Origin of the sequence: Arthrobacter roseus, assembly GCF_016907875.1 — a bacterium.
Lineage (GTDB): Bacteria > Actinomycetota > Actinomycetes > Actinomycetales > Micrococcaceae > Arthrobacter_J > Arthrobacter_J roseus.
On record NZ_JAFBCU010000001.1, the window covers coordinates 1,822,890 to 1,880,560 of the forward strand.

Below are 57,671 nucleotides of genomic sequence, written 5' to 3' on the forward strand. Positions count from 1 at the left end.
CGTTCGACGACGCCTGCCCGTGCTTGCGGAACGATCCGGATGGACCTGACCAGAATGATCAGTACAAAAATGACGAGAACGATCAGGACTACGGTGAGACCTATCGATCCGGCGCTGGCGCCGTCGTTCATATTTCCCCTTGTATGTTGGGTTGTAGTGAATTGATCCCGTTATGGGAGCAGAGATCCGGAGTCTGTCTGCCTCAAGGCATGGACCACGGCGGTGGCCCCGTCGATCCTGGAAACGGAAACGCGTTCCCCTGCCTGGACCGATGAACCATCAGCAGTTTTTGCCGACCATGTGTCGCCACCAAGTTTCACGAGTCCTGAGGTGCCTGTTACCGGTTCCAGCGTCATGGCTGTTTCCCCAATCAGACGTTCCATGTTGGTTCGTTGCTCACGCGGGCCCTTTTTCAGGTGTTTCAGAGCGATAGGCCGAACAAGGACGATCATCAGCAGGGCGACGACGCAGAACACGACAACCTGCAGCACGAACGGTGCACTCAGGAATGTGGCAATCAGGGCCGCGAGCGCGCCAGCCGACAGCATGAGAAAGAAGAGGTCAAGCGTCAGGGATTCGATCGCGGCGAGAGCCAGGAACAGGACCAGCCAGAGGATCCAGATGTTTTCGACGATCCATTCGAACATTGCTCCCCCTGGAGTCTGTTGCGATTCCCGTAAAGGTCTGCGACGCGGGTTGCCTTTGCCAGAGACGCCGGTACCTCTATCATGCCTGAAGTGAGGCTGGTTACATAGTCGATGGGATCGGAACCGTGGCAACAGGCCCAAATACCTGGAGGCTGAAGCGTGCGGTGACGTCCAGACTGGTTAGGCAGGACGCAGAAGATTCGACCGCTTCGACCGTCGTGTGGAACGCAGAAGGGCCCATGAGGACGGCGTTGACGACGTCGAACTGGTTCAGGTGCATCGAGTAGGAAATCTCCCTTGACTCAAGCTCCTCAAAAAGTGGCTGCACCGACTTGCGTAGGTCACTGGCCTTGTCTTCGTCCACGTCGAGCATCCCGACGGTTTCCCGCAGTTCCTGAAGGTGGCCTGGCAGCGGGGTGACAACAACGAGTCGGCCGTCCGGTCGCAGGACACGATGGAACTCAGAGAAGTTGCGTGGCGCAAAAATGTTGATGATGACATCAATAGCCGCGTTTTGTAGGGGTAGCCGCTGCCAGACGTCCCACACTAGGCTCAAGGGCCGGCCCTCGGTGCGGGCGCAGCGCCGGAGTCCGTATCTGGAGATATCGAGCGCCACCGCGTCGGTCCCGACGATTCTTTGTTGCAATCGTTCGAGGTAATAGCCTGTCCCGGCTCCGACGTCGAGCAGCAGTGACGCCTCCACGTTTACGCTGCGCTGTACTGCATCAGCGACAGCGTCCGCCAGGGGCACGTAGTGACCAACGTTCTGAAAGTTCTCCCGCGCACGCACCATGTCGGCGGTGTCGGCCTGAAATTTCGTTCCACGGCCGGTGAGAAGATTGTAATAGCCCTGTTTCGCAGCGTCGTAGTGATGTCCCTGCCGGCACGCCAGCTGGTCCACGTCAGAAATGAACATGCTGCCGCGGCAAACCGGGCAGCTGAGTGCATCGATGGGAGAGGAGGTCACCGACCCATCGTAAAGCTACTCGCCACTGCTCAACTGAATTCGCACCGATAGTGCCTTCGGACTACGCTCAGGGGGTGAAACCAAGTGACTTGTGTCTCCTTAATTCTCTGTCCGCGCCAACACTTCATTCGTCGGGGGACCGGGTAGCCGTCTCCGTGACAAGGCCGGATTTCGACGCCGACAGTTATGTCGGCCAGATATGGGAAGTACCCACCGGCGCTGGCAACCCACGGCGTCTCACCCGAGGGTTTCGGGATACGTCTCCACAATATTCGCCTGACGGAACGCTGCTGGCCTTTCTGCGTGCCGGACCAGACTCTCGTCCTCAGCTGACCATGATGAGGACCGACAGCGGCGAACCGATGGTTATCTCCGATCAGCACAGCGGAGTGTCGTGGTTTTCTTGGGCGCCCGACTCCCGGAGCGTGGTATTCACGTCCAGAGTTGCCGAACACGGACGGTACGGGACGGTCGACGGCATCAGCGCCAGCGCCGAGGACCCCCGTCTGATCACCGCCAAAAAGTACCGGATGAACGGATTGGGCTATAGCACGGACCAGCGAAGCCATGTATTCGTGATGGAAGTACCGGATCCGGATGCGGAACCCTATATAAAACCGGTAGGCCGTGCAGCCGAATCCCGGAAGGAAAGTGACAGCGCTGAGTACAGCGGCTTCCCTCCCGTGCATCAGCTGACCTCCGGCGACACCGACTACGGCGACCCAGTATTTAGCACGAACGGCCAAAAGGTTCTCTTTAGTGGTTCACCTGTTGCAGGTGCGGACGACATGCTGATGTCGGTACTGTACGAGGCGCCGAAGGATGGCGGCGAACCCTCGGTCATCCGGACACCTGAGGGCATTGGTTGTTCACGGCCGGTCCAAAGCGACGATGGAGCATTGCTGTACTTTCTAGGCAGCGATCTTGGCCCCGCCGGTGTGGATTTTGTTGCGCGCAACTCTGCCCTCTACGCCATGCCTGCAGGCGGGGGAGCGGACGCCGACCGGCTGACGGACCCGGAGAGTATCGATCCAGATGAGGTTGGCGACATCATCCCGCTGGCATCTGGCGGAGTGCTCGTCTTCAACCGGACCCGCGGTACCGGGCAGCTCTTGCATATTTCGGCGGACGGAACGCTCGACGTCGTATCGTCCGGTGAGCGAATCATCACGGGGGCCGCCGCAGCCGGTACAACCGTCGTCGCCACCTATACGGACCCGGCCACCGCAGGGGATGTTGCCAGGGTCGACGGCGGCTGGCGCCCCCTGAGTGACTTCTCCAAGGACCTCAGAGAACAGACGCGGATCGAAGCGCCACGGGAAGTGACGTTCACCGCACCGGACGGTTACCCTGTCCACGGCTGGTTGGTCCTGCCACCCGGTGAGGGCCCGCACCCCGTTCTGCTGAACATTCATGGCGGCCCGTACGCACAGTATGGCGTTGGACTTTTCGATGAAGCTCAGGTCTATGCCCAGGCCGGCTACGCCGTCCTGATGTGCAACCCGAGAGGGGCCGCCGGTTACGGGCAGGAACACGGACGCGTCATCAAGGAGGCCATGGGAACCGTTGACTTCGACGACGTCATCGCGTTCCTTGAGGGTGCCCTCGATGCGAACCCCGAGCTGGACGGTGAGCGGCTGGGTATCATGGGCGGATCCTATGGCGGCTACCTGACCGCCTGGACCATCTCGCAGGATCACCGGTTCACCGCAGCGATCGTGGAACGCGGCTTTCTGGATCCGCCGTCCTTCATCGGTTCCTCCGATATCGGCTGGTTCTTCGGTGGCGCGTATACAGGAACGGATCCGGAGAAGGTCCGTGACCAGAACCCGTTTGCGCACATCGATGCCGTGCAGACGCCCACGTTCGTGATTCATTCCGAAGAAGATCTGCGTTGCCCGCTAGAACAAGCACAGCGCTATTACACGGCCTTGAAGCTCAATGGAGTCCAAACGCAGCTGCTGATCTTCCCCGGCGAGAACCACGAACTCTCACGTGCCGGAACGCCCTGGCACCGCCGGCAGCGTTTCGAGCACATCCTACGGTGGTGGGCCCATTATCTGCCCACTGCTCAGAACGCACCCGACGAGCCCGGCCAGTAGACGCGATTCCAGAGTCATCATCCACAATTCGGAGGCATCATGAATACGAAACCCCAAGAAGGCGGTCCTGACGCCAGTAAGAGGCAGGCACTCGATGCCGACATTGCTGCATTGAAGGCTGGGGAGCAGCGCTGGGCTCAGACGGATGGGCCGGGCCGGTCCGCGCTGTTGGCCGCGCTCCATGAAGCTGTTGGTCTCGCAGCGAAAGAGTGGGCGAAGACAGCTGCTGAATTCAAAGGTATGGACCCAGAATCTCCGTTCATTGGTGAGGAGTGGACGTCCGGGCCCTACGCGGTCCTTTCCGCTCTCACCGTCCTGCGCGAAAGCGTCGATGCAATCGACCGGGGTGAGAGCCCAGTTGAGAAGACCCGCTTCGGGCATGCTCCCGGTGGACGGGTGACCGTACCCGTTCTTCCCCACAACTCTTATGAAGCGCTTCTGCTGCACGGTTTCAGCGCGGACGTCTGGATGCTGCCGGGAGTGACATCGGGTGAGGTTAGGTCAACGGCTGGACTGGGTGCGCTCACGCCTGAGGCGACCGGCGGCGTCGGCCTCGTCCTTGGCGCTGGCAACGTTACGTCAATTCCAGCGTTGGATGTCCTCTACTCACTGATCGCCGCAAACCGTGTCAGCATTTTGAAACTCAACCCGGTAATGGACGCCATGGGCCCGGTGTTCGAGAACGCCTATGCTCCCTTGATCAGCAGGGGGCTGTTGCGCATAGTCAGTGGAGGTGGCGACGTCGGCGGTTACCTTGCGCATCATCCAGACATCTCCCATGTCCACATCACCGGTAGTGCCGCGACGCACGACGTCGTTGCCTTTGGCCCTGGAGAGGAGGGCCGACGGCGGAAGGCCGCCGGCGAGCCGAGCCTCGACAAGCCCATGACGAGTGAACTCGGTGGCGTCTCACCGATCATCGTGGTGCCGGGGGAGTGGACCGATGCGGACCTGCGTTACCAGGCGGAGCACGTGGTGACTCAGCGCCTCCATAATGGGGGCTACAACTGCATCGCCGGACAAACGGTCCTTGTCAGTTCCGAGTGGCCACAGAAGGACAAGTTCCTGGACGCTATTCGCGATGTTCTCAATGAGGTGCCGACACGCGACGCTTGGTACCCGGGAAGCGATGATCGCGTGTCGGCTGCGCTGGAGTCGTATCCGCAGGCGGAACGTCTGGGTCCGTCGGGGCAACGCCTGCTGGTAGATGTCAGTACGGACGCTGACACCATGCAGAATACCGAGTACTTTGCGCCGGTTCTGGGATTCCTTGAGCTGCCGGGGTTGGAGCAGGATTTCCTGGACCAGGCAGTCAAAACCGTCAACGACGACTTCCTTGGCACGCTGGGCGCTAACGTCATCGTCGCGCCAGAGACAATGAGCAGCCTTGGGCACGGCTTCGATGAAGCGATTGCGAACCTGCGATACGGCACCATCGCGATCAATGCCTGGACTGCACTTGGCTTCCTCACCGCCGCGGCGCCGTGGGGAGCATACCCGGGCCATACTCTGGAGAACGTTGAAAGTGGAATCGGTGTGGTTCACAATGCGTTGTTGCTTCAGAATCCTGAGAAGACAGTGGTTCGAGGACCGTTCCGGCCCTTCCCGCGGTCTGTTCGGCATGGTGAGTTTGCGCTCTTTCCAAAACCACCATGGTTTGTCACGGCCAGAAGCGCCGCAGCAACAGGGCGCCTGCTCACCGAATTCGCAGCCAAGCCGGGTTGGCTGAGATTACCTGGTATTTTTGCCAAAGCATTTCGTGCCTAGGGCCTCGGGCCGGTGAAGTCCCTGAAAACTGAACGCCTGGTCTTACGACCGTGGGAAAGAAGCGATGCTGAGTTCGTCTACGACATGTACTCACGATGGGATGTTCAACGCTATATCGGGCAGATCCCCAGGCTGATGCAGGACACTGATGAGGCGCGGACCCGCATTGAGCGTTGGCGGACGTCATTTGATGGCGTACATGGGATCTGGGCAGCCCAACGGGTGGAGGATTCCCGGCTGGTGGGCACCATTCTGCTCAAGTCCATACCGTCCTCCGGAATCGAACCGCTGGAACCCTCGGGCGATACGGAAGTGGGATGGCATTTTCACCCGGATTTCTGGGGGCAGGGCTATGCTTCAGAGGGAGCCGCAGCTGCGTTGAACAGCGGGTTCGAGGCAGGCTTGGAACGGATTGTCGCGGTAACCAACCCGGAGAATCTGTTGTCCCAACGAGTGTGCTCGAGGCTTGGGATGAAAGCGCAAGGACTCACCGATCAGTATTACAACTCCACGTGCGAGTTGTTTGTCGCAAACCGACCACCGGAGCTCGGATAATTAGATGGAGACGCAATGAGCAAGGGCGCAAAAACTTCCTCGGAGCATCCAGCTGAGATGCACGTCGCCGATAGCCACGATCTGATCCGCGTCCAGGGTGCCCGTGAGAACAATCTCAAGAACATCGACCTCGACATCCCCAAGCGCCGGTTGACGGTGTTTACAGGTGTATCCGGCTCAGGCAAGAGTTCTTTGGTGTTCGCAACAATTGCCGCGGAATCGCAGCGGATGATCAACGAGACCTACAGCGCCTTCGTCCAGGGCTTCATGCTGTCGCGGGCTCGTCCTGACGTTGATGTGCTGGAGGGACTGACAACGGCGATCATCGTCGATCAGGAACGGATGGGGGAGAATCCCCGGTCAACTGTCGGTACGGCAACCGATGCTAATGCGATGCTGCGAATTGTCTTCAGCCGCCTCGGACAACCACAGATTGGCTCACCCCAGGCATATTCGTTCAATGTTGCATCGATCAGCGGTGCCGGGGCAGTGACCTTGGATCGGGGCGGCGAGAAGGTCCAAGAGCGTCGCAGCTTCAGCATCACTGGGGGTATGTGCCCGCGCTGCGAGGGAATGGGCAGGGTCTCCGATATTGACCTGAGCGCCCTCTACGACGACAGCCTCTCACTCAATGAGGGAGCCATTACGATTCCGGGGTACAGCATGGATGGCTGGTACGGCCGGATTTTTCGCGGCTGCGGCTTCTTCGACCCCGACAAAGTGATCGGCAAGTACACGAAGCGGGAAATGGGCGATCTGCTCCACAAGGTGCCGACGAAAATCAAGGTAGAGGGGATCAACCTCACCTATGAAGGGCTGATCCCAAAGATCCAGAAGTCGTTCCTCTCAAAGGACATCGATTCCCTTCAGCCACATATCCGCACCTTTGTTGATCGGGCGGTGACATTCCAAACGTGTCCGGAGTGTGAAGGGACAAGGCTCAGCGAGGAGGCCCGGTCCTCGAGAATCAACGGGAGCAACATCGCCGATCTCTGCGCCCTGCAGATCAGCGATTTGGCCGAATGGGTGCACCACCTCGATGAGCCGTCGGTTGGCCCCTTGGTCACGGGCCTTCAGCATCTACTCGATTCTTTCTCTGACATTGGCCTGGGATACCTGTCACTGGACCGTCCCGCAGGCACTTTATCCGGGGGAGAGGCGCAGCGAACCAAGATGATCCGTCATCTCGGCTCGGCGCTGACGGACGTCACCTACGTCTTTGACGAGCCAACGATCGGCCTGCATCCGCACGACATTGAGCGGATGAACAAGCTGCTGCTGCAGCTGCGGGATAAGGGCAATACCGTCTTGGTCGTTGAGCACAAGCCAGAGACGATTGCGATTGCCGACCACGTTGTTGATCTCGGCCCTGGCGCAGGCACGAAGGGTGGGTCCGTGTGCTTTGAGGGCACTCTTGAGGGGCTGCGGGGGAGCGAGACAACAACCGGCCACCACCTCGATGACCGGGCTGTCCTGAAGGATTTATTACGTTCACCCACGGCTTCATTTGAGATTCGGGGTGCTTCGACGCACAACCTCCAGGACGTTGACGTCGATATTCCGTTGGGGATGCTCTGCGTACTCACTGGTGTGGCAGGCTCCGGTAAGAGCTCGCTTATCAGCGGTTCAGTGGCAGGCAGGGAAGGCGTTGTGGTCATTGACCAAGGCGCAATCCGCGGTTCACGGCGGAGTAATCCCGCCACGTACACGGGCCTGCTGGACCCGATCCGCAAGGCTTTCGCAAAGGCCAATGGGGTCAAGCCAGCGCTGTTCAGCTCAAATTCCGCGGGGGCTTGTCCCACCTGTAATGGTGCGGGCGTCATTTACACGGATTTAGGCGTCATGGCCACCGTAGAGTCCACCTGTGAGGAATGCGGTGGGAAACGGTTTTTGTCCTCCGTGCTGGATTATCAGCTGGGCGGACAGAACATTGCTCACGTTCTGGCGATGCCGGTCACTCAGGCAGAGGAATTCTTCGGGGACGGCGAGGCTCGGACGCCGGCCGCTCAAAAGATCCTGCAACGCCTTGTCGACGTCGGACTGGGCTACATCAGCCTTGGCCAGCCTCTCACAACACTCTCTGGCGGCGAACGCCAGCGCCTCAAGCTTGCCACCCGAATGGCTGAAGATGGCCGTGTTTACGTTCTCGACGAGCCCACCACTGGATTGCACCTAGCCGACGTCGAGAATCTGCTCGAAATGCTTAACCGGTTGGTCGACTCTGGAAAATCGGTCATCGTCATTGAACACCATCAGGCAGTGATGGCCCACGCCGATTGGATCATTGATCTGGGGCCAGGCGCCGGACACGACGGCGGCCGCGTCGTTTTCGAAGGCACGCCAGCGGACCTTGTCGCGGCGCAATCAACCCTGACTGGGAAGCATCTAGCAGCGTACATCGGGACTTGAGCTCTGGCCGTTGTTGAGCTCTATTAGCCTCTATCGATCTGCTCCACGAAAACGCCGATAATCTACATTATGTCAAGTAACGTGTTAATCGGTCATTTAGGAACAATGTAGCTGCTTCCCGTTATACGCATGGATGCAGCCGATGCCGTTCGCTTATCAGTCATACAATCCATCAATCCTTGCATAGCCTGTGCGCACCGTTTTCCTAATAGGTACTGAACAGCCGGGGCTGCTAGCTTTCGCTCTGGGCCGCCACCTGGACGACGCCATCAACAATCCTCGTTTTCAGGGCCGCTTGTGGTGCAGTGGCAGGACCACGAATCACTCCCCCGCTGTCCAGCGCGAATGTGCTCTGGTGCCACGGACAGACAACGCACGGGCTTCCACCGACGTCGGCCACTGAGCCCTCGTGGAGTGGTCCGGCGAGGTGGCTGCAAACATCAGACAATACATAGATTTTTTGACCGCGACGATAGACGGCCAAGGATGAACCCTCAAGCGCCCGCTGAGACAGCTGATTCTCCGGGAAGTCTGTGAGGAGGCCCAGATCCTGCCAGCCCTTGCCCTCGAAGCTGGTGAGATCGTCGGAATGGTCCATACCCACTTTTTGCCTGAACGACAGGTGTCCGCCCAGAAAACCTCCGGCCAATACAACCACCAGGCCACTGTAAGAGAGTGCCTTTCCTGCCACGCTCCGCTGAGCAGCGCGCTGCTGCCAGGAAGCGGCATAGAGCAGGACTGCCATGAGGTTCGCCGTCGAATGAACTATGCCCACGCGCTGTTGCGATGGATCAGTCTCCGACCAGTCGGCGTAACCGCTGGCGGCTGCTGGGGCAGCACTGAGGACCCCGACGCCGATCAACGTCCGGGCTGCCCGCTCCGTGCCCGGAATGACGTCTAGGATAGCGGCGGAGATCCAGGATCCAAGAGGAACTTGAACCATGAGTGGATGCAATGGATGGCCTAGTGGGACGCCATGGAGTAGGTCCCGGACATGTTGCGGTTGAAGAACCTTCTGGACCACTTCCCTGACCCTGTTGACAATCGGATCGAGGCTCTGTAACTTTTCAAGCCGGACCACGAGGTCCGAGGGCCGAATGTTCACCATGGGACTCCCCTGCCGTTCCACTCTCTGCCGATGCTGAGATACCAGCCTGACGCGCTTCCCCAAAGCATACTTACTGTGTTCGCGCTTCGCTAGGGTGCGACGAGCGAATTCCAGGGCCTGTGCGCTGAGCCGCTACGGTTGAGGCATGGTGTCGAATCAACACGCGGAGCACTCCCCCAAACGCTGGGTCCTCGTTCTGCTGACGGACCTGCTGCTCGTCCTCGCTTTTGCGACCATGGGCCGCACCCAGCATGAAAGCGGTCTGACGGCGATGGGAATTCTGTCGACGGCGGGACCGTTTCTGGTAGCATGCGTCGCCGGATGGTCGATCACCCAGAACTGGAACTCACCGATCCGCTTCTGGCCCAACGGCGTCCTGGTATGGCTCGTTACAGTTATCGGCGGACTAACCTTGCGTTCGCTTCTTGAACACCCCCCAGCGCTCAGTTTTCAGATTGTTACTCTGCTGGTTCTGGGAGCGCTGCTACTCGGTCACAGGCTCATCCGCGGTTCCCTCGGAAGACTTAAGAATGCTGCGGACTCGAAGGGCAAATAGACTTGGCGCATATCACCACGCATCTAGAAGGAAGGCCAACCATGATCACCGCATTCGTTCTCATCCAGACGGACTCGAAGCGAATCCCGGAGAGCGCACAAGAAATCTCTGAGATCGAGGGTATCAGCGAGGTCTACTCAGTGACCGGAGGTTGTGACTTGATAGCCATAGCCCGGGTGGACCGGCACGAGGATCTCGCGGATGTCATCGCTGACAGGCTGTCAAAGATCCAGGGCGTGGTCGAGACCACAACCCAGATCGCTTTCCGTTCCTACTCGTCGAACGATCTGGACGCAGCCTTCTCCCTGGGCCTCGAATAGGTTATTTTATTGGGTCGCCTCCACCCATCGATCCAACACCGCAGAGGCGGCACCGGAATCAATGGAATAACGCGCTGCATCCAGGTTTGCCCGAATGCGTTCGCTGGCCAGTCCGGTGGCCGTCGTATCAGCGGCTGCCATGCCTGCGGCGGCATTGAGCACGACGGCGTCCCGCACCGGTCCGTGATCGCCCGCGAGGACACTCCTGACAACACTTGCGTTGTAGCTCGGGTCGCGGCCCTTCAAAGCGTCGACGGGCACCACATCCAGACCAAAATCCGAGGGCGATACTGTCGACGGCGTCACGATCCCTTCCCGGACATCCCATATGTGGGATGGGCCCGACGTCGTCATCTTGTCCCGACCATCACTGCCTCGGAAGACCAGCGCCTGAGTGCCTCGTCGCGCCAGAACACCGGCCATTAGCGGTGCCATACGCGAATCAGCCACACCGAGTGCCTGGTAGCCAACACGGGCGGGATTGGTCAAAGGGCCCAGGACGTTGAATGCGGTTCGGATCCCCATGTCCCGCCGGGTCACGGCCGCGTGGCGCATTGAGGGATGAAAGACCTGGGCGAAACAGAAGGTGATGCCAACCTCATCAGCTACTTCTGCCACTCTCTCCACTGGAAGATCCAGGCGCACACCGAGTGCCTCGATGACGTCTGCGGCTCCGGATGCACTGGACGCGCCCCTGTTGCCGTGTTTGACAACTTTGAGCCCAGCCCCGACGACAACCAGCGAAGACATAGTCGAAATGTTGAGAGTCTCCAGCCCGTCTCCTCCGGTTCCAACGATGTCCAGCGCCGGGCCTCTCACGCTGATCCGGTGGGCACGGGCGAGCATGGCTTCAGTCAAGCCCGTCAGTTCCTCGACAGTCTCGCCTTTTGCTGCCAAGCCCATGAGAAAAGCTGCCAATCTGGAAGGACTTGCGCCGCCGTCCATGATGTTTTCCATGGCCCAGGCTGTCTCACCAGAGGCAAGATTCTTACCCTCGACCAGCTTCCCGAAGAGCTGTGGCCAGGTGTACACGGGTGGATTTGAACCGGAAATATCACTCACCATCCAAGGTTATCTACGTTTCGTAGAAATTCTTGATTTCTTTCTACTTACATTACTTCCGCGCCAGCACTGGGAAGAGCCGCCTTCCCAGCTCCGACGGACGCGCCGGTGTTGGTTCAGCATTGGAGAACTGGGCAGTTTTAGAGCCATAATGTTCTTGTGACAACTGCGACCCATGCCCCCACTAGCCCCGTGCACCCTACGCTGAACAGGCCCAACATGGTTTCCGTCGGAACCGTTGTGTGGCTGGCCAGTGAACTGATGTTCTTCGCGGGCCTTTTTGCCATGTACTTCACTCTCCGCTCGACGTCGTCGGAAATCTGGGCCGAAGAGACCCAGCTGCTCAACGTTCCGTTCGCTCTGGCGAACACGATCATCTTGGTGGCCAGTTCCGTGACCTGCCAGTTTGGTGTCTTCGCGGCCGAGCGATTGCAACCCCGGCGACTGGCAGGGGTATTCAATATCGCCAAGTGGGGCATGGTCGAGTGGTTCTTGCTCACCTTCCTCATGGGCGCCGTCTTTGTGGCTGTCCAGGCGTTCGAATACGCCCACCTGGTTTCGGATGGAATCACGCTTGCCTCCGGCCCCTACGGTTCGGCGTTTTACATCACCACGGGCTTCCATGGACTGCACGTTATTGGGGGCCTGGTGGCTTTCCTGCTGATTATCGGGCGTGCTTATGCCGCCCGTAGGTTCGGACACTTTGAGGCGACCTCCGCAATCGTTGTGTCCTACTACTGGCACTTCGTTGATGTGGTCTGGATCGGCCTCTTCATCATCATCTACTTCCTCCAGTAGATGCATCACACAATCGTTTCAACAGCAATGGCTCGACAAGAAGGAACCATCACGTGAAGGCACTATCGCAGAGGCGACGTCACCCACTGGCAGCGATTGCGCTGCTGTTATTGGGACTGCTCGTTACGGGTGGCTTGTATGCCGTCGCGAGTACCGCCAATGAAGCCAAAGCTGAAACTACGTATTCCGCAGGTGACGTGGCCGAAGGTGAAAAGTTGTTCGTCGCCAACTGTGCAACGTGTCACGGTATGGGTGCCAGCGGCAGCGACGAAGGTCCATCTCTGGTGGGCGTCGGCGCAGCAGCCGTTGATTTCCAGGTCGGCACCGGTCGCATGCCGCTTCAGATGAGTGGGCCCCAGGCTTTGGAGAAGCCGGTTCAATTCACTGATGAGCAGACGTCACAGCTTGCCGCATACGTAGCCAGTTTGGGTACCGGGCCGGGCATCCCTGAGGAGCAGTACCTCCAGCATGATGACCTCGAAGCCGAAGAAATTGCCGAAGGCGGCGTGATCTTCCGCGTGAACTGCGCCATGTGTCACAACGCTGCTGCCGCTGGAGGAGCGTTGACCAGAGGCAAATTCGCACCAGGTCTTGAGGACGTCAGCGAAAAGCATATTTACGAGGCCATGGCTACGGGGCCACAGAACATGCCCGTGTTCAACGATGCCAACATCACGCCTGAAGACAAGGAAAAGGTCATCGGCTTCTTGAAGACCATCGAAGCGCAGGGTTCACCGGGTGGAGCAGATCTCGGGTCCCTTGGCCCGGTTTCTGAAGGTCTGTTTATCTGGGTAGCTGGATTGGGAGCAATCATCGGGTTCACCGTATGGCTGACGTCTCGATCCTCGTAGAAGATCAACACTCGTCCCCGCTCGAATGAGCGACTCACAGGAATTAATGCAGGTTTTAACATGAAGTATCTAAAGAAGGATGAGGGGGATCATGAGCGACCATAGTAACGGAGGTCCGGACACCTCGGGCACCGTCGCTACGGCTGGTCAGGGTGATGCAGAAAAGTTCCGGGATCCCGGGCTACCTCCGCACCGCGCCCGACTTGCCGACAGAGATCCAAGGGCTGAGAAGCGAGCAGAGCGACAGGTTGCAATCCTCTTTGTGATCTCCGTCATCGGTACCCTAGCGTTTTTCTACGCATATTTTTTCATCGAACTAGACCAGACGATAGGGACACTGCGCCTGCAGAACCTGATCCTCGGTTTGGGAACCACCTTTGCGATGCTCGGCATCGGTGTGGGTATCGTTCATTGGGCAAAGACGCTCATGCCGGACCATGAAGTCGTCGAGAGTCGCCATGAAATCCGTCCCGAATCTGACCGTCAGGACGCCGAGAAAATTATCGGGGACATCGTCGAGGAAACAGGAATCAAGCGCCGACCGCTGATTCGAAACTCCCTCATCGGCGCTGTGTTGCTCGCGCCTCTTCCTGCCATCGCCATTTTCAGGGATCTCGGGCCCCTCCCTGGGGATTCACTGCGCCACACCATGTGGGATACCGATGTTCGTTTGACACGAGACCCTGACGGCACGCCAATCAAGGCCTCGGACGTTACGATCGGTTCGGCATTCCATGTGATCCCTGAAGGACTCAACGAAGCCGAACACAAGCTCGAGGAAAAGGCTAAGGCTGTTGTACTCCTGATGCGCCTCAACCCTGAGGAATTGAATCCCTCCGAGGGTCGCGAGGACTGGGGCTACAATGGTATCGTTGCTTACTCTAAAATTTGTACCCACGTTGGTTGCCCCGTGGCACTCTACGAACAGCAGACTCACCACCTGCTGTGCCCGTGCCATCAGTCAACATTCGACCTGACACAGGAATGTAAGGTCATCTTTGGACCAGCTGTAAGGCCACTTCCTCAGTTACCGATCACGGTCAACAATGAGGGTTACCTCGTGGCACGCAGTGACTTCCATGAACCCGTTGGACCTAGTTTCTGGGAGCGTGGCTAGCATGAGTAGCACATCAACGACCACGGCCTACCGGCCGGCGACTAAGGTCGGTCGCATCACCGACTTTGTCGACACACGCGTGGGCGGCTCTGCCATGGTCAAAGAATTTGGCCGGAAGATCTTCCCCGATCACTGGACGTTCATGTTCGGTGAAGTCGCCTTGTACTCGTTCGTTATCCTCCTGTTGTCGGGGACATTTCTCACGTTCTTTTATGACCCCTCGATGGCAGAGACGCACTACGATGGTAGCTACGTTCCGATGAAGGGCGTGGAGATGTCAGTCGCTTACGCGTCCAGCCTTGATATTTCCTTTGATATTCGTGGTGGGCTCTTCATGCGTCAGGTGCATCACTGGTCGGCGCTGCTGTTCGTCGCCGCAGTTTCCGTGCATATGTTGCGAGTCTTCTTCACCGGTGCGTTCCGGCGTCCCCGTGAACTCAACTGGGTAGTGGGCGGCGTCCTGCTGATTCTGGCGATGGCCGCGGGCTTTACAGGCTACTCACTTCCCGATGACCTGCTTTCCGGGAACGGGCTGCGAATCATCGATGGAGTTATTAAGGCTCTGCCTGTTGTTGGCACTTACATCAGCTTCTTCCTCTTCGGTGGTGAATTTCCGGGGACAGCGATAATTGGTCGCTTGTATGTTCTACACATCCTCCTCATTCCTGCCATCATCTTGCTGATGATTGTCATCCACCTCTTCATGGTCGTGGTTCACAAGCACACTCAATACCCTGGGCCGGGACGCACAAACGAGAATGTGGTTGGCTTCCCCGTCGGCCCTGTCTACGCAGCGAAGGCAGGTGGATTCTTCTTCATCGTCTTCGGCATCATTGCGTTCATCTCTGGCGCGTTCACCATCAACCCCATATGGAACTACGGTCCCTACGACCCCTCGCCCGTATCAGCAGGCACCCAGCCTGACTGGTACATCGGGTGGGTCGACGGCGCTCTAAGACTGATGCCAGGATGGCTGGGTAACTTCCCGTTCGAATGGCACATTCCCTTCCCTTGGGGAACGAACACCCTCAGCCTGAATGTGCTGATTCCCTCCCTGATACCAGCGGGCATTGTCTTCACGCTGCTCTTCGCTTGGCCATGGATCGAACAGTGGATCACCAAGGACAACAAGGAACACCATTTGCTCGATCGTCCGCGCAATGCACCGGGTCGAACCGGAGTCGGCGTTGCAGGGGTCGTTTTCTACTGCGTTTTGTGGGCAGCAGCGAGCTCGGACCTCGTCGCGACACACTTCCATGTATCGCTCAACGACGTCACTTACTGGCTACGAGCGTTGTTCTTCATCGGTCCGATCCTGGGCTTTGTCATCGCCCGCCGAATTGCGCTGGCGCTTCAGCGCAAGGACCGTGAGATTGTTCTGCATGGTAGGGAGACGGGACGAATCGTCCGACTCCCACATGGCGAGTACATCGAAGTTCATGAGCCGCTGGACGACTATAAGTTGTACAAGCTCGTTAGTTACGACGCGCCCAAGGCTATCCCTGCCCAGGCAGACGGTAATGGACACATCCCCAAGTCAGAGAAGGGTCGCGCTCTGGTGTCACGGTTGCTCTTCGAAGACCGAGTGGCTCCCGTAACTCCTAGCGAGCTACAGGCAGCACATTCACACAGTCATCAGAATGAAGTCGCTGCTGAAGCTGATGCTCAGGCCTCGATCGACAAGCACTAAGTGCATCTGACACTGTTCAAGAATGGCCCCGGCGTACACAGTGCCGGGGCCATTCTTTATTCTTTCTCAGCCTATGTCCTCATGGTCGCGCAAGTCGCCGAGGACTGTAGCCTCGTGGTGACCGAATACCAGGGCGCTGCAGCGGCACCCAGAGCTTATATCGGTCGGCGCGGTAGTACGACACGGAATAGTCGACCATGGCCCGGGATACGTAGGCGTGTCGTTCGATTTTGAGCAGTGGCGCTCCCATTTCAACGTGAAGAAGCCGTGCAATGGATGGTGAGGCAGCCGTGGCTTCTATAGTGTCCTCTCCCCATTCCATAACCAACCCATACTTCTCGCTGAGAACGTTGTAGAGGGACGTTGGCGGTGGGTCATCCAAGATGCCGGGGACCCTGCTCGCGGGTATAAAATTCTCATCGAAACTCATGGGATCACCGTCAGCGAGTAACTGCCGACGAAAGCGTATGACTGGTTGACCCTCCTCCAGTTGCAGTTCCCTGGCCAGCCGTGGTGTTGCGCCGATCTGTTCGAAGCTCAGGACGTGTGCGTCTGGGACCATTCCGCGCCTATGCATCTCCTCAGAGTATGAGGTCAGTTTGATCTGTAGGTCCACTTTCGATTGTGCGACGTACGTGCCTACCCCCACCACCCGTTCCAGCAGTTCCTCGGCAACAAGTGCATCGATGGCATGTCGAACCGTCATCCTCGCTACCCGAAAGTATTGTGCGAGATCCCGCTCTGAAGGTACGGACTCTCCTGCTGTACAGTGCTCCACGATGTATGGACGAAGTTGCTCCCTCAGCTGCATGTGTTTGGGGGTTCCCGGCGCCCCTTCCAGAGTTGCGACGTGCACGCGAAGTTTCCTGAGGCTCTGGCTGATGTTCGCTGCCCCGGTGGCCGAATAAGACATGGAATCAGTCTATGGTGGTTGCTCCTTGGCCTCGTAGGGCACAGTAGAGTTGATCACGCGGCCGTCACCTTGTCGGCAGCACGGCTTACACGTCGTTTTCTGTTCGCTGCCCCTACGAGAGGCACACGCAGTGCGGTAGGAGAGGGGTCCCAGACGTGCCTGCTTCAGTTATATTGTCCGTGCCCAGACGGATTGTGCACATCTCCAGACCTGTGCTGTGGATCAACACCATCGGCACAGGCGTTATCGGAATGTGGCTTGCGGGAGACTTGTGGAACTGGGATGCTCTCGGCGTTCTACTCTGGTTGACGCTCCCCTTCAACCTGCTGATCTATGGCGTAAATGACGTAAGTGATCAGGATACGGACGAACTCAATCCTCGGAAGGGTACTTTTGAGGGCGCTCGTATCCGGTCAAGTGAGGTCCGCGTGATCTGGGCGGCTGTCATAGCGATTAATCTTCCATTCCTCATATACTTCACGGTGACACTACCGTCTGCCGCGCTCATATGGATCGCACTCTATGCTCTGGTGTTCATCGGCTATTCCGTTCCGCCATTGAGATTCAAGGCACGACCGTTCTTTGACTCGCTGAGCAACGCTGCCTATGCACTGCCTCTGGTCATCATCCCGATCGCACTGGACGTGCAGCCTGTCTGGTCCGCTGTTCTGGGGCTCATGGCGTGGAGTGCGGCAAAGCACACATTCGATGCTGTACAAGATATTGCCGATGACGCACGTGCGGGGATCACCACGACAGCCGTGCGATTGGGTGCTCGCGGAGTTGTCCTGTGGAGCGGCGCTTGGTGGGTCGTCGCCACGGTTTGCTTTGCACTGATCAACGTACCGTTGGCAGTTATCAACGCCGTGATCGCCGGTTGGCTGCTACGGGAGCTCTACAAGACGCCGACGCCCCAAAAAGCACATGAACTTTACCCCTATTCGATCGCGTTCCCCTATATCGCTGGAACAGCCGCAGGCATCCAGCTCGTGGTCGCACTACAGCTTGGATGGTACACATGAGTCGGATCGTAGTCATCGGAGGTGGCGTCGGAGGACTTGTGGCAGCCGTACTTCTGAGTTGGTCAGGTCACAGCGTTACCCTACTGGAGGCTGGGCGATCGTTGGGCGGCAAAAGTCGACGAATCGAGTTGGATGGGCAACAGCTGGACACAGGCCCATCACTGTTTACCTTTCCATCAGTTTGGGAGGAATTTCTGGCCCGATTGGAGCAAATGTCCTCGAAGTTCCCCACTTCGGTGAAAGACGTCGCCGGGTTGGAGCTCGAACGTCTTCCGAGCGTTGGACGTTACTACTATCACGATGACAATTGTTCCCTGCCTGTTCAGCCGGGGCACGCCTGGTATCCCGCATGGAAGCGATTTGCTGAAATACATGGTGGGCTGGGCGCGCCCATCACCAGGTTATTGACGACCGCCCCTACGGCACCAGCAGCCGCGCCATCGCTCGCGAGGCTAGGAATGTTGTATGGACGGCATCTCACCACTCGTAGTTACCTCGACAGCCTGACCTGGCTGCCTGACGGGCTGCGGGAGATCATCGCTATCCATACCCTCAATGCCGGCGTCGGTCCATCCCAAACACCAGCTCTCTACGCAAGCATGCCTGCGGTCATGGCTCACGACGGCGTGTGGGTGCCTCGCGGCGGAGTCTACGAGCTGATCCGTGCTCTGGAGCGATTGGCGGTGCGCGGAGATGTAGATGTGCGGACGGATGAAGAAGTATACGAAGTGGCATCCGGTGCAGTAACGACGTCGAAAGGCGTATACACCGCGGACGTGGTTGTCAGCGGTATAGACGAGCAGAAGCTTGAAGCATTGTTGGGGAGGCCCGTCCCTACTCCGGTGCAGAACCGCTCGTGCTCAGCGATTGGTCTTTACGCGGTGCTCAAACGTCCGCTGCCCGAAGGCACAGCAGGGCACAGCGTTGTGCTTCCCGATGATCCTTCTTCGTTGTACGCCAGTCTCCGCGCCCATCGGGAACCGGATCAGACCATGGCTTTCGTCAACTACTACCCTGCGGATGGCCATGAATCAAACACCAAGAACACTTTGGCACTGTTGCTGACATCGCCATCGAACGGCAGTAGCTATCGCTTGGACAGTGATTTTGTGAGACGGGAGCTCAGCCGGGTATCGAACCTGTTAGGACTAGGCACCGCTGTGGAGGACTACATTGAAAGCCATCTCATCCTGGATCCTGCGTATTTCAGCATGGCAGGATCTGGTGGGGGTGCACTCTACGGGAGAATTCGACCACTGTGGATGAGTGGGCCCTTCCATCAACCACGTGCCCATAGTTACCGGCGTCCCTGGCTGTGGCGCGTCGGAGCTTCCGTGCATCCGGGGGGTGGCTTACCGGCAGTCATAGGCGGCGCAATGATGACCGTTGATCGTCTAAATAAGTCGTCGAGAACTATCTGAATCCGCCGAACTCAGTACGGTTTCAGCAATGTGCTTCAGCTGGATCCGCCGTCGAACACTGACAACAAGCAACAACACGGCGAGTACCGCGGGAATGACGAGTCCAGAGAAGACCGTTACTCCTAACCAGAAGGTAAGGGAAGCGATCATACTGTCCAACAGTTCAGGTCGGCAGGTTCGAGTCCTTAAAGCCGGCCCACCAATCAGGGTCAAAAGGGTGACGGAAACCAATCCGGAAATTAACCAGCCGACGTAATTGCTCAGTGGAATCCCGTAATAAACCCCACCTCCTGGCCACGTCCAGAACCCCAACATCGCGGCGCCGGGGTCGAGTACCCCGTCTACCATGACAAGAAATAGTGTTGCCCACAAGATTCTATGCAACCTGCGGCTGTTGGCGGCAAACATCCCGACTGACCCAATCACCAGAGGAACGTACGACAGAGGCAGCAGGTATGGAACAATGCCAAAGACCTTCGGGCCGAGCGCGGTGCCGTACTCGAAGTTCCCATACGGTACCCCAGTAACCGTTCCAAAACCCTCGATGAGGTACGCGAAAAGTGCTACGCTCACGATTCCGACGATAGCGCGCCTAAAGCCGAGTTGCCACCACAGACCAATGAGCGAGGGTAGGGCAATGAGAAGATTGAAGCCGTACGATGCGATGGATGTTCCAGGAACGTCGGGGAACCGCAGAACGAAATAACCCGAAAAAAACAGGATGACACACAGTGCTACCAGATATCTGGGCAGCCCCCAAGAAGGCTGCCTTTTGATGCGCACCGAAAACCTCAGCCTTGTGTTCGAGTAGGTGCTGGTTCCGCAGTTGGACCTGTACTGGTATCCCCCCGCAGATGCTTGAGGACAAGCTCGGCACTTATCAGACACATGGGCAGCCCAATCCCGGGCAGCGTCGAGCCACCGGCGTAATAGAGACCACTAACCTTTTTACTGGCATTGGAGCCACGGAAGAAGGCGCTCTGTTTCAACGTATGTGCCGGCCCAAGCATAGTCCCCTTCCACGAATTGAAGTCCTCCACAAAGTCCTGTGGACCGACTGTCCTGCGGATAACGATTCGATCCGCCAGATCGTCAATTCCTGCCCAATTAGCGATCTGATCGATGACGGTGTCAGCCAAACGTTCGATGGCCTCATCACCGGCGCCATCAGTGCCTCCCCTGCCCAGACTTGGGTCTGCAGGAATCGGGACCAGCACAAATATGTTTTCGTGCCCGGCTGGCGCCACAGTGCTATCGGAGGCGCTGGGACGACAAATGTACAGCGATGCAGGTTCCGGCACGGAGGAGTTGCGACCGAAGATCTTGCGGAAGTTTTCTCTCCAATCTTGGCTGAACAGTAGCGTGTGGTGCTCCAGCTGAGGCAACGATCCGCGGACGCCAAGGTAGATGAGCAACCCCCCTGGCCCCGGGATTCGTCTCCGCCAGTACCGATGGGGATAGGTCTGCAGGGAGTCATCGACCAGCGTGGTCTCGGTGTGATGGAGGTCTGCTGCCGACACAACCACGTCCGCCTGCAGGCTCTGGTGTTCTCCTTGCTCGTCGAAGTAGTCAACGCCGGTAACGGAGGCGCGGTGCCTCTTTTTGCTCGATGGCGTGCTCTCCCCCGGTTGCGTATGAATGGCGGTGACCGTCATGCCTGTGCGGACAGTGACCCCTTCGGACATGCATAGACCTTCTATGGCATCGATCAGGGTCGTGAATCCGCCGATCGGGTAATACACGCCATCTGCAAGATCGAGTCGGCTCATGAGGTGGTACATGCTGGGAGTCACGAATGGCGAAGAGCCCAAAAATACCGCGGGATACCCGAGGATCTGTCTTAATCGCGGGTCCTTAAAACGCCTGGCTACGTAGCTGTGTAGAGACTGGAGCAATAGTTGAAGAAGTTTTGGGGATTGCTTCAGGACATCAGCAGTCAGCAACGGACGAAACGACGTAAAAGTGGAGTAGAGGAATCTCCTAATAGCGATGTCGTAGGTGTCCGCGGCGGAAACCAGATACCTATCCAGCTTCCTGCCCGCACCGCTTTCAATCTCCTCGAACAGCTTAATGTTCTCGTCACGGTTGGCCACTATATCAACGGGATCACGATAACCCTCAAAGAGTATTCGGTAACCAGGGTCGAGCTTGACTAGATCCAGCCTCTCTGCCGTCGAGGTACCGAATAGTCGGAAGAAATGGTCGAAGACTTCGGGCATCAGGAACCATGAAGGACCGGTGTCGAAGCGGAATCCTTCTGATTCCCAGCTGCCAGCTCTTCCACCGACAGTGGGCTGCTTCTCCAAGACAGTGACGATGTACCCTTCGCGAGCCAGTAGGGCCGCCGTGGCCAGTCCGCTAATACCTGCACCTACGACCACAGCTTTAGCTGAACGACGAGTTTTTGAGCTGACCTGTTCTCGTTCCTCGGCGGTACTTGAAGTTGGTTCTGCATTCATCGAGAGAGCCCGCCGCTGTTGAAGTGAAGTTGACCCGGAACGCGGGTCTTGACCATGACGCGTGCTGCCAGAGCAAGCTTGATTGGATTAGGCACTCGTACTCGCGTCTGGAGCAGTTCCGAGGCAGGAGTGGCGTTCAAGCGACGAACCAATTCAGCAAAGATCTCTTGTGCCAGAGCAACCGCATAGCGGCTCGACGTGGGCAAGAAAGGAATTGCTGCGGCCGAAATCCTGAGATCCGCTTCGATATCCGCTAGCAGACGATCCTTGTCGGCGTTGCTGAAGTTCTCTACACGGAGATCTGGGAAATAACTACGTCCAAGCGATTCAAAGTCCTGGCCTAGATCCCGTAGAAAGTTGACCTTCTGGAAAGCCGCTCCGAGTTTCCTAGCCCCCTCCATGAGGGTCTCCTCCAGCTCGATGGAAACGGTCCCCTTGTAAAGAAAACACCTGAGACACATGAGTCCGATGACTTCAGCGGAACCATAGACGTAATCTGTAAACGACTCTTGGGTGTGCTCGGTCAACGTAAGATCTGCCCGCATGGAGCCGAAGAACGGGCGGGTCAGTTCCGGTCCAATACCCACATCCCGTGCTGTCAGCGCGAACGCGTGAACGATGAGATTCGAGCTATATCCGGACGACAGCGCTGTCTCTGTTTCTTGCTCCAAACCGTCGAGGCGCTTGGCTATTTGGTCCGGCTCTAATCGCGCGGCCGCGGCTGTACCATCCACAATTTCGTCGGCCAGGCGCACCAGGCCGTACACCGACTCTATGCGACCCCTAACACCCCGATCCAGGAGCCGTGAGGCGAGGGTGAACGACGTTGAATAGGACCGAATCACCGTCCCGGCCGTGGCTAGGGCAACGGCGTTGTAGAGTTCCAATCCTGAACTTTTAGACACCCTCCTCACCTGACCCGGTGAACGGCGTCGAAAACAATAGGTTCCAACGCGGACTGTAGCTGGGGAGGAAAGATCCCAGACGAAAGGTATGAGTGCGCCCGGTCGGCGAATCTCTGTGCCGTTTCTAAAGCATAGTCTTGTGCTCCACAATCGCGGAGAATGGTTCTGGCACGATCGGCCTGAGCAACGCTGAGGTCAGGACTCCCGAGGAGGAACGACAGTTCCTCCCAGTCAGACGATTCGCGGGCCACGGCAATTAGAACGGTACCCTTGCCTTCCCTGAGGTCGCTCACTATGGATTTTCCTGTTAACGCCTCGTCGCCAAATACGCCCAACCAGTCGTCGACCAACTGGTAAGCAGTTCCAATGTCACGACCGAAGTCTCCAACGGCGGTAACCACGTCAGGAGAGGCCCCTGCGAGCGTCGCGCCAGCACGCAGCGGGCATTCGAAGGAATACGACGCAGTTTTCAAACCTGCCATCTGGATGATGTCGTCCAAGGTACCCCTATGTGATCCGAGAGAGAAGTCTAGATCAATTATCTCTCCCGCTGCAGAAGCAAATACCGCCTCTTCGAGGATCTCTCGCAACGTGATCTTTAAGTCCGGTGAGGCTTCGGCGCCGTCGAGCACCACGAATGCGTTGGCTAAGGCCAGATCTCCTGCTATGACACCTGCAGATAGTCCGTGGTGCCGGGCGGTGTCCGCCTTGGCGCCAGCCGCCGCGGCCCGGTGCCGATAGGAGCCGGAAACGTTGTCGCGGCCGCGGCGAATAAAGTCCAGGTCTATGACGTCGTCATGGACAATGAGAGCGGTGTGTAGCAGTTCAAATGCCGCTCCGACGTACGCGGCGGCATTTAGATTTGATCCGCCCAGATGCACATATGGTGTCATGACCATGCGAGGACGGAATCGCTTTCCCTCTTCGGTACATTTCTCCAGACTCTCCCAGAGACTCAGATACCGCGAGCTGATCTTTTCAGCTCTAGTCTTTGACCGTTGAAAAAAATCCGTTAGAACGCACTCGACCTCCTGCTGCCCGATGTATGTTTCGATTTGGGAGCCAGTAGTCATGCATCAAGTAAACACGAAGATCTTCCGGGTCGCGAGCACGAAGAGGTGTGTTCGTCCTCAGGTTCAGACTTTCTAGACACTTGACAGGCGATTGACCAATTAAACCCAAGAATGGCCCGTCAAGATACTGACAGGCCACCCTTGAAGTCGGATTAGTGCGCGTGGTTTCCGCGACTGTATTCGTATACCCAACCCACCAAACCAATAAAAGCTAGTCCGGCACTCATGTATAAGATCCACCAACCTATAGCCAAGCCCAGAAAACCACCTGCGCAGGCCAAGGCAAGAACTAGCGGCCACCAGCTCCAAGGGCTGAACATGCCCTGCTCCCCCGAAGCTTCATGGATTTCAGCATCTACCCGGTCTTCCGGCCGAAGCCCGACGCGGCGTCCGGTCACGCTCAAATAGAAGCCGATCATGCCACACAAGCCGGCGACGAGCAGTAGTCCCAGGCCGCCGACGAACTCATTCCAATCCGTCATGAATCCATAGACGACGCCAGCGAGAACAAAGAACGGTACCAGGAACATGAAGAGCTTCGCTTCAACCTTCATAGCGGCTAGGCGTCCTTTCGATCAGCAGCACCGAGTAACTGAGCTGCAGGGGCAGGGGAAACGGGGGTATGCATCTGTTGGAGTTCAGGGTGATGCAAGTCCAAAGCGGGACGCTCTGAACGAATCCGCGGAAGTGACGTGAAGTTGTGCCGCGGTGGCGGGCAAGAGGTAGCCCACTCAAGCGATGCACCGAAACCCCAAGGGTCGTCGACCTCAACCTTTTTGCCCTTGCGCCAGGTGATGTACACATTCCAGAAGAATGGAATCAGTGAAGCTCCCAGAACGAAGGATGAGATGGTGGAGAACTGGTTCATGGCAGTGAACTGATCTTCAGGCAGGTAATCAGCGTAGCGACGTGGCATACCGATGACGCCTAGCCAGTGCTGAATGAGGAACGTACCGTGGAATCCGAGCAGCAACATCCAGAAGTGAATTTTTCCTAGTCGCTCGTTGAGCATCTTGCCGGTCCACTTCGGCCACCAGAAATAGAAGCCAGCGAACATCGCGAAGACGACTGTTCCAAACACCACATAGTGGAAGTGAGCTACTACGAAGTACGTATCTGAAACATGAATGTTCAGAGGAGGCGAGGACAAGATAATCCCCGTCAGGCCGCCGAAGAGGAACGTGACCAAGAAGCCCAGACTCCAGAGCATGGGAGTTTCGAAAGTGAGCGACCCTCGCCACATGGTTCCGATCCAGTTGAAGAACTTCACCCCTGTTGGCACTGCGATGAGCATTGTCATAAAGGCAAAGAACGGCAACGTGACCGAACCTGTTGCATACATGTGGTGCGCCCACACCGTGACGGACAGCGCCGCAATGGCGATCGTGGCGAAGACTATGCCCTTGTACCCGAAAATGGGTTTTCGGCTAAACACCGGGAAGATTTCCGAAACGATACCGAAGAAGGGCAAAGCGATGATGTAAACCTCGGGGTGCCCGAAGAACCAGAACAGGTGTTGCCAAAGAATGGCCCCACCATTCTCCGGGTCAAATATATGTGCACCGAAGCGTCTGTCGGCCCCCAAGGCAAAGAGAGCTGCTGCTAAAGGCGGGAACGCCATGAGGACGAGGATGCCCGTGACCAGCGTGTTCCAGGTAAAAATTGGCATGCGCCACATGGTCATGCCAGGCGCACGCATGCAAATGATGGTTGTAATGAAGTTGACGGAGCCGAGAATCGTACCGAAGCCAGATAATGCTAACCCGAAGACCCAGAGGTCCCCTCCAATCCCCGGAGAGAACGTCGTGTTCGATAATGGCGCATAGGCAAACCACCCGAATGAAGCGGCTCCCTGCGGGGTAATGAATCCAGAGACGGCAATCGTGCTACCAAAGAGGAAGAACCAGAAGGCCAAGGCGTTGAGTCTCGGGAAGGCTACATCTGGGGCACCGATTTGCAGCGGCATCATAACGTTAGCAAAACCGGCGAAAAGCGGCGTCGCGAACATGAGCAGCATCACCGTGCCGTGCATGGTGAACAGCTGGTTGTACTGTTCCTTGGTTTGCAGGAACTGCATTCCCGGTTCGAACAACTCTGCTCGAATCACGAGCGCCATCACTCCGCCGAGGCAGAAGAAGATGAACGATGCGATCAGGTACATGTAACCGATCGTTTTGTGGTCGGTGGACGTCAGCCAGCTGACGACAATGCGGCCCTTGGACACAGGTACAACGCGTGGTGCAACAGTGGTGCCGGAATCGTCCGCGGAGTATTCATAGGTTGCCATTGCTCATGCCTCCCTTACTTCGACGAAACAGATTGGGGATTGCGGTCATAGTCTTCACCGAGCTGACCGCTTTCCAAGGTGTCGAGGTACGCCTCATACTCGGCCTGTGAAACGACCTTGACATTGAAGAGCATCTCCGAGTGGTACTGGCCACAGAGCTCGGCGCACTTGCCATCGAAGGTGCCTTCCTCCTGCGGTGTAAGCGTGAGGTAGTTTGTCTTGCCAGGAATTACGTCCATCTTCTGCAGGAACGCTGGAACCCAGAAGGAGTGGATGACATCGCGGGCATTGAGCTGCAGCTCGACGGACTTATCAACGGGCAGGTAGAGGGTGGGGAGTGTCTCCTCCACCCCTGGCTCACCAGTGAGGTCAGCTTGGATGCCCGCTGAGTACCTATTTTCTTTGACGTAGTTGAAGTCCCATGACCACTGCTTACCACGCACGTCGACGATGACGTCCGGGTCGGGATCGCGTTCGTTGATGGCTCTGATGTCCTGGTCTGTGAAGTAGAACAACACAAGCACCATGAAGAGCGGGACAACCACGTAGAAGACTTCCAGGGGAAGGTTATAGCTAATCTGCCGAGGGAAGCCGGTTTCGTTCCGGCGGCGACGGTAGGCAACGATGCACCAAATGATCAATCCCCACGTGATGATGCCAATCACCAGTGCTGCGATCCACGAATTGACCCACAAATCAGTGATCCGACTTGTGTGGTTAGTCGTGTTGCGTTCACCCGGCAACCAACCCCGTTGGACTTCTGCTGAACAGCCAGACAAAAACAGCGCGCCAGCCGACACTAGGCCGGTGATCCCCAGGATCCTTGCGCGTCGACTGCCGGTTCGAACCTGCGAACTCACAGACGGCCCTTCCTCTTCTTTACATACTTCCTGTCGGCTCGAATTCCGAGCCTATGACGAGGCGTATTGAGTTTTACTACTTACTGTAGAGCTTACCCGTAGGGCCAGCCCCGTTGCGACATTTGGACTGTCAAATCCGAATATTGCTGGAACTGTTGTCAGCCGCTAGTGGAAGGAATCTCCACAGGCGCAGGAGCCACCGGCGTTGGGATTATCGATGGTGAACCCCTGCTTTGAAATAGTGTCTTCAAAGTCGATCGACGCGCCGGACAAATACGGAACACTCATCCGGTCAACAATGACCTCGATGCCGCCGAACTCGCGGACGGCGTCTCCGTCCAGAACCCGTTCATCGAAGTACAACTGGTAAATGAGACCGGAGCATCCTCCCGGCTGGACAGCAACTCGCAGCCTCAGGTCAGTGCGGCCTTCCTGCTCCAGCAGACTACGTACCTTGCCAGCAGCCACGTCCGATATTTCAACTTCGTGCACGGGAAGCTCGCTTGCATCGATCTTGGCGTCATCCTGTGTTTCGTTAATTGAAGTGCTCATGATCTCCCTCTCTTAGCGCGATCCAGAAACTGTACTTGTTGTTGATTTTGCGGATCTTCCCTCAATGGTACTGCGAAGTCCGCTCCCCCATCCAGCTACTGAAGCCCCTCTGAATTCAGCCGTGCCAGCAGCAGCGACTGTGCCACAACAGCTTTCTCGAATTCTGCGAGGTGCAGTGATTCGTTGGCGCTGTGAGCTCGAGAGTCTGGGTCTTCCACTCCGGTGATGAGAATCTGGGCTTCGGGGTAAATCTCTGTGAGATCCGAGATAAAGGGGATGGAACCACCCATACCTGCCTCAACAGCGTTCACGCCCCAGGCCTCACCCAAGGACCACAAGCTCATTTGTGCCGCAGAGGCTGAAGTATCGGTCTGGAAGGGCTTACCCATTTCACCGGGCGTAAACGTGACCTGAGCGCCAAAGGGAGCGTGCTCTTCAACGTGCCGTTGTACAGCCTGCATTGCCTGTTCCGGATCCTGCCCGGGGGCCAGACGCAAACTGAACTTTGCCCTGGCCATTGGTAAGAGCGTGTTCGAGGACAGAGCAACGGTGGGCGCATCGATTCCGATAATCGAGAGCGCAGGCTTGGTCCACAACCTGGAAGCTATGCTTCCGGTCCCCGCGAGCTGTACACCATCCAGAACGGAAGCATCAGTGCGGTAATCGGCTTCCGGATACTCCACAACAGCGTCATCTCCGGAGTGGAGGCCGTCGATGGCGACGTCACCAACCTCGTTATGGAGGGTACTGATCAGACGCGCGAGAAGCGTGGGAGCGTCAAGCACCGGACCGCCGAACATTCCCGAATGCACTGCGTGTTCAAGCACTCTGACTTCGATCGTCCCGTCCACGAGTCCACGCAGGCTCGTTGTGAGTGCCGGTACTCCGACTTTCCAGTTGCTGGAGTCGGCGACAACAATGACATCCGAACGAAGTAGTTCGCGATGGGTTTCGAGAAATTTCCGGAACGTCGGTGAGCCGGCCTCCTCTTCCCCTTCGATGAAGAACGTCACACCCAGCCCAAAATTATTTCCAAGTACATGCTGTACTGCCCGATAGGACGCAATATGTGCCATGATTCCAGCTTTGTCATCTGCGGCACCGCGACCGTATAGTCGGCCGCTACGTTCTACCGCCTCAAACGGTTTGCTGTTCCAGAGCTCTTCCTCACCCGGAGGCTGAACATCATGATGGGCATAGAGCAAGATTGTCGGTTTGCCCGGCGCGGGAGCTTTTGATGCAACCACTGCCGGTCCACCCGTCTTGCCGTTGACATCGACGCGAAGAACTTTCACGTCGTCAAGCCCCAGACTGGCGATCAGAGCACAAACAGCATCGGCGCTGCGCTCGAGCTGATTTGGGTCGAAAGCTTCCCACGCGATGCCGGGAATGGAGACTAGCTCTTTGAGCTCCCGCACCGTCTGTGAGAAGGACCCTGACACGGCGCTTCGCACGGCCGCGGCGTCGACGCCTTCGGGCTGGTTCTGGATCTGTTCTTCATTCATGGTGCCCAGACTACCGGTGCGGCAGCAACACATACATGCAAGGTATCCTTGCATGGTGTTTGGACGTAAAAACGAGGCGCCTTCAGCCCAGGAACAGAAACCACAGGACGCTCCAGTCGTTATGGGCAAAGGAGCCCCAACGCCAAAGCGCAAGACGCAGGAAGCCGCGCGGAAACGCCCGCTGGTGCCGGATGATCGAAAAGCAGCCAAAAAAGCTAACCGCGAAGCCATGGTCATCGAGCGGTCCCGGATGCGCCAAGCGCTGGAAACAGGCGAAGAGCGTTATTTGCCGCTCAGGGATAAGGGCGAGAGCCGCCGATTTGTCCGCGACTACGTCGATGCGCGCTGGAACGTTGGCGAATTCCTGTTGGCATTCGCTCTCGCCTTTGTTGTCCTCAGCCTCGTACCCAGTCCTGCGCTACAGGAAATTATTCTGATCGCTTTCTTTGTCATCATGGCTGCTGTGGTTGTTGACTCGATTCTTTTGTCCCGGTCTCTTCGCAAGCGGTTGACCGCAGCTGTTGGCGACCCAGCGCAGGGCGCCATCTGGTATGGCATCACCAGGGCGCTGCAGATCCGACCCATGCGGCTGCCCAAGCCCAAGGTTCGGCGCGGCCAGTATCCGTCATGAGGGGCAGAACCTGGTCTAGCCTCAATACCGTTTACTTAGCTGGTTTTGGTATCCGTTTCAGGGGCCAGTTGGACATTTTGCGTTTGACGACCCGGGGGTTTGTTCGTGGTCTGCGGACGGGCAGGAGTTCGTGGAGGATTTCCTGGCAGAAGCTGACGAAGGCTTTCTTGAATCGTTCAGGGGGAAAAAGCCGGAGGCCCGGCGATGGTGCGGCGGGCGGCCCGGAGAGTGCGTGTGAAGGAGAACCATAAGGGATCTTCCTCGAATTGATGGGCGACGTCGGCGATGAGGGATCTGAGCCCGTAGTGGGCGCAAAGGTAACCGTAGATTTCCTGCAGCACCCCGTCCGGGGTCTTGGACCGCAGCACGATGCCCGGGCCGCGCTGGTGGGTCTTGAGTTCGTCGAAGCAGGACTCGATTTCCCAGCGCCTGGCGTATGCCTGGGCAAGATCGTCCGCCGTTGCGGCATCCGGGTCCAGGATCGTGGTGATGAGGCGGAAATCGCTGGCGGTTTCCCCGCCGGTTTCTGCGCTGGTGACGGTGTATTCGATGACCCGGACCGGGATCGGGTCCGTGTTGTTGCGGCGGTCTTTGGTGCTGGCGTAGACGGCCGAGAGGTAGGATCCGTCGGCCAGGTCCTCAAGCACGGGCAGCACGTTGTTCGAACGCATCCGCCACAGCAGCTGCGCCCCGGTGGCGGCACTGTTTTTCCATGCGGTGTGGCTGAAGAACCCGCGGTCGGCCATCAGCAGCATCGAGGCGTCCAGCTCCGCCTGCAGTCCCGGATAGAGGTCGTGCTCGCTGGTGGAAAACCCTGAGACCACGGCCCCGATAATGGCGTGCGTGCCGCACTCCACCAGGCCCAGCACCCTCGCCTGCGGGAAAGCGCTCTTGAGCGCCGTGGCCGTCCCGGGCCGGCCGTAGTATCTCTCGTTGGCCGGCGTGTCGGCCAGGTCCAGGCAGGTCCCGTCTACACTGACCAGCCGCCACCCCCGGTAGAACCCGTTGCTCTCCGGGGCCGCCAGTGGCCTGGCGACCTCGGCGAAGAGCCCGGCCATCACGGTCGAACCCAACCGGGTCCGGGCCTTGAATATCGCTGCTTTCGTCGGCACCTGCCAGCCCCCGAACCGGCCCGTGATCCAATCCAGGCCGGCCAGCAGGGAACGCATCACTTCCTCATAGGATCCCTGCGCGAACAGGGCCAGCGCCATCACGTAATAGACCATCAGCCGCGAAGGCAGCAGCCGGGTCCGCTGCTCACCCGCCCCGGTCCGCTCGATCACCCGGTCCACCACATCCGGTGGGAAAACCGCAGTCGTCACCCCCAGCGACACATGGTCACTCAAACGTTCAGGACTTTCGGGCTTCACCCAACCACTACGCGCCATCCCAAAAGATTAACAGACCAGACCCTAAGTAAACGGTATTGGGTCTAGCCCCGCGCAGCTGCCAGAGTTCTGTTGATGGTCCAGGCCCAGAACGGCCCCTCATAGAGGAACGCCGTATACCCCTGGACCAAAGTTGCACCAGCGTCTAGTCGTTCCTGAACGTCATGAGCAGTTTCGACGCCGCCCACAGAAATCAGCACCAGGTCCGGCCCGACAGCGGTACGTAGTTGTTTCAGCACCTCGAGGGAACGTTGAGCTAGTGGGGCACCGCTCAATCCACCTGCTCCGGCCTTCTCCACGTCTTGGTCCGCCGTCTCCAAACCTATCCGAGAGACGGTGGTATTTGTGGCAACAATACCGTCAAGCTGAAGCTTGACCGCCAGATCTGCGACGTCGCGGATATCCTCGTTCGACAGGTCCGGTGCGATCTTGACGAGCAGCGGAACTCGTCTCTTTGCCGCTCCCGTAGCGGTCTCACGTACTTGCTCCAGCAGGGGCTTCAGCGAAGCGATATCCTGCAGCTGCCTGAGTCCAGGAGTGTTGGGCGAACTTACGTTCACCACCAGGTAGTCCGCATGAGGTGCTAACTCGCGGGCGCTCACGAGGTAATCGGAGATGGCCTCGGCGAGGTCAACAGCCTTAGTCTTGCCGATATTGAGACCAACTATCGGCCTGTTAGAATCATAGAGAGACTCCAGTTTTCGTCGGGCCGATGCCACACGAGGCGCGACCGCTAGCGCCCCGTCATTATTGAAACCCATGCGGTTTATAACAGCCCGGTCCTCAACGAGACGGAACAAGCGGGGTTTCGCGTTGCCGGGTTGCGCCTGTCCGGTAATTGTCCCAACTTCGATGTGGCCGAATCCCAGGTCCGTCAGCGCATTAATACCGTAACCTCTCTTGTCAAAGCCGGCAGCAAGTCCGAAGGGCGACGGAAAGACCATCCCCAGGGCCTCGGTCCTCAGTACAACAGAGGGACGGCTCAATCGGCGCAGAATATGTCCGGCACCACAAGCGCCAGCCAACCGGATCAACGTAAATCCGATGGCATGCGCTCGTTCGGCATCCATATGGGAGAAGACAAGCCGAAAGAAGGCTGGGTATAGGCGCATGGCTTAAAAATGCCATGAAGCAGTCAAGACTTCCAACTTAACAACCGGCGTGAGGTACTGCGACGAATCGAGGCGCCACAACACGTAGTCTCAGAACATGGGTTTTCATTGGGCTGAGGATGTTCTGGGGGACGAGTTCCGGTGCCTTACGCTTCCATTGCCACCCGACGACGAGGGGCACGTTGTAGCCACCATCGTCAGTCCAAAGGATCCACCCATTGGCCCTACAACGCGTGTACTCCTGTATCTGCACGGCTGGAGCGATTACTTTCATCAGCGGGAACTGGCGCAGTTCTGGACGGACGCGGGTTTTGCTTTCTACGCCTTGGATCTACGAAAGTATGGTCGCAGTCTGAGGCCGTGGCAGACGAGCGGCTACGTCACTGATCTGGTGGATTATGATTCGGACATTGAAGCAGCGCTGTCGGCTATTCAAGCCGACCTGCGGAATCGGGGCATCGCCAGAGAGACCTACGACGTCAGCATGATGGGGCATTCAACGGGCGGCTTGGTGGCGGCGCTTTGGACGCAGAGAAACCCCGGCGCCGTAAGCGCACTCGTGCTCAACAGTCCATGGCTTGATTTTACCGGCAGCTCGATCATTCGCTCTGTGACTGTGGGGTTGTTCGAATCCATTGCCAGAATCCGGCCCAGAACGCGAATCAAACTTCCGGAATTTGGGTTCTACTGGCGCAGTATCAGTCAGTCGCGGAACGGCGAGTGGGATCTCGACGAGCAGTGGCGCCCGGAATTTGGATTTCCCGTGACGGCGGGCTGGCTATCTGCTGTTCTAACGGGCCATAACTCCGTCAACAGAGGTCTACGGCTGTCTCTTCCCATCCTTGTCCTGACATCGGCGGCGTCGACGATCAGCCCTGTCTGGAAGGAAACTATGATGGCTTCCGATAGCGTACTTGACGTCGACTTGATGCGGGACAAGGCGCTTAAACTTGGTGACCACATCACCGTTGTTCAGCTTCATGGCGCTCTTCACGATGTCCTCTTGTCCCCGTTAGAGGTCCGACAACAGGCCTACGCGGTAATGCGACGTTGGGCGGAGGCCTACATGCCTGCCAGTCAGCAGTGCTAACTAGTGAGTGTCGCTCGGCCCAACAGCGGAACCAGTAGGGGGAGCATCGACGGCACCACCGTAACGCCGGTCGCGTGACGCGTAGATTTCCACGGCGGACCAGAGCGTTCGCCTGTCGACGTCGGGCCAGAGCGTGTCCATGAACACCAGTTCCGCATACGCAGACTGCCACAACATGAAGTTGGAGAGACGCTGCTCACCTGAGGTGCGGAGAAACAGGTCAACGTCCGGAAGATCGGGCTCATCGAGAAATCGCTGAATTGTTTTTTCATTAATCGAGGATGGTTTGAGGACGCCGGACTGAACCTTTTCGGCAATAGCTGAAACAGCATCCACAATTTCTGCTCGACTTCCATAGTTGACGCACATGGTCAGCGTGCAGGTTGTGTTGTTGCGTGTCTGGTTCTCGGCAATCTCCAGTTCATTGATCACCGACCGCCACAGACGGGGGCGACGGCCGGACCAACGGATCCGCACACCCCAAGAGTCGAGCAGATCTCGCTGGCGCCGGAGTACATCGCGGCTGAATCCCATGAGAAACCGGATCTCTTCAGGAGAACGCTTCCAGTTCTCCGTCGAGAATGCGTAAACGGAGACGTGCTGGATACCCATCTGAACGGCTCCCGCCATGACGTCCAGTAGAGACGCCTCACCTGCCCTGTGGCCTTCAATGCGGGGCAGGCCCCTTTGGTTGGCCCATCGACCGTTACCATCCATGACGACCGCAACATGCCGTGGTATCAACGATGTCGGCAATTGTGGCGGGACCGCGCCGGATGGATGGTTTCCCGGTACAGCTAGCGGTGCTTTTTGACGACGGCTCACATACGCTCCACGTGTTTAAGAGATTTCAAGACACGTTCCAGGTGCCATTGGAGAAAGCTTGCCACAAGTCCGGCGGCTTCCCTGCGCTGGGGTGCTGCGGAGTTCTCGGCCCGCTCCCAGTCGCCCGCGAGGAGGGCCGCCAGCAACAACATCGTCTCCGGAGCCGGCGACGGCGAACCTGGTGGACGGCAGTCGGGGCAGACGGCCCCTCCTAGGGGGGCCGAGAACGTGGTGTGCGGGCCCGCTGCCCCGCACCGCGCGCAGTTGACGAAGTCTGGCGTCCACCCCGCAGTGGACAATGCCCGCAACAGATATGAATCCAGAATTAGCTCCGGAGGATGTGCGTTTCTGTTCAGAGCTGCCAGAGCACCAACGACCAGTCCGTAGTGCGCGGCACCTGATTCACTGTCGACGTCGGTTAGTCGTTCGGCTGTTTCCACGATGGCCGTCGCTGCCGTGTATCGCCCGTAGTTGGCCGCGATCCCGTAGCCGTACGCACCTTTGGTCTGGACCTGAGTGACCACGTCCAGTGTGCGTCCGGATACGAGCTGCACATCCGACACCATGAAGGGTTCGAGCCGTGATCCAAACTTACTGGTTGTGCGACGGACGCCCTTTGCTACTGCTCTGACCTGCCCCCTGCCACGGGTCAGCAGAATGATAATTCGGTCAGCCTCACCCAACTTATAGGTCCGAAGAACCACGCCCTCCTCACGGTAGGACCTAGACCCGAATGAATTACTGCGCACAGAGCCATTCTCTCACCGGGAAAGACTTTCCTCCGGCGACCTGAGGAGGGTTAGGCGTCTGTGCGGGAAGCTGAATCGCGGATAGCCCTGTTGACAGCAGAAATCACTGCCTTCAATGAAGACATGTTGGTGTTTGACTCAATTCCGACACCCCAGAGGACCCGCTCCCCCACGGCACACTCCACGTAGGCGGCCGCCCGTGCATTTCCGCCTTCAGAGAGGGCATGTTCTGAATAGTCCAGCACCCGGACATCGACGCCATCTTGAGCCAGAATGTTCAGCAAGGCGGCGATGGGACCGTTGCCCTCCGCAGAGCGGCGCTGCTGTATGCCGTTGACGCTCAGTGAGAGAGTCAACTGGACCTGGCCGTTATCCCTTGTCTCCGATTTGACCGAAGTCAGCCCATAGAGACCCCATGACGCGCGGTCATGTCCGGCTGGCAAATACTCGTCAGTAAAAATGCTCCACAGTTCAGCACCGCTTATTTCTCCACCCGCGGTTTCCGTGCGTTTTTGCACGACTCCGGAGAATTCAATCTGGGCCCGCCGAGGCAAATCCAGGTGATGTTCATTCTTGAGCAGATACGCCACGCCACCCTTGCCGGACTGCGAGTTCACTCTGATGACTGCCTCATAGGAACGACCAATGTCCTTGGGATCGATCGGCAGATACGGAACAGCCCAGACAATCTCTTCGACGTCTTTGCCAGCTGCTGCTGCGTCCTTTTCGCGGGCTTCGAAGCCCTTCTTGATGGCGTCCTGGTGAGAGCCAGAGAAGGCTGTGAACACCAGATCACCGCCATAGGGGGAACGCTCAGGCACCGATAGCTGGTTACAGTACTCAGCCGTTCTGCGTATGTCGTCGATGTCGCTAAAATCGATCTGCGGGTCCACGCCCTGGCTGAAAAGGTTGAGACCCAACGTCACGAGATCCACGTTTCCGGTCCGCTCACCATTTCCGAACAAGCATCCCTCAATCCTGTCCGCGCCGGCCAGATACCCCAGCTCGGCGGCTGCAACCCCCGTACCGCGGTCGTTGTGGGGATGCAGCGAGAGGACAATGTTCTCTCGATTCTCGAGGTGTCGGCTCATCCACTCAATGGAATCCGCGTAAATGTTCGGAGTTGCCATTTCGACTGTTGCAGGGAGGTTCAGAATGACGTTTCTATCAGCCGACGCCTCAAAGACACCAGATACCTCGTTGCAGATCCGCGCCGCGAACTCGAGCTCTGTTCCGGTAAAGGACTCTGGTGAATACTCGTAGGTGATCTCAGTGTCGCTCAGGTTCTCTTCAAATTTCCGGCACAGCCTTGCCCCAGTCAAAGCAATATCAACTATGCCGTCCATGTCCTGATTGAAGACCACCCGCCGCTGGAGTACCGACGTCGAATTGTATAGATGAACAATGGCGCGGTCTGCTCCCTCCAGGGAGTCGAACGTCTTCTCGATCAGGTGTTCGCGGGCCTGTGTCAAGACCTGAATGGTGACGTCGTCGGGTATGCGGTCGCCCTCTATCAGCTGGCGGACGAAATCGAAATCAGTCTGGGACGCAGAGGGGAACCCTACTTCGATTTCTTTGTATCCCATGCGTACCAGAAGCTCGAACATTCGATACTTGCGTTCAGGGCTCATGGGATCGATCAGCGCTTGGTTTCCATCGCGTAGGTCCACCGCGCACCAACGCGGCGCCTTCGAGATTCGTTGCTCCGGCCACGTGCGGTCGGGCAATTCGAAGGCAATCTGCTTATGGTACGGCAGATACTTGTGACTCGGCATTCCAGAGGGCTTTTGTGCGTTTTGCATGAGGAAATGTGGCCTTTTCTAGGTGGTTCAAGAATTCCGGCCGGCGCCGCAAACACCGCAGCGAGGGTTCGGCCTGTCAGACGTTTGTCAACGTGGCCCCGCCGCGGCAGATAAGAAGGAGGATCTCTGCGCGCACACAAAAACCCTAGCACGGGGCATACTGGGGAAGGCGTCCCCAAGCCGTCTGTTCCGCAATATGAGACGGCTGAAAAGCAACATGACGTCTCTAAGCGAGAGCGATCAAAGGAGAACGCGTGCAAAAATCAGGCATTGAACCCGGAAACTTAGACATGTCGGTCCGTCCCCAGGACGACCTCTTCAAACATGTCAACGGCACGTGGATGGACAACACCAGCATTCCCGATGACCGTCCCCTCGAAGGGTCGTTCACGAAGCTGCGTGATGCCGCTGAAGAGAACGTCAAGCAGATTATTGTTGACGCTGCTGGCGACCTCGAGGACAGCGAGGACGAATCCGATAGCAGACATAAGATCGGACGTCTCTACGCCAGTTTCATGGATCAGGAGACCATCGAGGCTAACGGCCTCTCCCCTGTTCGCTCTTTTCTGGATTCCATCGATGAGGTTTCCGATCTCGACAGCCTTATCGCAGTTTCGGGAGAGCTCAGCAGTCAGGGCGTTGCGGGCATGCTGGCAGCGTACGTCAGCAACGACGCAGGCGATCCCACACGTTACATTCTGCACCTTTACCAAGCGGCGCTCGGCCTTCCCGATGAGTCCTACTACCGCGACAGCAAGTTCCAAGATATTCGTGTGAAGTACGAGGCGTTTCTGGAAGAACTTATGGGCCTTGTGGGACTCGAAGACGGCCGACGTCGCGCGGCAGCGGTCATGGAATTGGAGACAAAGTTTGCGGCCGGACATATGGATAAGGTCACGTGCCGGAACCCGCAGGAGGTTTATAATCTCTACTCGACCGAGGATTTGGAGTCACGTTGTTCGGCAGCAGCACAGTGGTTGGAAAGCATGGGGGTTTCCCGTGGGCAACGTCAGGAAGTTGTCGTTTGCCAGCCTGACTTCCTCTCAACCCTTGCTAGCCTCCTGAGGTCCGAAGGATTGGATATCTGGAGAGATTGGCTCCGCACCCGGGTATTGATCTCGTTCGCCAACTATCTTCCGGAACCCTTCGTCTCCAGCAGTTTCAACTTCTTTGGAAAAGAACTTAGCGGCACGCCGATCATCAGGGACCGTTGGAAGCGTGGTGTTTCTTTGGTGGAGGACGCCATGGGCGAAGCTATCGGCCAAGAATACGTCGCACGGCATTTTCCTGACGGTCACAAGGAGAAGATGCTGCATCTGGTGGAGAATCTCCTGGCGGCGTACCGGGAGGCTATTTCCGGATTACCCTGGATGACGGCGAAAACTCAGGAACGTGCCTTGGAGAAGCTGTCGCTCTTCAGTACCAAAATCGGATTTCCTGAACTCTGGCGTGATTACTCCACGTTGGAGATTGACGGCGATGTTGTTGGTAATGTGAGACGTGCCGCGTTGTTCGAGCTACATAGAAGTCTCGGGAAACTCGGCCAGCCCATAGATCGCGATGAGTGGCTGATTACGCCGCAAACCGTCAACGCCTATTACATGCCGACGATGAATGAAATTGCGTTCCCGGCAGCCATTCTTCAGCCGCCGTTTTTCGACGCCGATGCCGATCCGGCAGCGAATTACGGTGGCATTGGTGCAGTTATCGGCCACGAAATTGGACACGGTTTTGATGATCAGGGTTCCCGATTCGACGGAACGGGTGCCCTTGCGGACTGGTGGACGGAGGAAGACCGGACGGCCTTCGACGCGCTCACATCGCGACTGGTGGCGCAGTACGAGACCCTGTCACCGACGGCAACGCCCGGACATCGAGTCAACGGGGAACTTACCCTGGGAGAGAATATTGGCGATCTTGGTGGTCTGACGATAGCCTACGCAGCTTACCGCCTCAGTCTTGATGGTCAGGAATCACCTGTCATAGATGGACTCACGGGCAATCAGCGCTTCTTTTTCTCGTGGGCGGAGTGTTGGCGGCAAATCATTCGCCAGGAAGAAGCGGTACGACGGTTGACCATTGATCCGCATTCACCGAACGAGTTCAGGTGTAACGCCGTGGTGCGGAATCTCCATGAGTTCCATCAAGCCTTCGATGTCGGCCCACGCGACCATCTCTGGCTGGATCCCTCCGACAGGGTGCGGATCTGGTAGGGGGCTGACGGGCCAGCTCACCTGTCAGTTATGACTGACAGGTGACCTGGTCCGCCGTTTGACCGTTCAGTTCGCTGTCGAGGTCACCGCCAGCTTTCAGTTTGTCTCCGGACGTGAAGTTCTGGCCGACTTCAACAGTGACACCGGAGACTCCAGCTGATGGAATCACCTGCACGGCAGCTACACCCAGCTCCTCTGCCACTGCATCAGCGACAATCTGATAACCGTCTGCGTAGAAGATCTGCGTAGCGGGGCTATCCGCAACGGTTGGTCCCGTTTGAGCCTGAACATAGCCAAGTTTGCTCAGAATCTTGCTGATTTGACCACTCCGGCCCTCCTCCCCTGACGCATTTGTGACCGTCAGGGGTATCGTTGCCGGGTCAAATTCCGGTTGTGGCTCCTCAGGCGGGACGGCGTCCGTAGATGTTGATGGCGATGCTTTTCCCGTCGGCGTCTGCTTTGCTTCACCGAGCGCGCGGTCTTCTGCCAGCGCTTCGAAGAGCGGTTCGGCCTGCTCTGCATCTAGGACAAGCCGATTCGGATCCGGCTCGTAGGGTTTGGTGGGTGCGGTAATAAACTTAACCTTGCTGAGATCGACGTCCTTCAACCGGTCGGCAATCTTCAGCAGCGAATTGATGTCAGCGAGTTCCTCGTCGATAGTCAGATTTTTGGTGATCGTTTCGGCAATCGCGTAAACCCGAGGGAGGTTACCCAGAGTTCCTTCTTCCCGGATTTTGCGGACCATAGACGCCAAAAAACTTTGTTGCGCTCGAATTCTACCGGCGTCCCCGCCGTCGCCGAAGCCGTGCCGGGTGCGCAGGAAGGCTAGTGCTTGCTCACCCTGAACGCTGCTGACGCCAGCCGGTAAGTGAAGCCCGGAGTAGGGATCATCCACGGGCTGGTTCACACATACATCGACTCCGCCCAGAGTGTTGGACAGTTCCTTGACCGCATTGAAATCCGCCATCATGAAATGATCGATCTGTAGACCCGTGACATCATTGATCGTTGCTACTGTGCAACCTGGACCGCCTGAGTCGAGGGCTCCGTTGAGCTGTCCCAGTTCTTGCGCGGGATGTTCGGTTCCAGTTTTTGGATCAAAGCACTCTGGGATGGGTACCAGTAGATCGCGGGGGAAGCTGATCACCGAGACACGCTCGCGGTCTGCCGACAAGTGCATCAGCATCATGGCGTCGGAATTACCTGAACCCGCCGACAGATCTTCACCACCGAACTGCGCGTCCTGACCAGTTCGCGTGTCCGTGCCAAGTATGAGAATCTGCAGCGGATCGCGCGACATATCGACAGGGAGTGCGTCCGCCTGATCTGTGTTCAGATTCAGCGGTTCAGTAACAATATTTCCTTGCAGCCTCATGACCTGCACTACTACGAAAACAAGTCCTCCGACGAGCACGACGGCCAGCGTGAGCGCCACGTACCGCAACGCCGTTTTCTTGCGCCCGGCTCCGAGGTGTCTGCCTGCCGGGCCAGCTTGTCGGTTGCCCGAAGTGCCGCGTCCGGTGGCCACACTGCGTCTACTCACAATCCAATCCTCATCCGTGGTCGGCACATTCTGTTCATTTTACTGAAGTCGGGGCGAGGCTCATGCACAGTCGATTAAATCTTCGCAGATGGAACTTCTCATGCATCAACGGACGACGGCGGCAAAAAGTGCCTCTGCGTTCAGAAGCCCAACCGGACTAGTTTTTTGGGGTCTCGCTGCCAGTCCTTGGCAATTTTGACGTGCAGATCGAGGTAGACGCGGGTTCCGAGAAGCGCCTCAATACTATGACGCGCTGTGGTCCCCACCGCCTTCAGCCGCTCGCCGCCCCGACCGATGATGATTGCTTTCTGGGAAGATCGCTCCACATAGAGATTGACGCGAACATCTAGCAGCTTCCGGTCTTCCGGACGGCCTTCACGTTCAACAATTTCGTCCACTACCACCGCTAGGGAATGTGGCAGCTCATCACGAACCCCTTCGAGGGCGGCTTCGCGGATGAGCTCGGCAACCATCACGGCTACAGGTTCATCAGTGAGCTCACCGTCCGGATACAGCGGAGGCGATAGCGGCATGTTCTTCAGAAGTACCGACGTAACGATCTCCGTTTGTGTGTCCTTGACCGCGGATACCGGGACGACGTCAGCCCATCCTTGTTCTCCCATGACATCGTATCCGAGGGCTGTCACAGCGAGCAGCTGTTTAGCGACCGCCTGACGGTCCACAAGATCGGTCTTCGTGACTATCGCGATAACTGGTTTACCTCTGAGCTCCGCCAATTGTTTTGCAATGAAGCGGTCTCCAGGCCCGATCTTCTCGTTGGCAGGAAGGCAGAACCCTATGGCGTCCACTTCGGCCAGCGTATCCGCGACGAGCTCATTGAGTCGTTTGCCCAAAAGGGTGCGTGGACGATGAAGCCCCGGCGTATCGACGAGAATCAATTGACCCTCTTCGGAGTGAACGATACCCCGGATTGTGTGTCTAGTGGTCTGCGGTTTTGCGGACGTGATGGCGACCTTCTGGCCCACAAGTGCGTTGGTCAGCGTCGATTTTCCGGTGTTCGGCCGACCAACCATTGACACGAAGCCAGCACGATATTCAGGACTCGTCATGATCCGTCATCCCTTCTTTTGGCGGAGTGTCAGCGTCCGCTGTCGTTCCCATGGTGGCGGAGGCGCCATCGGGGCCTTCCATTCTCGCACTCCCGGAGTCCTCTGGCACTCGCCAAGAGATCAAGTGGGACACTCGGTTCCTGCGGCCCTCGAGCCTTTCGGCACTCAGATGGATTCCACCCTCCAGCACGACTTCGCTTCCGACGATCGGAACGCGTCCAAGGATTTTACCCACCAGGCCGCCGACCGTGTCGACTTCGTCGTCGTCGAGTTCCAGCCCAAAAAGTTCTCCGAAGTCGTCGATATCCATACTTGAACTGACTCGGTATCGCCCACCGCCGAGGTCCTGTGTCTCCGGAGCCTCAGTATCGTACTCGTCGACGATTTCTCCGACGATCTCCTCAATCAGGTCTTCGAGTGTCACCAGACCCGCTGTGCCGCCATACTCGTCCACGACAATCGCGACGTGGGTCGATTCGCGTTGAAGTTCCTGAAGTAGATCACCGACGTTCTTTGATTCGGGAACATAGCGGATATCTCTTGCGATGGAATCTACGGGTTCATCTGCAGACCCTGGGCCGTGCATGCGCGCAGCCACGTCCTTGAGGTAAACCATTCCGAGAACCTGATCTGAGCTCTCGCCGATCACCGGAACTCGTGAGTAGCCAGAACGCAAGAAAAGCGACATGGCCTGGCGCAGTGTGGAACCGGTGTCGACGGACACCATATCGGTTCGTGGCACCATGACGGAGCGGACACTGGTATCGCCGAGCTCGAATACTGAATGGATGAGTTCGGCTTCGCTGTTCTCGATCATCTCAGCATCTGAGGCACGAGAGACAAGGTCGCGAAATTCCTCTTGCGTGAAGAACGCTGCGTCGGCGTGGTCTGCCCCCGGGGTGACCGCGCTTCCGACGCGTATGAGCCAACGCGGAATTGGTCCAAGCACCAGACGAAGCAATCGCACCAAAGACGAAGTCAGCCTCACGACGTTCGAGGAGTAAGCTCTGCCAAGCTGTCGCGGTGATACTCCAACGAGGACGAAACCAATGGCGGCCATGACGAGAGTCGCATACAGCCCCGCAAGCCAGACATTGCTGCTTAGCTCATTGAAAACGAGAGCGACGGCGACGGCTGCTGCCATTTCGAACCATACCCGCCAGAACCGGAGGGCATGGAGGTGGTCGATGGGCGCAGACAGGATCCGCTGGAGCGAGGAACCAGTCTGCTTGCGCAGGAGAACTTCGGCTTCCTGCCGTGGCAAGAAGGTGAAGGCAGCTTCTGCAGCAGTCAGAATTGCTGCAATGAGTGCGAACAGAAGACCGACAGCGCCAAGGGACCACTCGATCAATGGGTGGTTTCCTTGGGTGGTTGGTGGCCGAGGAATTCGAAGAGAAGCTTCCGTTGTAGACCAAACATTTCCGCTTCTTCTTCAGGTTCGACGTGATCGTAACCGAGCAGATGGAGAACTCCGTGCACAGTCAACAAGAGCAATTCCTCCGCGACGCTGTGCCCTGCAGCTTTCGCTTGCTGTTCGGCAACTTCGGGACAAAGCACGATATCGCCAAGGACGCCAGCGACTGCAGGTACCGCGGCTGTACCCGGACGAAGTTCATCCATGGGAAAGGACATCACGTCCGTTGGACCAGGCAGGTCCATCCATTCAATGTGCAGCTTTTCCATGGCTTCCGGATCGATGAGCATGATGGCTAGCTCGGCCTCGGGGCTGACAAACAACGAGTCCAAGACAAATCGGCCAACCGCCACAAGTCTCTCTTCATCCGCGGGTAAGGTAGTTTCGTTGTTGACTTCGATCGACATCAGCGCTGAGCTCCTGTATTACGATCTGTACGTGAAGTTTGGGCCGACGAGCGGGTACTTTCGTCCCAATCTGCGTAGGCGGAGACAATGTTGCTGACCAGCCGGTGGCGTACAACGTCCGTTGCATCAAGTTCCATGAACGTGATGTCCGTTATATCGTCAAGAATGTCTCGAACAACGCGCAGTCCCGAGGGTGTCCCCCCAGGTAGATCCACCTGCGTCACGTCGCCCGTAATAACCATCTTGGAACCAAATCCCAAACGGGTCAGGAACATCTTCATTTGCTCCGGAGTAGTGTTCTGCGCCTCATCCAAAATGATGAAAGCGTCATTGAGTGTGCGCCCGCGCATATATGCGAGTGGAGCCACTTCTATGGTGCCGGCGGCCATCAACCGAGGAATGGTCTCCGGATCAATCATGTCGTGGAGTGCGTCATATAGCGGCCGCAAGTAGGGATCGATTTTGTCGCTCAGTGTCCCTGGAAGGAATCCCAATCGCTCTCCAGCTTCTACTGCAGGACGTGTCAATATGATCCGACTGACTTCCTTTTGCTGCAGTGCCTGTACAGCCTTGGCCATAGCTAGATACGTTTTGCCGGTACCCGCGGGACCGATCCCGAATACCACTGTGTTCTCATCAATCGACTCCACGTAGCGTTTCTGGTTGAGCGTTTTGGGTCGAATCGTTCGTCCGCGCGAGGAGAGGATGTTGACGGTCAGTACGTCTGAGGGACGTTCTGTTGTTTGGTCCTTGAGCATGCTGATCAGCTGAACCAGGACATGCTCGGTTACGCGAGTGTTGTTCGCTACGAGGTTGCGCATTTCAGCAACAAGCCGTGAGGTGCGCTTGACGCTTTCACCCTCCCCCGTGATGGAAAGCTCATTGCCTCGCACCGCGAGCTGGACGTCAGGGAACGCATCCTCGATGAACCGCAGGGCCTGGTCATTGGCACCAAGCGATTCAACCATTTGGTCCGTGGAATCGAACCGTATCGTTTCTGTCTTCTGTGCACCATTTCTGGTTTTTCCTGAAGAATCCGTCATAGCAGCGGCCTGATGGCCTTTCTTCGCCCCCTAAGGCTTCGTCGTCCTGTCGAACGGCCACCGCTGGTAGCCAGGGTCCCATTCTACGGGAAACGAGAAGACCGATGGCGGCGACAGTTCGCTAGCTCGGTCCGTTCTTGATCCAAGTGGACCTTCTGCAGGGAAATTAGTCCTCGTCCCAACGGCCTAGTCCTTGCATAACCAGGCTCAATGCGGCTGGTCCAGCGGTGGAGGACCGAAGCACATTCCGGCCGAGCCGAGCGGTCACCGCTCCTGCATTCTTGAACCGGTCAATCTCCTGTGGGGAGACACCGCCCTCTGGTCCTACCACGAGAGCGATCTGCGAACCCCTCGGCTTCCGGCTTTGGAGGACGTGGCTCAGGGAAGACTCGGCGGTCTCATGCAAGACGACGACAAGGTCAGTCTTCTGCATCCACACCGCGAGTCTCCCTGTATCCATGGGCGGGACGATCTCTGGAATCCGTGATCGGCGCGACTGCTTGGAAGCGGTTAGGACTACTGACTCCCATTTACGCACCCCCCTACTTGCCTTATCGGCTTTCCATCGCACAATTGAGCGATCCGCCTGCCACGGAATGACAGCATCTACGCCAAGTTCGGTGGCAGCCGCAATGGCCATCTCGTCCCGATCACCCTTCGCAAGTGCTTGTACGAGGGTCACTGATGGTTCCGGCACCGTCTCATAATCGAGTGAAAGTACCCGCAGCATTATGGCTTCAGAGGCGATCTCCGTGACTATGCAGCTGGCCCGGTGTCCCTGACCGTCGACGACGTCAATGGCTTCCTCGATGTCGATCCGTTTGACAACGGCGTGCCGTGCTTCAGCCCCGGTGAGCCGAAGCACGCCTCCTGGTAACGCGTCGGCGACCTCAAGAGGGTTACCGAAGAAACACTGATTGCTCATGGTTACCGGTTGCCAAGCCGTTCGCGTAATCGTGAAAAGACGCTGCTGCCGGTCGCTGCGAGTTTGCCTTCGGCGAACTGTTCTCCGCGGAGGGAGGCAAGCTGCCTGAGAAGTTCCTCTTGCTCGGAGTCGAGCTTCGAAGGCGTCTCGACGTTAATATGGATTCGAAGATCGCCGCGGCCGTAGCCACGAAGATGCGTCACACCAAGTCCGCGCAGGGTGATGATCTCTCCTGACTGTGTCCCGGCCTTGATGTCGAGCTCGCGGTCGCCGTCAAAAGTTACCAGCTGAAGCGAAGTTCCCAGCGCTGCCGCTGTCATGGGCACCGACATCGTCACGTGGAGATCGTCGCCTTCTCGGATGAAATTGGCGTCTTGGGCAACACGAATGTCCACGTAGAGGTCGCCCTGAGGACCGCCGCCTGGGCCAACTTCGCCTTGACCACCAAGTTGGATACGTGTCCCTGTAGCAACACCTGCCGGCACTTTGATGGTCAACGAACGACGGCTGCGTACGCGCCCCTCTCCTGCACATTGGTGACAGGGATCGGGGATCACTGTTCCCAACCCCTGACAGCTGCCGCAGGGTGCCGTGGTCATGACCTGACCGAGGATGGAACGCACCGCCCGCTGAATCTGTCCGCTACCGTGGCAGATGTCACAGGTCTTTGGACTCGAGCCGGGCTGGCTGCAGCTGCCGTCGCAATCTGGACATACGACAGCAGTTTCCACATCGAAGGTTTTGTTGGCGCCGAACACAGCGTCTTTGAGATCGATCTGCACACTGATCAGAGCGTCCTGACCGCGCCGGGTCCTGGACGGCGGCGCACCGGCGCCAGGGCCGCCTCCACCGAAGAAGGTTTCGAATATGTCCTGGAAAGCAAATCCTGAGCCGGAATGTCCGCCACCGAACCCACTGTCGGTTCCGTTCTCGTTGCCTGTTGTGTCGTATACGCGCCGTTTTTGGGGATCTGCAAGCACCTCGTATGCCCGTGTGACCAGCTTAAACTGCTCCGAGGCGTCCGGCCCGGAATTGACATCGGGGTGAAGCTTGCGTGCCAGTTTCCGGTATGCCTTCTTGATTTCCTCGCCAGTTGCGTCGCGGCCTAGCCCGAGGACTTCGTAGTGGTTGCTCACGTACATTTCACTTCCTGTAGTTCGTGCCCCGGAGGGGACTTCTCTGACCCAGAGGCCCCGGAGATCACTCCCCGAGAATTCTCGACAAATATCGGGCAACTGCGCGAACCGCTGCCATGGTTGTGGGATAGTCCATGCTCATTGGGCCCAGTATCCCGATCCTGGCGGAGTAGTCCGGTCCGTAACCCGTAGCGATCACGGATGCCTCGGACAGCCCGCCATGGGGATTTTCTCGGCCTATACGCACCGACATGCCACGTTTATCCTGTTCCATTTCAGTTAACAAGCGAAGCATGACCACCTGTTCCTCGAGTGCTTCAAGGACGGGTCCGATGGTCAGTGGAAAATCTATGGTGGAGCGTGCAAGATTCGCTGTGCCGGCCAAAATGATTTTGTCCTCCCTGTCGATGCGGGCCAGGGAGCTCAGCGCCTGCCCGAGCGTCTCTGCGGTCACATTCGAATCAGGAGGAGTTCGGCGAAGTATGTTTGACAACCGAGTTTCGACGGCGGCCATCGGCTGGCCGGCCAGCTCCGTGAGAAAACGCTGTCTATGATCGAGCAGCACTTCTTCGGAGATCCGGGTGTCGAGCGAAATTATTTTCTGCTGAACGGTCCCGGTGTTGGCTATCAGGACAATGAGTACCTGGGTGGGTGCAAGAAGCACGAACTCGATATGTCGGACCGCTGTTCTGCTCAGGTGCGGGTACTGGACCACTGCTACTTGATTGGTGAGCTGAGCCAGCAGCCGAACCGTACGGTCCATGACGTCGTCGAGATCGTCAGGACCCTCAAGCAGTGCCTGGATGGCACGTCTTTCCGGGCCGGACAACGGCTTTACCTCGGCTATCCGATCAACGAACCGTCGGTAGCCTTTGTCTGTGGGAATTCGACCGGCACTCGTATGAGGGGCAGCAATGAGCCCCTCCTCTTCCAGTATCGACATGTCATTTCGAATAGTTGCGGAAGAAACGCCCAGATGGTGCCTATCCACCAGTGCCTTGGACCCGACTGGCTCGCGGGAGTAAACATAGTCTTCAACGATGGCGCTCAGTACCTCCATCCGGCGTGGTTCACTCACCGAAGTCACCTCCTGCGCTCTCCCGTGGTCGGATCATGGTCCAGGGATCGAAGTTAGCACTCGACACACCCAAGTGCTAAGTCTAATACCTCTACCCGGTCTGGCAGGACTTGCTAGCATCGTGGTCATGACCACATACGGATGGGGACCGCAGGACCTGACCGAACCGAGCCGCAAGGAACTGATGGAAGTTGAGGCCTCTGCGGGCGTGGTCCTGGAGGACAACCAGACGGGATGGGTCGGTGCCGTCGTCCGAGTAGAGAAGTCGGGTGGCCTCCATGTGATGTCCCTGGAGGATCGCAACGGCAAAACACGGAGCTTCCGTTTGGGCTATGGGTTCCTACTCGATGGCGAGCCCGTAAAAGTTGTTTCGCCACAACCCCGTACTGCCGAAGCCACAGTGCATCGGACGGCATCGGGATCGCTGAAAGTAGCAGCAGCACGAGCTCGAACTGCCCGTGCCAGCAGGATCTGGGTTGAGGGTAAACATGACGCAGAACTTGTGGAAAAGGTCTGGGGCGAAGACCTCCGACATGAGGGGATCGTTGTCGAACCGCTGCACGGCATCGATGATCTACGTGGTGCGATTCGAGATTTCGACCCGGGACCGCAACGTCGTCTAGGTGTTCTCGTTGACCACCTTGTCTCCGGGTCGAAGGAGTCGCGCATAGCGCAAGACGCAATGTCTTTACCCGGCGCGCGATCGAATGTCCTCATTGTCGGGCATCCCTACGTTGACGTGTGGCAAGCAATTCGGCCACGTGTTCTTGGATTATCGCAGTGGCCGGAAGTTCCACGGGGCGAGGACTTCAAAACGGGAATTCTTACTCGCATCGGCTGGCCTTACGCGGACAAGGCCGACGTCGGGCTGGGGTGGCATCGAATGCTCAGTGCCGTCTCCAGCTACGCTGATCTGGAGCCATCCCTGTTGGGCCGAGTGGAAGAAGTCATCGATTTCCTGACTGCATAAGTAAGATAGGTAGAGCAGCGTCCGTAGCAGGCGAAACAACGTTCGGCCTCCGAACGGGACCGTCCACGGAGATAGAGGAAAAGGAAGTATCAGTGTCCAACCCCGCCAGTCAGGACCGGCCCGGCGAAGACGGCAAAGCCCGGTCGAAGCCCCAATATCAGGGCTCACCCGCGACTGCCTTGCCCCTCACTGCGTCCGAGGACCGCCAATGGGCTACGTTGGCCCATTTCGGTGGCATCCTATTTTTTATACCGTCACTAATTATTTACTTGGTATTCCGCGAGCGTGGGCCATTCACCGCCCAAGAGTCTAAAGAGGCCTTAAACTTCACGCTGCCACCTTCGGCGATAGCCCTCGTCGCGTTCCTGCTATCTCTGCTGCCAGGTATTGGGGGTGTATTCGCGGTTATCAATGCATTGGTCTGGGTGGGCGTTACCGTCTACTCGGTCAAAGCGGGAATCCAGGTAAACCGAGGACGTCCCTACCGCTATGACTACAATCTGCGCCTCTTACACTAATCGTCGGGCAACAGTCTGCGGACCACCGCATCGGCTAGGAGCCGACCACGCAATGTGAGGATAAGGGTGCCACGAATGGCGGACTTTCCGTCGACAAGTTCCTCAGCAATCAGATCTGGGACCTGCCTACGGGCAGCTGCGTCCAACCCATCGATGTTCAACCCCTCGGACAGCCTGGTACGCAGCATGACGTCTTCGACCCTACGGGTCGGCTCATCAAGTGTTTCACGACCGGCGGCCGGGGATTCTCCAGCCACCAGACGCGCGGCATAAGCGCGTGGATGCTTAACATTCCACCAACGAACGCCACCGACATGAGAGTGGGCACCCGGACCGATCCCCCACCAGTCCTCACCCCGCCAGTAAGCGAGATTGTGTCGGCATTGTTCCGACTCCGATCTCGCCCAGTTACTGACTTCGTACCATCGCATGCCGGCAGCCTGCAGCTTCTGCTCCGCTAAGAGGTACTTATCCGCATGGTCGTCATCGTCCACGCCGGGAACCTCTCCCCTGCGAATCTGCGCAGCGAGCTTTGTCCCCTCCTCGATGATCAGGGCGTAGGCCGAAATATGATCTGGTGCGTAACTCAGCGCGGCGTTCAGGCTTGTCTCCCAGTCCAACAAAGACTCGCCCGGAGTACCGTAAATTAAGTCGAGGCTGACAGACAGGCCGGCATTACGCGCCCACTTGACCGCCTGCGGGACGCGCTCGGGTGAATGCGTGCGGTCCAGTACCTTGAGTACGTGCGGCTGCACCGATTGCATGCCGAAGGACACGCGGGTAAACCCCGCTGCTGCCAACGCTGTCAGGGCTTCTGGAGTCACCGAATCGGGGTTGGCTTCAGTTGTTACTTCCGCCCCTGGAGCAAGCCCCCAGGTATCAATGGCAGCAGCAAGTACCGACGTTAGATCCTCGGTATCCAGCAGTGTTGGAGTCCCCCCGCCGAAAAAGACAGTGCTTAGCGGTCGCCCTTGAACACCAGAGCTGACAAGGACATTCTGAGCCAGCGCAATTTCTCTGCAAGCGGTCGAAGCGTACTGATCCTGCGACGCACCCCCTCCGAGCTCAGTGGCCGTGTAAGTGTTGAAATCGCAGTATCCGCAACGGACTGCGCAGAATGGAATGTGCACATAGAGTCCAAAACTGCGTCCATCGCTGCCTACCGCAGCTTGCGCCGGGAGTAAACCATTAGCCGGTGCTGGCTCTCCAAGCGGCAACGCACCGGGCATCAGGGTTGTCCGTACCTGTTGGGGAACGGCATTACTTCTTCGCTTTGGCCTTCGAATCGTCGGAGGACAATGCCGCCACGAAAGCCTCCTGAGGAACCTCGACGCGGCCAACCATCTTCATCCGCTTCTTGCCTTCTTTCTGCTTCTCCAGCAACTTCCGCTTGCGCGAAATGTCGCCACCGTAGCATTTGGCCAAAACGTCCTTGCGGATGGCCCGAATATTCTCTCGGGCGATTATCCGCGAACCGATGGCGGCCTGAATGGGCACCTCGAACTGCTGGCGTGGTATCAACTCGCGAAGCTTGCCCGTCATGAGAACGCCATAGTTGTACGCCTTGTCCCGGTGTGTGATGGCACTGAAAGCATCTACCTGTTCACCCTGAAGAAGTATGTCCACCTTGACGAGATCAGCTGCTTGCTCACCGTCTGCCTTCCAATCAAGGGACGCATAACCACGAGTCTTCGATTTCAATAGGTCGAAAAAATCGAAGACGATCTCAGCCAGTGGCAGCCGATAAAGCAATTCCACGCGCTCTTCGGACAGATAGTCCATTCCACCAAGCTGGCCGCGGCGCGTCTGGCAAAGTTCCATAATCGCTCCGACGAACTCACTGGGCGCCAATATCGTGGCGGACACCATGGGTTCGCGCACTTCAGTCACCTTCCCATTGGGGTACTCGCTGGGGTTGGTGACCGTGATGATCGCGCCATCTTCGAGCGTCACGTCGTAGACGACGTTCGGTGCTGTTGAAATAAGGTCCAGATTGAACTCCCGCTCGAGCCGTTCCCTGATGATTTCCAGGTGCAGAAGACCCAGGAAACCTACGCGGAATCCGAAGCCAAGTGCAGCCGAAGTTTCAGGCTCATACGTGAGCGCTGCATCATTGAGTTTGAGCTTGTCCAGGGCATCTCGTAGGACAGGGTAGTCAGTACCGTCAATCGGGTAGAGCCCGGAGAAAACCATGGGCTTCGGATCGGCGTACCCTCCGAGCGATGTTGCTGCGGGTTTGGCGAGATTGGTCACCGTGTCGCCGACTTTTGATAGCCGAACATCCTTGACACCGGTAATAAGGTAACCGACTTCTCCGACGCCAAGGCCTTTGGTGATTGTGGGCTCTGGAGAGCTGACACCAATTTCCAGCAGCTCGTGGCTTGCCTTCGTTGACATCATCTGAATCCGTTCCCGCGGACTCAATGTTCCATCCACCACGCGGACATAGGTGACAACGCCACGATAGGTGTCATAGACGGAATCGAAAATCATTGCGCGGGCTGGCGCGTTGGCGTCGCCCACGGGAGGGGGCAGATCAGCAACGATTTTGTCGAGTAGAGCTTCGACCCCTGCACCCGTCTTGCCGGAGACAAGCAAGACGTCTTCAGGGTTACCACCGATGAGATTGGCGAGCTCTTCAGCGTATTTTTCGGGCTGTGCACCGGGTAGATCGATTTTGTTCAGTACAGGAATGATTGCGAGGTCGTTCTCCATGGCCAGGTAAAGATTGGCCAGAGTCTGTGCCTCAATTCCCTGTGCTGCATCTACTAGAAGCACAGCGCCCTCGCAGGCGGCCAGTGAACGGGATACCTCGTACGTGAAGTCAACGTGGCCCGGTGTGTCGATCATGTTCAAGGCATAGGCTGTGCCGTTTAGTTCCCATGGCATGCGCACAGCTTGGGATTTAATGGTGATTCCGCGCTCACGCTCGATGTCCATACGGTCGAGATACTGCGCTTTCATATCCCTGCTGTCCACCACGCCGGTAAATTGCAACATCCGGTCCGCCAGGGTGGATTTCCCATGGTCGATATGGGCGATGATACAGAAGTTTCTGATGATCGCCGGATCCGTTGCGGCGGGCACCGGTGCGGTGCGGGCCATGGGAGACACTGGCAGTTCCTCACTTTTTGCGGGCAGGGGCTTCAGGGTACCGTTTGGACGGCGACCGTCGAACCTACATCCTCCCATGCTAGCGCGACAACTCCGGACAACCCCTGCCCGCTTACCGTCTGGTGCACTGCGCACCCAGATGGTTTGTTCATCTGCGTAGGTAGGTAGTTTTCTGCTAGTGTTGACTGCTGTGTGTCCGAGCAGGTCGACGGGCACTTCAGTCCAGTCGCCATTACGGTATCCCCACGCCGCTCAGTCAATGGCTGGAAAGAATTACCCTCACCGACCAGTCCGCAATACAAAGAGAGTCTCCATACGTGGCAAATATCAAGTCCCAGAAGAAGCGCAATCTGACCAACGAAAAGGCTCGTCAGCGTAACAACGCTTTCAAGTCTGAGTTGAAATCAGTCATCCGCACCGTCAACACGGCCGTTGCCTCCTCAGATAAGGAAGCAGCTGTTACTGCGCTGGCTACGGCCAGCCGCAAGTTGGACAAGGCAGTGTCCAAGGGAGTGATCCACCAGAACAACGCGGCAAACCGCAAGTCGGCGATCTCCAAAAAGGTCAACGCCTTGTAAACAGGTCTTGAATGTGGCCGGTTCCTCACGAGGAACCGGCCATTTCTATGTTCAGCTTCGGTTCGCGAGGGAAATAACGGTTATGGCCCGTTCCACGGCATATACGGGGTCCCTGCCGGCGCCTTTAACCTGAGCATCCGCTTCGGCGAGAACTTTTATTGATCGGATGACGGCCTCCGGAGTCCATGAGCGACCATCACGGCGGGCTTGCTCAACCTGCCACGGCGCCATGCCAAGATCTTTGGCCAACTGTGCACTGCTTCCACTGGCTTGGATAACCTTGCCGACTGTCCTGACTTTCATAGCCAGTGCGGCGACGAGTGGTACGGGATCGACTCCGGTGGCCAGCGCGTGCCTCGCCATGGACAGTGCCTGCCCGCCCCTGCCGGCCAAGGCTGCGTCCGCCACCTTGAAAGCTGTGGCTTCCACCCGTCCACCGTAGTACTTCTCCACAGACTCAGCTGTTATGGACCCTTCAATGTCCAAAGAAAGCTGCTGACAGGCTGCCGCGAGATCCGAAAGCTGAGATCCGACTGCGGAAACCAATGCTCTGACCGCGTCAGGATCGATTCTGCGTCGGGAGGCACGAAATTCTGACGCCACGAAGGCAGCTTTGTCGCTGTCCTTCTTCAGTGGCTGGCAGTCGATGACGGGAGCACCCGATTGCTGGACGGCGTCCAGCAGCTTTTTGCCTCTGTTGCCTCCTCCGTGGCGCAGTACGAGCACGACATCAGGTGCCGGCTCACTGGCGTATTGGAGTGCATCGGTGAGGAAATCATCATTCATCTGCTCCAGCTGCACGACTTCTATCAGCTTGGCATCACCGAACAGGGACGGCGACGCATGCATTTCTAGCTGACCCGCAGCGTAGTTCGACGCGTTGAGGTGAATAGTCTCCGTCTCGGGCCGCTGTTCGCGGACTTTGCGGCGGATCAAATCGAAGGCACGCGTACCCAGATAGTTCTCCGGGCCGACTACGAGCACCACACGAGCAGGATGGGCTTCGGTCCAAGAAACGGAGTTCTGGGAATGACCCGTTTTATGCTTGCCTGGGGCAGGACTCATGAGCCACCTATCGGGACGGATGAATTGATGAACCCCTCTAGATTGCCACGCAGGCTGCGTTCGGCCAACTGAGAGCGCAAGATCAAAAAGATCTGGCGATCAACTTATCCTCGACCATGTCCAGGGTGAATGATCCCGCAACGTCAGTCCTCAGAACGGTAGTGCCCCCTGATTCCAATGCGTTCACGATGGTCGGTCCAGGGTGACCATAGGTGTTCTTGGCACCAACAGAGATCATCGCCAGACGGGGCCGGACCTGTTCTACAATGCGCGAACCACCATTACGTGCGCCGTGGTGGGCGACCTTCAACACGTCTATGGTCCCGGACGCGATGTTGGGCTCGGCCGCGAGAAGCCTGGCGGCTGCATCCTCCTCGAGGTCGCCGGTGAAGAGGATGGTGGTCTCGTGGCCAGCTTCGCGAGCACTGACCAAAAGCACACAACTCATGTTGTTCTCATTGGTCGATGTGAAGGACTCAGCGGGCCACAGAACGCGCCAACTCACATTGTTCTGCTGTCCGGCATCCCCTGCTGTCACCGGTACTTGCGGAACATCTGCGATGGCGGCCCGTATGTTCTTCGGCAGTGGTTCACTCGTGGATGAATAGGCGATCTTCTTGACAATTCGGCCCTTCATCACGCCTTGAATGCCGCCGTAGTGATCGGCGTGGGAATGTGTCAACACCAGCAGATCTATGACCTCGACTCCGAGATTCCGCAAGCAACGATCCATTGGCTCAGGCTCCGGACCGGTATCAATGACGATCGCCGACTTCGGGCCGGTGCGGACAGCGAATCCGTCACCCTGCCCGACGTCGCAGGCGGCGATGTTCCACTGCGGCGCCCGTTGCCATGGCATGGGGAGGACGTCCACGGCGAGAATGACGAGCACGGCGGTAAGCGCGGTGCTGATGACAAGCACTCTTCGCTTTCGGCTGGGTCCGACAATGCGCAGCTCATCGGGTGGACGCTTCAACCGGTGATTGAGGACCGCAACGCAGCCGATGAATAGCAATGTGACGAGCGTTGCCAGCACGATTCCTGCTGGACCATCTAGCCACGGGGTGGAAGCCGCGGGCAGGTCAGAGAAGAAGCGTGCGGTAAGGGCAACCCATTGTGTGCCCACGGCCGCCAGCAGATTCGGTGCAAGAGCCAGGGCCGGGTGAATTGATCCAGCCAACACACCAATCATCCCCAAGATCGTTATGAACGGGACAACCGGGGAGGCCAGAATATTCGCGGGTACCGAATACGTTGGCAGTGTTGGATCCAAGGTAAGAATGACCGGGGTGCAGAGCATCTGTGCTGCCATCGGAATGCTGAGAATGACCGCTACAGCCCGGGGCATGATCGAGGACAATACCGTCACCAACGGCGGACCAATCAGAATGAGTCCGGTGGTTGCCAGAACCGACAGAATGAACCCGTACTCAGCATGAATCCAAGGATCAGCGACGATCAGGAAGATGACCGCCACTTGCAACAGACCAAAAGAGAGCTTGCCTCTGCCTGACAAGACGGCGAGGACTCCGAGGGACCCCATCACCGCTGCGCGCAGTACGGACGGGTCCGGGCGGACAAGCAACACGAACCCCGACAGTGCCGCCATCGCGAGCAGGACGGCGAGTCCTCTTGGCAGTCTGCATAGCCGAGCACACAGGAAAGCGAAGGCCAGCACGAAGGCGCAGTTTGAACCGCTGACCGCGGTCAGATGGGTAAGGCCGGTGCTCTTCATAGCTGTTTCGAGCTCATCGGTGAGCATGCTTCTGTCGCCAAGGACCATCCCTGGAAGCAATCCCCGAACATCGGGCCCGAAATTGGAAGCCGCATCACGAAATGTAGCTCTCATCTGCGAGGTCGCCGATGCCCAGCCCGACACCTGTGCCTGCACCTGTGGCACAGCAGACGAATAGAGTGTTGCGGTGAACCCCGAGCCCGGCGGTGGCGCCGCGAGTTTTCCTGTGGCCCGGATCCTGTCTCCCATGCCTACGTCAGCCCACGGCTCTCCACCGATAAGGAGCATCCGCGCATTGGATCCGTACTGTCGACCATTCGCGACGACGCCATCAACAGCAGCCTCGATCTTGTATCGTCGCGCTCCCCATTGACTCGACATTCCGTCGGCGTCGGACGTTGCCCGCAGCTGCATGACGACTTCGGAACCTGCCGCTGCATCCGCGGCCAGATCACCGGCCTGTCTTGTGTCCAGGTGAACGGCGGCGGAGAACACGACGGCTGCTGCGACGGCCAGAGGCACGACGAACAGTAGCACGAGTGAGATCCGGCGGAACATGACACACAGGATGAGCAAGACCACCGCTCCGGTTGCGACAAGTGCTGCGATGAAGAACCCGGCATTGGAGTCCGTGTGCGTTGCCAAGACCGCGGCGCCCCCGGAGGCTACGGCAGCGGGTAGCAGTCTCAGATCTTTGTATGGACGGGCCGAATTCTCTGCTGGTTCAGCAGGCGGTCGGTGAGCAGCAAGGATTGGGTGAAGGCGCGCCCAGAGTCCTATTCCTTGTGTATTGGCGGCTTTGTTGTCCTGTTCAGTGGTAGATGCCGAGTCAATAAACTTTCGCCAAGGGCTTTGCTGTCCCATCTAAACCGTGACCAGGTCTGCAAGAGAAGCCATCATAGCTTCGCCTACTCCTGATACGGCGTCCAGATCGGCGATGCTGGAATATCCGCCGTGTTCTTCACGCCACTTGACAATTCTCCCCGCAAGGACGGGCCCGACACCAGGTAAAGCTTGAAGCTCATCTGAGGAAGCGCTGTTCAGGTTCACAAGGCCGCCACTCTCCTCAGTGGCTCCTGCTCCGGCTCCAGCAGGTACTTGTTCGCCCACCCTGGGAACGTACAATTGCACACCATCGGTCAGCGGTGCTGCTAAATTTACTGCGTCCAGTGCAGCCTCGGGCAGGGCTCCACCTGCCGCCTCGATGGCTTCGAAAATCCGGCTTCCATCCAAGAGCGAGACAACACCGGGCTTATTGACGGCGCCTGCAACGTGCACAATGATGTCACCCCCTTTTGTCACCCCCTTCTGCGTGCTTTCGGACTTTTGGGCGTCGTCATCGCCTTCCGGTTCCGTAGACGGAAAAACGCCGGGAGGCACCGGCGAGGAATCAGCAGCGCCGACTTCATCAATGCTGACGGCCGCGAGGGGTTCGTTGGGCTGCTGAAGGAAGATGATGAGGCAAGCCGCAGCGATGAGCACAAGGCACATTCCGGTCACACCGACCGCGATTCGGAATCGCGGAGTACCGCTCACCGGCTCGGGCGCCATATCGTCTGAGGACGATCGACTTCCGGCTTGTGTTGCCCACCTGTGACGGCCCATAAAATGAGCCTAGGATCCGTAGAGCCTGTGAACAGTGGCTGTCCCAAGAGATGTGGATGGTTTGGGAGGCTAGCCAACCTGGGGAGGGGAAGTTGAACTATCTGCGGGTGCAGCCACTACCGAGGACGCCACAGCGATGGCCACGGCGCCCAATCCTCCGTGGGCGGCCAGTACGGCGGGGAGCCGAGACTGGACAATATCGACTTCCGGCAGGTGGGCCAGCAACTCATCCACAACGGCGCTTGCCTGTTCCTCATTGCCAAAGTGATGAACAGCTATCAAGGGCGTTCCGCTTCTGGCCAAAGCGTCCATCACAACGATCTCGACAAGGCGCCCCACGGCGCGCGGAGCGGTACGCGCCTTCTCCAGCAGAACAATACCGCCGTCGACAACCTGCAGAATTGGCTTGACGGCCAATAGCATTCCGATCCACCCCGCTGCTGGCCCGATACGTCCGCCTCGCCTCAGCTGATCCAAAGACGGTACATAGAAGTACAGGTTCGTTTCAGCTGTCATCTTTCGCGCCCGGTCTGCCACGACCGCCAGAGACGACCCTTTTGCGGCTTCTTCAGCGGCGGCGATCACTCCATAGCCCATCGCCATGGCAACTGTTCGGCTATCGAGGACTTCCACCGGAAAGTCCACGCGGCGTGAGGCCAACCGGGCTGCATCCACCGTTCCCGAGAGAGCCCCGGATAGGTGAATCGAGACTGC

General features: G+C 57.7%; 52 protein-coding genes (2 of these 52 cut by a window edge). 18 read left to right on the forward strand and 34 right to left on the reverse strand.

Annotated features, from left to right (window positions below; genetic code table 11):
- From JOE65_RS08925 to JOE65_RS08935, 3 genes are all read right to left on the reverse strand, one after another.
- On the reverse strand, positions 1–131 hold the 5' end (the start) of the coding sequence (locus tag JOE65_RS08925; protein ID WP_205162857.1) for an SPFH domain-containing protein. It extends 817 nt beyond the left edge of the window; 131 of the gene's 948 nt are visible here — the first part of the coding sequence; its start codon is at positions 129–131; its stop codon lies beyond the left edge, outside the window.
- A gap of 39 nt (positions 132–170) precedes the next feature.
- On the reverse strand, positions 171–647 hold the full coding sequence (locus JOE65_RS08930; RefSeq protein WP_205162858.1) for an NfeD family protein: 477 nt from the start codon (positions 645–647) through the stop codon (positions 171–173).
- Between the two features lie 100 nt (positions 648–747).
- On the reverse strand, positions 748–1,614 hold the full coding sequence (locus JOE65_RS08935; RefSeq protein ID WP_205162859.1) for a methyltransferase domain-containing protein: 867 nt from the start codon (positions 1,612–1,614) through the stop codon (positions 748–750).
- Between the two features lie 74 nt (positions 1,615–1,688).
- On the opposite strand from JOE65_RS08935, the gene JOE65_RS08940 reads away from it, so the two are divergent.
- The 4 genes from JOE65_RS08940 to JOE65_RS08955 are packed head-to-tail and all read left to right on the forward strand — an operon-like array spanning position 1,689 to position 8,447.
- Positions 1,689–3,716: a prolyl oligopeptidase family serine peptidase gene (locus JOE65_RS08940; protein WP_205162860.1), complete on the forward strand. Its 2,028-nt coding sequence runs from the start codon at positions 1,689–1,691 to the stop codon at positions 3,714–3,716.
- A 39-nt stretch (positions 3,717–3,755) separates the two neighbouring features.
- A complete protein-coding gene (locus tag JOE65_RS08945; RefSeq protein ID WP_205162861.1) occupies positions 3,756–5,483 on the forward strand; it encodes an aldehyde dehydrogenase family protein in 1,728 nt (575 codons plus the stop codon).
- 12 nt (positions 5,484–5,495) lie between these two features.
- Positions 5,496–6,038: a GNAT family N-acetyltransferase gene (locus JOE65_RS08950; protein ID WP_205162862.1), complete on the forward strand. Its 543-nt coding sequence runs from the start codon at positions 5,496–5,498 to the stop codon at positions 6,036–6,038.
- 15 nt (positions 6,039–6,053) lie between these two features.
- Positions 6,054–8,447, forward strand: a complete 2,394-nt coding sequence (locus JOE65_RS08955) for an ATP-binding cassette domain-containing protein (protein WP_205162863.1) — start codon at positions 6,054–6,056, stop codon at positions 8,445–8,447.
- A 232-nt stretch (positions 8,448–8,679) separates the two neighbouring features.
- On the opposite strand, the gene JOE65_RS08960 is transcribed toward JOE65_RS08955, so the two are convergent.
- On the reverse strand, positions 8,680–9,555 hold the full coding sequence (locus tag JOE65_RS08960; protein ID WP_205162864.1) for a Rieske (2Fe-2S) protein: 876 nt from the start codon (positions 9,553–9,555) through the stop codon (positions 8,680–8,682).
- A gap of 145 nt (positions 9,556–9,700) precedes the next feature.
- Here JOE65_RS08960 and JOE65_RS08965 point away from each other — a divergent pair, with 145 nt between their 5' ends.
- Together JOE65_RS08965 and JOE65_RS08970 are read left to right on the forward strand one after the other, a co-directional pair.
- Positions 9,701–10,111: a DUF3054 domain-containing protein gene (locus JOE65_RS08965; RefSeq protein ID WP_205162865.1), complete on the forward strand. Its 411-nt coding sequence runs from the start codon at positions 9,701–9,703 to the stop codon at positions 10,109–10,111.
- 41 nt (positions 10,112–10,152) lie between these two features.
- Entirely contained in the window at positions 10,153–10,431 is a 279-nt protein-coding gene (locus JOE65_RS08970) for an Lrp/AsnC family transcriptional regulator (protein ID WP_205162866.1), read from the forward strand.
- A 6-nt stretch (positions 10,432–10,437) separates the two neighbouring features.
- Here the strand turns inward: JOE65_RS08970 and trpD are convergent, their stop codons facing one another.
- Positions 10,438–11,496 (reverse strand): anthranilate phosphoribosyltransferase, encoded by a 1,059-nt coding sequence (trpD, locus tag JOE65_RS08975; protein ID WP_205162867.1) that lies wholly within the window; start codon positions 11,494–11,496, stop codon positions 10,438–10,440.
- A gap of 156 nt (positions 11,497–11,652) precedes the next feature.
- On the opposite strand from trpD, the gene ctaE reads away from it, so the two are divergent.
- The 4 genes from ctaE (at position 11,653) to qcrB (ending at position 15,949) form a co-directional block, all read left to right on the forward strand.
- The gene (gene ctaE, locus JOE65_RS08980) at positions 11,653–12,291 is read left to right on the forward strand and encodes an aa3-type cytochrome oxidase subunit III (RefSeq protein WP_205162868.1); all 639 of its coding nucleotides are present in this window, start codon (positions 11,653–11,655) and stop codon (positions 12,289–12,291) included.
- Between the two features lie 53 nt (positions 12,292–12,344).
- On the forward strand, positions 12,345–13,142 hold the full coding sequence (gene qcrC / locus JOE65_RS08985) for a cytochrome bc1 complex diheme cytochrome c subunit (RefSeq protein ID WP_205162869.1): 798 nt from the start codon (positions 12,345–12,347) through the stop codon (positions 13,140–13,142).
- 91 nt (positions 13,143–13,233) lie between these two features.
- The gene (qcrA, locus tag JOE65_RS08990) at positions 13,234–14,259 is read left to right on the forward strand and encodes a cytochrome bc1 complex Rieske iron-sulfur subunit (protein ID WP_205162870.1); all 1,026 of its coding nucleotides are present in this window, start codon (positions 13,234–13,236) and stop codon (positions 14,257–14,259) included.
- A gap of 1 nt (position 14,260) precedes the next feature.
- A complete protein-coding gene (qcrB, locus tag JOE65_RS08995; protein ID WP_205162871.1) occupies positions 14,261–15,949 on the forward strand; it encodes a cytochrome bc1 complex cytochrome b subunit in 1,689 nt (562 codons plus the stop codon).
- Positions 15,950–16,028: 79 nt separating this feature from the next.
- Here the strand turns inward: qcrB and JOE65_RS09000 are convergent, their stop codons facing one another.
- The gene (locus JOE65_RS09000) at positions 16,029–16,760 is read right to left on the reverse strand and encodes a GntR family transcriptional regulator (protein ID WP_205164112.1); all 732 of its coding nucleotides are present in this window, start codon (positions 16,758–16,760) and stop codon (positions 16,029–16,031) included.
- Positions 16,761–17,017: 257 nt separating this feature from the next.
- On the opposite strand from JOE65_RS09000, the gene JOE65_RS09005 reads away from it, so the two are divergent.
- Both JOE65_RS09005 and JOE65_RS09010 read left to right on the forward strand, forming a co-directional pair.
- Positions 17,018–17,884: a UbiA family prenyltransferase gene (locus tag JOE65_RS09005; RefSeq protein ID WP_338021595.1), complete on the forward strand. Its 867-nt coding sequence runs from the start codon at positions 17,018–17,020 to the stop codon at positions 17,882–17,884.
- Complete coding sequence (locus JOE65_RS09010) at positions 17,881–19,305, forward strand: phytoene desaturase family protein (protein ID WP_205162872.1); 1,425 nt, start codon at positions 17,881–17,883, stop codon at positions 19,303–19,305. Before JOE65_RS09005 ends, JOE65_RS09010 begins: the two co-directional genes overlap by 4 nt.
- On the opposite strand, the gene JOE65_RS09015 is transcribed toward JOE65_RS09010, so the two are convergent.
- The 9 genes from JOE65_RS09015 to JOE65_RS09055 all read right to left on the reverse strand — a co-directional run bounded on the left by JOE65_RS09015 (position 19,279) and on the right by JOE65_RS09055 (position 28,946).
- Complete coding sequence (locus tag JOE65_RS09015) at positions 19,279–20,193, reverse strand: carotenoid biosynthesis protein (RefSeq protein ID WP_338021596.1); 915 nt, start codon at positions 20,191–20,193, stop codon at positions 19,279–19,281. The two genes, JOE65_RS09010 and JOE65_RS09015, sit on opposite strands and share 27 nt — an antisense overlap.
- Positions 20,097–21,764 (reverse strand): phytoene desaturase family protein, encoded by a 1,668-nt coding sequence (gene crtI / locus JOE65_RS09020; RefSeq protein ID WP_205162874.1) that lies wholly within the window; start codon positions 21,762–21,764, stop codon positions 20,097–20,099. The genes JOE65_RS09015 and crtI overlap by 97 nt, the downstream gene beginning before the upstream one ends.
- Positions 21,761–22,669: a squalene/phytoene synthase family protein gene (locus JOE65_RS09025; protein ID WP_205162875.1), complete on the reverse strand. Its 909-nt coding sequence runs from the start codon at positions 22,667–22,669 to the stop codon at positions 21,761–21,763. The genes crtI and JOE65_RS09025 overlap by 4 nt, the downstream gene beginning before the upstream one ends.
- Before the next feature lie 5 nt (positions 22,670–22,674).
- A complete protein-coding gene (locus JOE65_RS09030) occupies positions 22,675–23,742 on the reverse strand; it encodes a polyprenyl synthetase family protein (protein ID WP_205162876.1) in 1,068 nt (355 codons plus the stop codon).
- Positions 23,743–23,894: 152 nt separating this feature from the next.
- Positions 23,895–24,296, reverse strand: coding sequence for a cytochrome c oxidase subunit 4 (locus JOE65_RS09035; RefSeq protein WP_205162877.1), 402 nt, complete (start codon positions 24,294–24,296; stop codon positions 23,895–23,897).
- A gap of 5 nt (positions 24,297–24,301) precedes the next feature.
- Positions 24,302–26,029 (reverse strand): aa3-type cytochrome oxidase subunit I, encoded by a 1,728-nt coding sequence (gene ctaD, locus JOE65_RS09040; RefSeq protein ID WP_205162878.1) that lies wholly within the window; start codon positions 26,027–26,029, stop codon positions 24,302–24,304.
- A gap of 14 nt (positions 26,030–26,043) precedes the next feature.
- Positions 26,044–26,889, reverse strand: coding sequence for an aa3-type cytochrome oxidase subunit II (gene ctaC / locus JOE65_RS09045; RefSeq protein WP_205162879.1), 846 nt, complete (start codon positions 26,887–26,889; stop codon positions 26,044–26,046).
- Positions 26,890–27,054: 165 nt separating this feature from the next.
- Positions 27,055–27,441, reverse strand: coding sequence for a HesB/IscA family protein (locus tag JOE65_RS09050; RefSeq protein WP_205162880.1), 387 nt, complete (start codon positions 27,439–27,441; stop codon positions 27,055–27,057).
- A 95-nt stretch (positions 27,442–27,536) separates the two neighbouring features.
- The gene (locus JOE65_RS09055; RefSeq protein WP_205162881.1) at positions 27,537–28,946 is read right to left on the reverse strand and encodes a dipeptidase; all 1,410 of its coding nucleotides are present in this window, start codon (positions 28,944–28,946) and stop codon (positions 27,537–27,539) included.
- A gap of 55 nt (positions 28,947–29,001) precedes the next feature.
- Between JOE65_RS09055 and JOE65_RS09060 the strand changes: the two genes are divergently transcribed.
- Positions 29,002–29,577 carry a DUF3043 domain-containing protein gene (locus JOE65_RS09060; protein ID WP_420827520.1) on the forward strand — a complete coding sequence of 192 codons (576 nt, stop codon included), beginning with the start codon at positions 29,002–29,004 and terminating at the stop codon, positions 29,575–29,577.
- Positions 29,578–29,753: 176 nt separating this feature from the next.
- Here the strand turns inward: JOE65_RS09060 and JOE65_RS09065 are convergent, their stop codons facing one another.
- Positions 29,754–30,965, reverse strand: coding sequence for an IS4 family transposase (locus JOE65_RS09065; protein ID WP_205162883.1), 1,212 nt, complete (start codon positions 30,963–30,965; stop codon positions 29,754–29,756).
- A 44-nt stretch (positions 30,966–31,009) separates the two neighbouring features.
- Positions 31,010–32,077 (reverse strand): quinone-dependent dihydroorotate dehydrogenase, encoded by a 1,068-nt coding sequence (locus tag JOE65_RS09070; RefSeq protein WP_205162884.1) that lies wholly within the window; start codon positions 32,075–32,077, stop codon positions 31,010–31,012.
- A 97-nt stretch (positions 32,078–32,174) separates the two neighbouring features.
- On the opposite strand from JOE65_RS09070, the gene JOE65_RS09075 reads away from it, so the two are divergent.
- Entirely contained in the window at positions 32,175–33,167 is a 993-nt protein-coding gene (locus JOE65_RS09075) for an alpha/beta hydrolase (protein WP_205162885.1), read from the forward strand.
- On the opposite strand, the gene JOE65_RS09080 is transcribed toward JOE65_RS09075, so the two are convergent.
- Genes JOE65_RS09080 through leuA form a run of 3 tightly spaced genes read right to left on the reverse strand, consistent with a single transcriptional unit; the run spans position 33,168 to position 36,543 of the window.
- Positions 33,168–33,992: an isoprenyl transferase gene (locus JOE65_RS09080; protein WP_205162886.1), complete on the reverse strand. Its 825-nt coding sequence runs from the start codon at positions 33,990–33,992 to the stop codon at positions 33,168–33,170. It abuts the gene before it with no gap.
- The gene (recO, locus tag JOE65_RS09085; protein ID WP_205162887.1) at positions 33,989–34,741 is read right to left on the reverse strand and encodes a DNA repair protein RecO; all 753 of its coding nucleotides are present in this window, start codon (positions 34,739–34,741) and stop codon (positions 33,989–33,991) included. The genes JOE65_RS09080 and recO overlap by 4 nt, the downstream gene beginning before the upstream one ends.
- A 50-nt stretch (positions 34,742–34,791) precedes the next feature.
- Entirely contained in the window at positions 34,792–36,543 is a 1,752-nt protein-coding gene (gene leuA / locus JOE65_RS09090) for a 2-isopropylmalate synthase (RefSeq protein WP_205162888.1), read from the reverse strand.
- Between the two features lie 254 nt (positions 36,544–36,797).
- Between leuA and JOE65_RS09095 the strand changes: the two genes are divergently transcribed.
- Positions 36,798–38,756, forward strand: a complete 1,959-nt coding sequence (locus JOE65_RS09095; protein ID WP_338021597.1) for a M13 family metallopeptidase — start codon at positions 36,798–36,800, stop codon at positions 38,754–38,756.
- Positions 38,757–38,784: 28 nt separating this feature from the next.
- Here the strand turns inward: JOE65_RS09095 and JOE65_RS09100 are convergent, their stop codons facing one another.
- From JOE65_RS09100 to hrcA, 8 genes are all read right to left on the reverse strand, one after another.
- On the reverse strand, positions 38,785–40,299 hold the full coding sequence (locus tag JOE65_RS09100; protein ID WP_338021598.1) for an LCP family protein: 1,515 nt from the start codon (positions 40,297–40,299) through the stop codon (positions 38,785–38,787).
- 140 nt (positions 40,300–40,439) lie between these two features.
- The gene (gene era, locus JOE65_RS09105) at positions 40,440–41,369 is read right to left on the reverse strand and encodes a GTPase Era (RefSeq protein ID WP_205162889.1); all 930 of its coding nucleotides are present in this window, start codon (positions 41,367–41,369) and stop codon (positions 40,440–40,442) included.
- Positions 41,356–42,720, reverse strand: a complete 1,365-nt coding sequence (locus JOE65_RS09110) for a hemolysin family protein (RefSeq protein ID WP_205162890.1) — start codon at positions 42,718–42,720, stop codon at positions 41,356–41,358. The genes era and JOE65_RS09110 overlap by 14 nt, the downstream gene beginning before the upstream one ends.
- The gene (gene ybeY, locus JOE65_RS09115) at positions 42,717–43,190 is read right to left on the reverse strand and encodes an rRNA maturation RNase YbeY (RefSeq protein WP_205162891.1); all 474 of its coding nucleotides are present in this window, start codon (positions 43,188–43,190) and stop codon (positions 42,717–42,719) included. Before ybeY ends, JOE65_RS09110 begins: the two co-directional genes overlap by 4 nt.
- On the reverse strand, positions 43,190–44,233 hold the full coding sequence (locus JOE65_RS09120) for a PhoH family protein (protein ID WP_205162892.1): 1,044 nt from the start codon (positions 44,231–44,233) through the stop codon (positions 43,190–43,192). Before JOE65_RS09120 ends, ybeY begins: the two co-directional genes overlap by 1 nt.
- 166 nt (positions 44,234–44,399) lie before the next feature.
- Positions 44,400–45,158, reverse strand: coding sequence for a 16S rRNA (uracil(1498)-N(3))-methyltransferase (locus JOE65_RS09125; protein WP_205162893.1), 759 nt, complete (start codon positions 45,156–45,158; stop codon positions 44,400–44,402).
- A 2-nt stretch (positions 45,159–45,160) separates the two neighbouring features.
- The gene (gene dnaJ, locus JOE65_RS09130) at positions 45,161–46,294 is read right to left on the reverse strand and encodes a molecular chaperone DnaJ (protein WP_205162894.1); all 1,134 of its coding nucleotides are present in this window, start codon (positions 46,292–46,294) and stop codon (positions 45,161–45,163) included.
- 64 nt (positions 46,295–46,358) lie between these two features.
- A complete protein-coding gene (gene hrcA / locus JOE65_RS09135; protein WP_205162895.1) occupies positions 46,359–47,372 on the reverse strand; it encodes a heat-inducible transcriptional repressor HrcA in 1,014 nt (337 codons plus the stop codon).
- A 127-nt stretch (positions 47,373–47,499) separates the two neighbouring features.
- Between hrcA and JOE65_RS09140 the strand changes: the two genes are divergently transcribed.
- Positions 47,500–48,342, forward strand: a complete 843-nt coding sequence (locus JOE65_RS09140) for a DUF3097 family protein (protein ID WP_205162896.1) — start codon at positions 47,500–47,502, stop codon at positions 48,340–48,342.
- A 92-nt stretch (positions 48,343–48,434) separates the two neighbouring features.
- Positions 48,435–48,860 carry a magnetosome magnetite crystal formation protein family gene (locus JOE65_RS09145; RefSeq protein ID WP_205162897.1) on the forward strand — a complete coding sequence of 142 codons (426 nt, stop codon included), beginning with the start codon at positions 48,435–48,437 and terminating at the stop codon, positions 48,858–48,860.
- Here the strand turns inward: JOE65_RS09145 and hemW are convergent.
- Both hemW and lepA read right to left on the reverse strand, forming a co-directional pair.
- Positions 48,857–50,089, reverse strand: coding sequence for a radical SAM family heme chaperone HemW (hemW, locus tag JOE65_RS09150; protein WP_205162898.1), 1,233 nt, complete (start codon positions 50,087–50,089; stop codon positions 48,857–48,859). The genes JOE65_RS09145 and hemW overlap by 4 nt on opposite strands.
- A gap of 31 nt (positions 50,090–50,120) precedes the next feature.
- On the reverse strand, positions 50,121–51,974 hold the full coding sequence (gene lepA / locus JOE65_RS09155; RefSeq protein WP_205162899.1) for a translation elongation factor 4: 1,854 nt from the start codon (positions 51,972–51,974) through the stop codon (positions 50,121–50,123).
- Positions 51,975–52,291: 317 nt separating this feature from the next.
- On the opposite strand from lepA, the gene rpsT reads away from it, so the two are divergent.
- Positions 52,292–52,552: a 30S ribosomal protein S20 gene (rpsT, locus tag JOE65_RS09160; protein ID WP_205162900.1), complete on the forward strand. Its 261-nt coding sequence runs from the start codon at positions 52,292–52,294 to the stop codon at positions 52,550–52,552.
- A gap of 51 nt (positions 52,553–52,603) precedes the next feature.
- Here the strand turns inward: rpsT and holA are convergent, their stop codons facing one another.
- The 4 genes from holA to JOE65_RS09180 form a co-directional block, all read right to left on the reverse strand.
- Complete coding sequence (gene holA / locus JOE65_RS09165) at positions 52,604–53,617, reverse strand: DNA polymerase III subunit delta (RefSeq protein ID WP_205162901.1); 1,014 nt, start codon at positions 53,615–53,617, stop codon at positions 52,604–52,606.
- Between the two features lie 82 nt (positions 53,618–53,699).
- Complete coding sequence (locus tag JOE65_RS09170) at positions 53,700–55,997, reverse strand: DNA internalization-related competence protein ComEC/Rec2 (protein ID WP_205162902.1); 2,298 nt, start codon at positions 55,995–55,997, stop codon at positions 53,700–53,702.
- 219 nt (positions 55,998–56,216) lie between these two features.
- Positions 56,217–56,957: a helix-hairpin-helix domain-containing protein gene (locus JOE65_RS09175; RefSeq protein ID WP_205162903.1), complete on the reverse strand. Its 741-nt coding sequence runs from the start codon at positions 56,955–56,957 to the stop codon at positions 56,217–56,219.
- Between the two features lie 69 nt (positions 56,958–57,026).
- Positions 57,027–57,671, reverse strand: the 3' portion of a protein-coding gene (locus JOE65_RS09180; protein WP_205162904.1) for a DegV family protein. Its footprint extends 339 nt past the window's final position; 645 of the gene's 984 nt are visible here — the last part of the coding sequence; its start codon lies beyond the right edge, outside the window; it ends in the stop codon at positions 57,027–57,029.

Bases quoted from the DNA above. Each gene is read 5' to 3' on its own strand.
- JOE65_RS08930 (WP_205162858.1), bottom strand. From the start codon at position 647: ATGTTCGAATGGATCGTCGAAAACATCTGGATCCTCTGGCTGGTCCTG.
- JOE65_RS08945 (WP_205162861.1), top strand. From the start codon at position 3,756: ATGAATACGAAACCCCAAGAAGGCGGTCCTGACGCCAGTAAGAGGCAG.
- JOE65_RS08955 (WP_205162863.1), top strand. From the start codon at position 6,054: ATGAGCAAGGGCGCAAAAACTTCCTCGGAGCATCCAGCTGAGATGCAC.
- JOE65_RS08960 (WP_205162864.1), bottom strand. From the start codon at position 9,555: ATGGTGAACATTCGGCCCTCGGACCTCGTGGTCCGGCTTGAAAAGTTA.
- JOE65_RS08965 (WP_205162865.1), top strand. From the start codon at position 9,701: ATGGTGTCGAATCAACACGCGGAGCACTCCCCCAAACGCTGGGTCCTC.
- JOE65_RS08970 (WP_205162866.1), top strand. From the start codon at position 10,153: ATGATCACCGCATTCGTTCTCATCCAGACGGACTCGAAGCGAATCCCG.
- trpD (WP_205162867.1), bottom strand. From the start codon at position 11,496: ATGGTGAGTGATATTTCCGGTTCAAATCCACCCGTGTACACCTGGCCA.
- qcrA (WP_205162870.1), top strand. From the start codon at position 13,234: ATGAGCGACCATAGTAACGGAGGTCCGGACACCTCGGGCACCGTCGCT.
- qcrB (WP_205162871.1), top strand. From the start codon at position 14,261: ATGAGTAGCACATCAACGACCACGGCCTACCGGCCGGCGACTAAGGTC.
- JOE65_RS09000 (WP_205164112.1), bottom strand. From the start codon at position 16,760: ATGCAGCTGAGGGAGCAACTTCGTCCATACATCGTGGAGCACTGTACA.
- JOE65_RS09010 (WP_205162872.1), top strand. From the start codon at position 17,881: ATGAGTCGGATCGTAGTCATCGGAGGTGGCGTCGGAGGACTTGTGGCA.
- crtI (WP_205162874.1), bottom strand. From the start codon at position 21,764: ATGAATGCAGAACCAACTTCAAGTACCGCCGAGGAACGAGAACAGGTC.
- JOE65_RS09030 (WP_205162876.1), bottom strand. From the start codon at position 23,742: ATGACTACTGGCTCCCAAATCGAAACATACATCGGGCAGCAGGAGGTC.
- JOE65_RS09035 (WP_205162877.1), bottom strand. From the start codon at position 24,296: ATGAAGGTTGAAGCGAAGCTCTTCATGTTCCTGGTACCGTTCTTTGTT.
- ctaD (WP_205162878.1), bottom strand. From the start codon at position 26,029: ATGGCAACCTATGAATACTCCGCGGACGATTCCGGCACCACTGTTGCA.
- JOE65_RS09050 (WP_205162880.1), bottom strand. From the start codon at position 27,441: ATGAGCACTTCAATTAACGAAACACAGGATGACGCCAAGATCGATGCA.
- JOE65_RS09055 (WP_205162881.1), bottom strand. From the start codon at position 28,946: ATGAATGAAGAACAGATCCAGAACCAGCCCGAAGGCGTCGACGCCGCG.
- JOE65_RS09065 (WP_205162883.1), bottom strand. From the start codon at position 30,965: ATGGCGCGTAGTGGTTGGGTGAAGCCCGAAAGTCCTGAACGTTTGAGT.
- JOE65_RS09070 (WP_205162884.1), bottom strand. From the start codon at position 32,077: ATGCGCCTATACCCAGCCTTCTTTCGGCTTGTCTTCTCCCATATGGAT.
- JOE65_RS09075 (WP_205162885.1), top strand. From the start codon at position 32,175: ATGGGTTTTCATTGGGCTGAGGATGTTCTGGGGGACGAGTTCCGGTGC.
- leuA (WP_205162888.1), bottom strand. From the start codon at position 36,543: ATGCAAAACGCACAAAAGCCCTCTGGAATGCCGAGTCACAAGTATCTG.
- era (WP_205162889.1), bottom strand. From the start codon at position 41,369: ATGACGAGTCCTGAATATCGTGCTGGCTTCGTGTCAATGGTTGGTCGG.
- ybeY (WP_205162891.1), bottom strand. From the start codon at position 43,190: ATGTCGATCGAAGTCAACAACGAAACTACCTTACCCGCGGATGAAGAG.
- JOE65_RS09120 (WP_205162892.1), bottom strand. From the start codon at position 44,233: ATGACGGATTCTTCAGGAAAAACCAGAAATGGTGCACAGAAGACAGAA.
- JOE65_RS09125 (WP_205162893.1), bottom strand. From the start codon at position 45,158: ATGAGCAATCAGTGTTTCTTCGGTAACCCTCTTGAGGTCGCCGACGCG.
- JOE65_RS09140 (WP_205162896.1), top strand. From the start codon at position 47,500: ATGACCACATACGGATGGGGACCGCAGGACCTGACCGAACCGAGCCGC.
- hemW (WP_205162898.1), bottom strand. From the start codon at position 50,089: ATGCCCGGTGCGTTGCCGCTTGGAGAGCCAGCACCGGCTAATGGTTTA.
- holA (WP_205162901.1), bottom strand. From the start codon at position 53,617: ATGAGTCCTGCCCCAGGCAAGCATAAAACGGGTCATTCCCAGAACTCC.
- JOE65_RS09175 (WP_205162903.1), bottom strand. From the start codon at position 56,957: ATGGGCCGTCACAGGTGGGCAACACAAGCCGGAAGTCGATCGTCCTCA.